The following is a 45,222-nucleotide window of genomic DNA, read 5'->3' as shown; positions in this document are numbered from 1 at the left end:
AATCGCTAAATCGCGCCCAACTGCGCTTGCTGATGCCCCGTTGGCGATGTGTTGAAGCGCAATGGGTTTGATGGCACTGTATTTCGTTCGGCGGGTTTGCTTCACTACTTCTCCTGGTCGAAAGTGGTGATGCATTCACCGCCTGAACCTACCGCCCGAAAAATAGCCCGAAAGTGTCATAAACTCACACAGTTTCACATTTGCAGCCCGTAATTTCTGGGGTTAAAGGCCAAAAATGTGAGCCTTTCCGGCGGCGTGGTTATCTGACCCAGCCTTTTCGATGCCGCCTCCTCCCCCCATAGTCACTACCGAGTAGCCACCAAGCCTGCATCCGCGGACTGCAGCTTGCCGTCAACCATCTCCACGATTCGGTCGGCACCGTGGAGCTGCCCCAGGTCGTGGGTGATGTACAGGGTGGCCACACCCATCTTCCGCGTCACATCCATAATCAGTCGCGTCACCGCCCCTGCACTCTTCTGATCCAAAGCCGCGGTCGGTTCGTCGACTAGCAGCACTTCCGGCTCATTCATCAGTGCGCGCGCAACATTGACGCGTGCCTGCTGACCACCGGAAAGCTGGCTCACGCGACGTTCTCCCAGCCCAGCCAGTCCGACTGCCTCGAGCAATTCATCTGCGCGCTTCTCCGCTTCACGACGGCCACCCGCGGGCCACCCGAAAACACGGCCCAATCGCCGCATTGCGATGAGCTGCTGCTTGACCGTCAGCGCTGGCAGAAGATTCGGCTGCTGGAAAACGATGCCGATGTGTTCGCGACGAATCTTGGCAGCATCCGCGCCGCGAGCGCTCAGATCAATGGCCTTCCTTTCCGCACTCTCGTCCGCGCCTGCACCGTTCGCGTCCTGCTTGTTGGAGTACAGCGTGACATGTCCGGTATCGGCACTCTTCAAACAACCTGCGATGGTCAACAGAGTCGACTTGCCGGAACCCGATGGTCCGACCAGTCCCACTACCTCGCCTGCCCGGATCTTCAGCGAGATGTCATCCAAAATGGTGCGTTTGTTGTCGCCATCTTGGACGGTCAGCGAAATGTTCTTCAGAGCGAGTGCCACGGGAGCCTGGTTGTCGATGTAGGTAGTCATTTTGTCCTGAATTCCTCAATTCCTCAGTTGAAGGTTGTGCATGATTAACGCGATGTGAGTGTTCTGTGGGAAGCCGCCGTGCTAGGCCGTACTAACGAGCCACTACGCATTCGCCAATGCGGTGGTCGGATCGACGCGGAATACCGGCACCAGTGCCAGCAGCGCACCAACTACGCCGGTCACGGCCAGAATGAGCCCCGGCACGACGGTCGTGGAAGCATCGACCACAATTGGCATGACGTCGCCGCTCTGCAGAGCCCAGCCCGCCGCTGCAGTCACCGCAACACCGCCACCGACTCCGATTGCCAGCACGGCCAGGACCTGCGCCAGAGAGTCAGCCACCAGCACGGAGCGGGACGCACCGAGCGCCGAGGAAATGGCCACACCACGCAGTCGTTGAACGGTCCACACGGTGAAGAACGCGCCTACCACCAGCGCAGAAATCACATACAGCATCGAGGTCATCGCGTTCAGCGAGGTCTGCTCACCCTGGTAGGAAGCCGACAGGTTATTGCGCTCGCCGTCGCGCAGAATGGTTCCTTCCGAGACATTCGGCAGCTGCGCCGCGGACTCGTCGACAACCATCGCCGCTGGCACCATCTGCCCCGGCGTCAGGTCTTCCATCACGCCGCGCCCGGCATAAATGACCGCTTGGTGGTCCAACCACTTATCTCCCGCCACGCGCGCAACGGTGGCCTCGTGCTCGCCCATCGCGCCAGACAGGGTCAGCGAGTCACCTTCCGCAATGGCGGTTTCACTGACGCCGTCGGTGACGGCCACCTGGTCGTCGTTAAGCGAAAAGTCGGAGATGACGGTGACGGGCGTTTCATCGACGCGCGCACGACTGACGTAGACATCGCGGACATTTGCGCCGTTGTCGCTCGCCCATGTCTGGACGCTCTTTCGCGCCGTCTCGCCGATGCTTGACGACGACAACGACGTAGCCCCCTCGGAGACGACGACGGCATCGTTTTTGCTGTAGACCTCGTCAAGTGCGGAGACGGACTGGGCGGACAGGCCTGCAGCCAAAGCCGAGAGGAACGTGACCATCACAGCAATCATCCCGACGGTGATGGTGATCAGTGCGGCACGGCCTGGAGCGGCTCGAAGTTCTTTCATTGACTGGTACATATTCATTATGGTCGTGGATTCAAAGGCGGATTTAATCGCCATGGAGGTTGAACTTCGTCTCCAACTTTCGGTTGATGTTGACAATTCCGGCTCGTCAGCGGTGTTTTGGCAGGCGGAACTGCCCTAAGCTCGAGAGCGTGGATACTCCTGAGACTCTGAACCGCAGCTGGCAATTACTGCGGTTTGCCCTGGATGTTTTGGTGCTGGTGCTGCTGGCGGTATGCGTGGTTCCGGATCCGCAGTGGCGAATCATCACCTATGCGGCGTGCTTTCTAGCGGTGTACATCGCAGGTTCCATTGGGCCGATTGGGCGGGCTCGGCATGGCAACGTAGCCAACGAGGTCGCGCTGACTAAGCCGCGTGGCCTGCTGTTGGGCTGGCTTGTGATTCTGCTGCTGTGCTGGGCGGCGTTGGCGTTTGCAACGCTGGATGCCTCGTTCCTGGTTTTCCCACTGTTTTTCGTAATTCTGCAGGTAACCGGCGGTCTTACGGCCGTAATCATGGTAGCAGCGACAACGGCGACGGCAATTGGCGCTATCGCTATTCATACTCCGCTGACATTTGGTGGTGTCCTTGGCCCCATTCTGGGCGGGACGTTTGTACTTACGGTGGGGCTGGGGTTCCGGCTCCTGCAGAAGGAGACTATCGAAAAGACCAAGGCGCTGGAGGAGCTCTCAGCCGCCCGCGCCCACTCGGAAGCACTGTCCCGTCGTGCCGGTGAGCTGGACGAACGCGCACGCCTCGCAGCCGATATTCATGACACCGTGGCGCAGGGGCTTTCCTCCATCCAGCTGCTACTGCATTCGGTGGAGTCCCGCATGAAAAGTGCTTCCACTCAGCATGACCAGACCTCGGTGGATTCGCTACAGCTCGCCCGCAAGGTTGCGGCCGACAATCTCGCCGAGACCCGGCGCATCATCGCAGCACTTCAGCCGGCTCCCCTCGAAGGCGCAGACCTATCCGGTGCGTTGGAGAAAGTCTGCTCCTCCACGGTGCTGGGCGATGCTGTCAGCTTCTGCGTCGACGGCACACCCACGCGGCTGCCGGCCACCGTCGAAGCAACCATCATCAGGGTGGCCCAGGCGAGCTTGGCGAACGTCGTCAAGCATGCACACGCCACACGTTGCCGTGTCACCCTGACCTACCAGCCCGACGAGATTCTGCTCGACTGCGTCGACAACGGCATCGGCTTCGACCCCACCGCACCAACTAACGACGACAGCGTGGGGATCGCCAACGCGCGCCGACGCGTGGAGAAGCTCGGCGGCACCTTCACCATCGAGTCGGAACCGGGGCGTGGCTGCGGTGTCAGCGTCAGCATCCCGCACGAGCTCGCCTCTTAAAGTCCCGCGCCTGGTATGCAGGTAGGAAACGACCATTCACATCACCCGAGGAGTTAGCCAGGTGACCATGCCCATCGGAGTCCTCATCGCCGACGATCACCCCATCGTCCGCGCTGGTCTTCGCGCAGTCGTTGAATCGGCGCCGGATATCGTCGTGGTTGGCGAGGCGGCCAGCGGTGACGAGGCGGTCGAGAAGGTGCGTGCATCGCTTGACGACGACTCTTGCGACCACATCGATCTGGTACTCATGGACCTTCGCTTTGGTGAGGCCCCTGGCACTGCTACCCGCGCAGGCGGAGTTGATGCCACCGCAGCCATCCGCGCACTGGCCGGGCGCGGCGCAAAGGCTCCAGAAGTGTTGGTGGTGACCAATTATTCTTCGGACTCGGATGTGCTCGGCGCTGTCACCGCAGGCGCAGTTGGTTATCTGCTGAAGGATGCCGCTCCGGAGGAGCTCATCGATGGTATCCGTCGTGCCGTTCGCGGCGAGACCGTGCTGAACACACAAGTGGCCGGGCGCTTGATGGGGCGGATGCGCAACCCCAATACAGCACTAACCCCGCGCGAACTCGAAGTGCTCGAGTTGGTCGCGCGGGGTATGTCGAATAGAAAAATTGCAGAACAGCTGGTGCTCACCGAAGCGACTGTGAAATCGCATCTGGTACATATTTTCACCAAGCTAGACGTCAGCTCCCGCACCGCGGCTGTTGCTCGGGCGCAGGAGCTGGGAATGTTGGGTGATTAGGAAACGGACTAACCCGCGTGGCTTAAATGATGGCCTCACTTAGAGGACATGGACTACCAAGAGCTGGTCTCGTCGGCGTTGCCCTTCTTCCAGGTCTCCCACGGGATGTTCCAGTCACCGAGTCCATCAACACCGGAGAGCGTCTCACCAATCGTATTCTTCACAATCACGATGTCACCGCGCTTAGTGTTGTCCAGGAACCACTTAGCGTTGGCGTCAGTGACGTTGATGCAGCCGTGAGACTGGTTGACGCTGCCCTGTGCCCACGTTGACCACGGTGCACCGTGGACGTAGATACCGGAGTAAGACATCTGCGTTGCATAGTTAACCGGCGTGACGTAGCCACCGTTTTCCAGAGACAGGCCGTAGGTACGAGAGTCCATCACCATGGTCTCGTTGCGATCACCGATGATGTACTGGCCATTCGGAGTCGGGTGAACATTCGACCCCATAGAGATAGGCATGGAGTTTACGACTTCACCGTTCCTCTTAATGACCATGGTCTTCGTCGCGTCATCAGCGATAGCAATGACTTCATCACCGATAGTGAAGCTGGTTTCGGCGGACTCCGCACCGTACATATCGTCACCAAGATCCGTGCCGTAAATATCGGACTTCACGGTAACCTTGGTCCCCGGCTTCCAGTACTCCTTTGGACGCCAGCGCACCTCACTGTTATTCAGCCAGTAGAAAGCGCCTTCCACCTTAGGCTCGGTGGTCACCTTAATTGCTTCCTCAGCAGCCTTGCGGTCCGAAATACTCGCGCTGAATTTCACAGCAATAGTCTGACCGACACCCACGGTGGAACCATCCAGCGGGGACAGGTAACCATTTACCTGAGAAGTCGGCTCGACGGTGGTGAAAGAAGTAGCCAGCTTTTCTGTGCCCGAGGTGGCGTTAATCTCATAGGTCTTTGAGTAGCCCAGGGGTTCTGCAGTGGTCCACTTGGTACCACTGGAGTCGAGCTTGCCCTTGACCTCTTTGCCCTCAGGGTTGGTCATAACAACCTTGTCCAGGCGATGTCCCTCTTCCACCTGAACCGAAATCGGGTCAACCACCGAAACATCGGTGGCGTCGTCCTTCACACTGGCGACAAGACCAACGTCTGGCTTCTCCGCCTCTTGCTGCTCGGCATTATCTCCGCCGACGGTACAAGCAGCTAGCGAGATGGTGGTCGCAAATGTCACCACCGCCATCGACAGGCGCTTAAAAGATTGCCGCATGATCGTGCTTCACTCCAACAGTGCAATTATTAAGTAGTAAGTCCCGGGGACACACTGCGACACACAGCGGAGTCCTGCTACAGCCCCTGGTGCGCCCTCGAAAAAGGTCAGACTGCCCTGCAGCGGCACTAGCCACCGATAAAACGCTCGCCCTAACTGAAAAGCCTTATTGACTGCCCAATCGCAGTCATCAACCCCTCACAGGGCGCAGCACGCAAAGTAGCCCAACGGTTCCTACAGTTAACCCTCTGGAAAATTGCTGTGCAACCCCAAAAAACCGGGGCACTTCAACCGACCTGGGAAAACAGCGCCCCCTTGAAGCTGCGTTACCGAAAAGTAATCAGTTCGCTATTCAAAAGTGCCACCGGACGCTTCCGGACGTTACTGAACACTGTCGAACGTAACTCCGACATCTATGCACACTCCCAACGTCGATGGCATTGATACAGGCCCTACCCCACTTTGAGGATTTCCAAACTTTTTTTGAACTTTTTTCAAACGGTTGCGCAAAACCTTTCAAAAAACATGCAAAAACATCAATTCAAAAACAGCATCTGACCAGCCGATTTTACAAACAATCAGAAACCTGGTTATATATCTTCTCGTTGCCGGCGAGGAGCTCACACAGAGAGCACCAAGCAGGAAACAGTAAGCGCCATTAGCTCAACTGGCAGAGCAGCTGACTCTTAATCAGCGGGTTCGGGGTTCGAGTCCCTGATGGCGCACAATACAGACCGGGAAGGTAGAAATACCCTCCCGGTCTTTTTGTTGCACAACAAGCGCAGGTGCCAACTTGCAACCCTCGCTCGCACCCCACGCCTGACTCAAACAAGGGTTAGATACGCAAAAGCGCACGACCCCAGGCAACCACCCGAAGCGCGTGCGCTAATTACCGAAAAACTATTTAGCAGCAGTCTCAATCATCTCGCGAATGCGGTCAATTTCCTTGCTGCGATTGCGGTTGCGACGAATGCCCATTGCGATGCCACCAACAACAAGTGCGGCAACGACGCCCAGTGCTGCCTGCACCTTCGGCTCATTCAGAGCATCGAAAACACGGGTCTTTGCGTCATCCGCAACGTTCTTCGGATTCGTTCGCACGGTTAGCTCATCCAGAGTACGGGCGAGCTGGTTACGGTTACGCTCAATATCGCGCTGGATATCTTCAATGCTGCGAGCCACGTAAACTCCCTAAAAAGTTGAATATCTAAAGTGATTGTTCGCCTAAAAGACTAACACTTCCACTACAGCAACGTGGGCGAGCACGGGGAAAAACTCAACGCATTGCTTCAGAGTCGACACGCACCGCTCCAGAGTCGATACGATGAAGCCATGACTACTTCTTCCTCCAGCGACAAAGAATACGGCCAGAACAACATCCGTCTGGAAGCTGGCGACCCTGCCCCAGCGTTTACTCTTCTCAACGACGCCGAAGAGCAGGTTTCTCTGTCGGACTACGCGGGCAAGCCCGTGCTGATTTACTTCTACCCGCGGGCCAACACCCCAGGTTGCACCACTGAGGCATGCGACTTCCGCGATGAATCCGCTGCCCTGAACGATGCCGGCATTCCTGTCGTAGGTATTTCTCCGGACAAGCCGGCGAAACTCGCAAAGTTCCGCGAGGACCACGGCTTAAACTTCACCCTTCTGTCCGATCCGGACAAGGAAACCATGACCGCATTCGGCGCTTTCGGCGAGAAGAAGAACTACGGCAAGATTGTCCAGGGCGTCATCCGCTCGACTTTCCTGGTTAATGCCGAAGGAGAAATTGAAAAGGCCTGGTACAACGTTCGCGCCAAGGGGCACGTCCAGCGCGTACTGCGTGACTTGGGTGTGGAATCACAGGCTTCCGAAAGCTAACTAGCCGCAAGGCCTACTCTGACCCTGGCCCCAAACTCTCCTCCCACATCATCCCGATTAGACGGTTTCGTAGTAGTGACTCAATCCCAGGACGCACCGAATATTCTTCGTCCCCGTCGCACTCCGGCTCAGCAACGCAGCCGAGAGCGGTACGCACGCATGCTCAGCTCGGCACGCACAGTGCTCATCGAGCACGGGTTTGAGTCTTTCACTTTCGACGAAGTCGCTCGCATCGCAGATATCCCCATTGGCACGCTCTACCAATTCTTCGCAAACAAGTATGTGATGATCTGCGAGCTCGACCGTCAGGACACTGAGGCCGTCATCGAGGAAGTCTCACGTTTCGGAGAAACAGTCCCCACCTTGAAATGGCCGGAGTTTCTCTCGGAGTTCATCGATCACCTGGCAAAGCTCTGGCGCGAGGACGTTTCTAGAAGAGCCGTATGGTTGGCTGTTCAATCAACGCCCGCCACACGCGCAACTGCAGAAGATACGAAGTCACGCCTGGTCACCGAGATTTCAAAGGTGCTGCGCCCGCTGGTGCCGTCGTCAAGCGATGCGGAACTGAACTTCATCTCCGACCTCATGATTAACGCCACGTACGCCCTGCTGAATTATGCGGTGGACCATCCGGGAAGCGATGCTGAGCGGGAAGCTCATTACGAGCTGACGGTGCAGGAAATCAAACGCATGACAATCTCTTATCTCATGAGCGTCGCGGAGGCCGCAGACTAGAGAGCACCCCTCGCCCACCTCGGCAGGGGCATTTATTGCCCTTATCAATACGCGGAGGGTAGGCTTGCCTTAGTTTACGCTTTACTCTGGTCAGCGCGGTGGGGTTCCCTGTTTTTCGCCGCGCCTGCGCCGGAACTCCCAAACAGAATCAGAGGTTCACATGTCCACGACGCAGGGCGCTTTCCGACGGAGCCTGCTTCCCCGCTCTATTGTTTTAGCTTCGGCAATCGTAGTGAGTACGGGATTTTTACCCGCAGTCCCCGCATCGGCACAGTCACTGCCATCGATTGGACAGCTCGGCGGTTCGCTCCCCGGCATCGGCGACCTTCTCGGCGGCAGCACCGATCAGTCTGAGCGCCAGCTCTCCGTGACCCCTGCCACCGATCTGTCCGACGGCGCCACCGTGACCATCAAGGGAGTCGGCTACCCCGCTAACGCAAATATTTACCTGGCCCAGACAATCGAGAAGCCAAAGTCGGGCTACCCTTCGACCTACGGCGAAGCGGCCAAGGTCACGGTTGGCGCGGACGGAAGTTTTACGCAGGAGATGAAGGTCGCGACCAGCTTTGGCGATGTCGACTGCACCTCTACCCAGTGCTACGTAGCCTCCTTTACTGCGTTCCCTAATCTTTCTGACCGCAGCAATGACCAGTGGGTCCCCATCACCTTCAAGGCGGGTGCTACTTCCCAGGCTGCTCAATCGCAGGGTTCCACCGGCGCGGCGCCGAGCGGTGGCCAGAGCGCTGGTTCGGGCTCCCAGTCACAGTCGGGCTCGCAGTCACCGTCGCAGTCACGGGGTAACGCATCGGTGAGCCTGTCCAAGACCTCAGACTTGAACCCGAGCGGCGACACCATTCGAGTCGAAGGCAAGGGTTTCAAGACCTCTGGACCGGGCATCTACGTCGGTATCGCGCAAAATGACCAGATGGATGTGACCAACGCCGATTCCTTCGGCCCGGATACCAAGTTTGTGTCTACCTCTCGCGGCAACCTGAAGTCCGACGGCAGCTTCAGCGTGGATCTTCCGGTCAGCGCGAAGTTCGGCACGGCAGACTGCATGCAGAACGCTTGCTCGGTCTACACCATTGCTGCTCACGGTTCTTCTGACCGCAGCCAGGACACGGCGACCGCGGTATCGTTTGCCGGCGGAGCTGCCAAGCAGGACGCTACCCTGCCCTCCGGCGGTGGCTCCTCACAGTCCGCAGGCAGCGCAAGCTCCGGCACCAGTGGCAGCACAGGGTCTAGTGGAACGAGTAGCACCAGCGCCTCCAGCGGCTCCAGCAGCTCCAACGGCAGCAGCTCCTCGACCGGCACCCCGTCGGTAAGCCTGTCCACCACGGAACTGAATCCATCGGGCAGCACCCCAATTACCGTCTCCGGCACCGGATTCAAGACCAGTGGCAACGGCATCTACGTCGCAGTGGCTGAGAAGAACAAGTTCTCCACCACCAACGCTGATGCTTTCTCCGCCGCTGAGTTTGTCCGCACCTCCCAGATGTCCTCCGACGGCAGCTTCTCCACAACGCTCAATGTCGAGGCCGTCACATCGGCCGCCAACTGCGTCGAAAATGACTGCGCACTCTACACCTTTGCTGCTCACGGTTCCTCCGACCGCAGCCAGGACACGGCCACGGACCTCAGCGTCGGCGGCTCCGCCAAGGAACGCGAAGAAGCTGTGAAGACCGGTGCCTCCAAGACCGGAGAGTCCAAGGCCAGCGGCTCATCCAAGGCATCTGGCAAGGCTTCCGCAAAGTCCAACGCTTCCGGCAATGGCCTCGACGAAGTTGATGTGCAGACTCAGCAGGCCGCGACCAACTCCCCGCTCCAAACCGCCGCAGTCGCCGGAACCGGCGCAATCCTGGGCGCGCTAATCTTCGGTGCCGGCATCTTGGTCGGTCGCCGTCAGAAGTCCGTCGATTAGCACGGCGCCGGGCTAGTCCAAGCGTACGACGGCGATTGCGTAGTCGCCGTCGTGCGAGATGCTTAACGACGGCCCCAGCTGCCACTCCTGATCGTGGAAATGGCGGCTCACAGCCCCGTGGAGACTGATGCTCACGCGACCGTAGGCATCCGGCTGCACCTCTATTTCCCGCCAGTCCAGCTGATCGCGCGCAATCGGCGGTTGGCTGCCGAAGAGAGTCTGCGACCAGGCCTTGATGAAGGCTTCCTTCGCAGCCCAGCGGCCCGCTAAGTGACGCGCCAGCGCGCCGCCGACTGCTCCGCGGCGCCTAGCTACCAGTAGCTCCGCAGGTGTGAAAACAGCCTGCGCGAACTGACTTCCTGGCATATTCAGCTGCTCTTCGAAGCCCGGAATATAGACGAGGTCTACGCCAATCATGGCTGGAGGACACCATCGATCAGACGGGCGCCGTCGGAAAGCAGAACTGCCTTTTCCAATGCAGCGGGTGAACCGAACCGACCACCGTCCGCCAGGTTTCGCTCGCGTGGACGCTCGTAGAGGGCTTCTCCACCGTAAATAGCCTCATCAATGCGACGCAGACCAGCCGCTTCGCGGTTGTACGCCGCGGACCGCCAACGCTCCGCAGCCTCAGCGCCATCGTGCTGCACTATCGCTTGGTAGAAAGCTTCCGGATGCACGACTGCCACCAGTGCCGAGACATGTCCGAACCCGAGCGAGGTAACAAAGCCAGCCTTCAGCGGCAACGTATTGCCGAAATTGACTGCCTTCGTTGGCCATACCAGACGCGAATGCTCAGCCAATGCGGGATCGACGCAGTCCAGCGATCGATTACCTGGCACAATGCCGCTGCGCAACACCTGGGTCAGACCAATGATCTGGCACGCTGCAGCACCACCCTTAGCGTGTCCCGTCAGCGATTTCTGAGAGACCACCAACAGCGGGTTAGAGCGCTCGCGACCGAGTTCATCTGCAATGCGTTCATGCAGTTCGGACTCATTTGGGTCGTTGGCATTGGTCGAGGTGTCGTGCTTGGACAACACCGCGACCTGATCCGCAGTGACATCGAGTGCTGCAAGGGCGCGAGCCAACCGAGACTTCTCGCCGCCCTGAGCGGCCGCTAGCGCGCCCAAACCCGGCGCCGGAATGGATGTGTGCGCGCCGTCGGCGAAGGACTGGGCGTATGCGACGACACCGAGCACGGGGAGCCCCATGTCACGGGCGATGTCTCCGCGAGCCAACAGCACCGTGCCACCGCCTTGCGATTCCACAAAACCTCCGCGTCGACGATCGTTCGGCCTGGAGAAGTACTCATGCTCGATGCCTTTGTTTTCCATGGTGGCGGAGTCAGCTGTGGCGGCCATGTCGCCGAAACCTGTGATTCCCTCTGTGGATAGGTCATCAAAGCCACCCGCGACAACAAAATCTGCCTTACCCAGGGCAATCTTGTCGACGCCCTCCTCCACCGACACCGCTGCCGTCGCACAGGCTGCCACAGGGTGAATCATCTGCCCGTAGCCACCGACATACGACTGCATAACGTGGGCGGCAATAACATTTGGCAATGCCTCTTGCAGGACGTCATTGGCTCGCGGTTGCCCCAGCAGACCGTCGATGTAAAGACTGCGCAGCGACTCCATCGCACCAATACCTGTGCCCTGTGTCGACGACACTCGCGCCGGGTTGACCGCTTCCAGCAGCTGCGCTGGGCTGAAGCCCGATGACAAGAAGGCATCGACAGTACAGACAATGTTCCACAAGCTCACGCGGTCCAGATTGTCCATCATGTCTGCCGGAATACCGTAGCGTGCCGGGTCAAAGCCCTGCGGAATTTGACCGCCAACATAGCGGCTCATCGCCATTCGGCGTGGAACCTGAACTGGCGTGCCAGCGGCCCGTGTCACAAGCCACTGCCCTGTCTCGGCATCGAAGCTCGCAGTGGTGTTGTCCGGGTTGGAACTGACAAAAGTCTCCGCTGCCGCGCGGTCACGCACAGCAAAGCTCAACGCACGATCCAGGTAGACCGTGGTCAGCTCAGTCATCGTATTGTCAACCAAATCGCCATCATCGGCGTAACGACGCACACCAACTCGCGCCAGTACTTCATCGCGGTAGCGCGTAGCAATGTCGCTTTCTGCCAACGGTTGCCCGTCGGCATCGCGCCAGCCACCCTCATAGGAAATCAGCCCCATTGACCAGGCTAATTCCACAATTCCTGCTGCAGAAATATCATCGACTTCAGCCTCAAAGCGCGTCCGGGAAGAACCGTACGGCCCAAGCTCACCGGCGCCCACAATGACCACCATGTCCTCCGGAGCCGCTGCGATGTCACCAAAGGTCGGTGTTGTCTGCGCAATTGGTCGGCGTGGGCTTGGCAGACCGCTCAGAACACGGCTTGACGACGGCTCCTGCGAACGCGCCCCGCTAGCGACCTCGGAGCTTTGAGCTGTTGGGCCAGCCGCCTGCGCAGCCTCCTGCGCCAATTGCGCAATGTTGAGGTCGACGTCACCCAATCCGCCGGTGAGATCGGCCTGAATCGGGCGGGTTTGTGCCTTCTTCCGAGCCTCCGAGCTCGCGAGCTCAATGAGTTCAGCTGCCATTTCTTCGGTGGAGAAGGTGCGAACTCCCTTTGTTTCCACTGCAGCAACCAGCGGATCGTTTCCACCCATCAGGTTGGTGCCTCGAACCCAACCAATCTGTGCATGAGCCAGAGTGGCGCGGGTGCGCCAAGCGTCCTCCACATTCCAGCGCGCCACCACTGCATCGAGTGCGGCCTTGGCTTCACCATAGGCACCATCACCGCCGAAGCGACCACGGTTCGGTGAACCCGGCAGCACCACATGCAAACGATGGTCCAGATTATTGTCCCCGCCAAGTGCTGATATCCCTGCGATGAGTCGTTCCACCGACCACAGAAGCAGACGCATTTGGGTCTCGGACGCAGGACCGGCGTCGGCAAGCGAACCTGAGACCGTAGGCGCCGCGAACGGGAATAGCAGCGTCGGTGACAGCGCGGGCTTGGTCACAACCACTTCCGCACCAATCGTCGTAGTCTGCTCGGTTCCGATCCAGTCGATAAGGGAATCCAGGTCCTGGAAGCTGGACAGGTTCGCCGGTACCACCCACAGCTTCGCCTCGCCCTGCGCATGCATGCGGTAGAGCTGCTTGTAGAAGCTCAGGCGCTCATGTCCCAGGCGTGAGGTAGTGACAACAACGGTTGCTCCCTGAGACAGCAACTGTGCAGTCACAGCGGAGCCAATCGAATTTGGCGATGCACCGGTAACAACTGCGATGTCGGCATTCATCGATAGTTCGTCCACATTCGTGATGGACTCATCCGCCAGCTGTCGGTAGATACTCGCCAACTGTGTTCGCCCTGCCGCGTCTGCCTTGGCAGCCCACCACTGTGCCTGCTCGACTGCGGTTTCGTGGATACTGCCCGGCGCGGTGTCAGCCACGTCTTCATCAGCGGCTGCCCAGAGGCGTGCTAGGTCATCGCGGGAGGTGGCCCAGCGGTCGTCGAGCAGCACTGCCTTGGTGGGCGTAAACGTCGGGGTGACCAGCTTCGGCCAGTCCGCACCGAGTTCAGCAGTGACGAGATTTACCAGGTTGCTGTCGGCGTCTTCGGCATCGAAGTCAATGGCACCGGTAATCTCGTGGCCGAGTTGCTCCAGAATCGTGCGTGCAGCGGTGGCAAGAATTCCTCGTTGACCAGTCAGTTTATCTGCAAACTCAGTGAGTGCAGCCGAGTCGACCATCCCAGCACTACTGTCGCTTGCCGACGGCTTAGCGACAGATACACCTCGCTGCGAGGCGACCGCGAGGATTGCTTCATCGATCAGCTGGTTGAGTTCAGCAGTACTGGTTGGGGCGGCCGGTGCCAGATGCGCAAGATCACCGCCGCGCAGGGATGCGCCCTCGCGAGTACCGAGCATCATCTCGGCGCTAACTGCGGTTGCCCACCCCTTGCCGAGCTGGCATTCATCGACCACATAGTCATCGATGTAATTCGCGCCTGCACCGGCAGGACCGGTAATCCGGCGAATACCGTCGGCAATGGCTTCGGAGAGAATCGGACCGAATGCCGAATACCCACTGGCCAAGCTATCAATCTTGTCCTTTAGATCAGCCAGTTCCGCATCTGCGGCCCCTTCGATTGAACCGAGGTCGAATTCCACTCCGAGATCGAGCAGCAGTTGATTGCGTCGAGATGAGACTCCATCGACCAGAGTCTCAATGGAGTCGGCGGCGCCGAGCTGGTCGGGGCGCACCTTCGTCCATTGGCAAATAAGAACTTCCAGCGCTTCTGCCGGGCTGACTGCGATATCAGCAACTTCGGCAGCCGGAGTGGCAGCACTCGTGATCGTGGTTGCCTGTTCGGTCGCCGCGGATTGGTCTGCGGATACCGCCGGCGCCGCTGATCCTGCTTCTCCCGATGCTCCTGCTGCTCCAGATAGGGTCTGCGCCGCGTCCTGCTCTGGTGTCACCTCCGACTCGGGCTCAGTCTTTTCCGGCTGAATTTGGTCGCGCATAAACGCTGCATCAGCATCACGCTCGAGATTGAGCACTCGAATGTCACGGCTTCGGTGGCGGGGCAACTGGCAGGTACGGGCAGCCAGGTTTGCCAGTGTGGGCGCTGTACCTACACCGACTTCAATAATGCGGCTGACACCGAGATCCTCAAGCAACAGATCCTGAGTTTCGACCCACCTCACCGGTGAGCAGAATTGCCAGGCCAGCAACTCGACCAGCAACATGCGGGCCAGGCGCGCCGGGTTTTCAGCAGCAGTATCAAAGTCGGCAAGGATGTTTTCCAGAATGTCTGAGTCGACGACTGCAGCCATCTGGCGGACGAACTTCTCGGTCAGCTCAAAAGAGGTCGCGGTGAGATTCGGGATATAGCGTCCCACCAGGCGTTCTGGAGCGATTTCCGCTGGCAGCAGCCGCTCCAGGTGTTTACGGAAGGAATCCACACCGTCGCGTAGGACACTGGAGTGGAATGGCACATCAATACCTGGGATACGCACGTATCCCTTGCCGTCCGAGCTGCGGCGCTCGCACTGTTCAGCCAGTGCCGCAAGGCCCGCGACGGTGCCGGCGACGGCGTACTGCTTGCCTGCCAGGTTGAGATTTACGACTTCGAGGAACTCACCGGTTTCCTGCGACAACCGATTAACAAACTCAGTGACCTCGTCCTCGCGTACGCCGATCTTGTCCGGACGCAGGGCGCACAAACCATAGTTGGACCTCCCCTGCTCATCACGTTCGACCAGTTCATGCATGGTCAAACCGCGGCGGTAGACAACCTCCAACACGGCATCTGCGTCAAGCGCACCAGCGAAAGCCGCCAGCGCGTTGTACTCACCGACAGAGTGTCCCGCAAAGTGAGCTGTTTCATCCAGCAGCCCTGCTTCACGGAGCTCCGCAACCTGCGCCAGCCCCAACGTCGCCATCGCAACCTGGGTGAACTGAGTCAGATTCAGGACACCTTCTGGGTGGAAATAGCGCACACCATCCACAACCACCTCTACCGGGTTGTCCCGAACAATAGCCAGTACGGAAAAGCCAAGCTTCTCTCGGGTCATCGCATCCGCCTGGTCCCACACGCGGCGGGCCGCTACGCTGCGAGTCCGGGCAGACAGCCCCATCCCCTGTGATTGAATCCCCTGGCCAGGGAAGACATATGCAGTCGTCGGTGCGGCAATTACAGCAGTGGCAGTCAGTACCAGCTCGCCCTCTACTGTGGCCGTGACTTCACGGACTTCACCGGCGCCTGGACGGTCATCAAAACCACGGCGTTCGACAGAGAATTTCACTTCCTGACCAGGTAGAACCGGACTCAGCATAGTCGCAGTGAACTCAATCACCCGATTGCCAATGCCGGCATCCGACGTGGCAACAGCCGCATGCTCGGCCATCGCCGACAGCCACATTCCATGGACAATAACCCCTGGTAGACCAGCTAGCGCTGCTGCCCGGGAATCGACGTGGATAGGATTGCGATCGCCCGTGACACAGCTAAATGGCTCCATCGCCTTAGGCGCTTCCACGGTCAAGGCACCGCGGAAACTCCGTGGCGTATCCGTGACCGTTGGAAATGGCACAGTATTGGTCCGCGCTGTCTCGCCGCCGTTTCGGCCACGAATGGCAAAGCGTTCACTCAAGGTGGCGAGCAGCGTATCGCCATCACGAACCTCCGCGCGCACCACAACTAGTCGCCCTAAGTCCGTATCAACGGCCTCGTCGACACGCGCACTAATCCGCAACGTTGTGGTTTCCTGCGGCAGAGCTCCAATCATACGAATGTGATGCTCAAGGTGAACAAGCGCGAGCATGCCCTCAACAACATCAATGCCGGTCTCAGTACGCGCCTGCGCGACTGCCGCAAAAATCGCTGGCCAAGCATGCCCGACCAACGCGTCCGGCACCGTCGCCTGTGACTCATCGCCGGCAGCTGCAATAGTGACCGCATCGTAGTCAGCCATCGCCATCGGATCCCACACGGATTCCCACTCCGCGACCCCATCGACGATGTTTGCAAGCTCACCGCCAGCCGCGATTCGCGTCAGCTCCCGCATCGCGGCTGCCGCATCCTCATGCTTGACGACGGGCACTGCGCCCACCGCTGCACTCTGGCACAGGCGAATTCGCAGTTGCGTATTCTCCCCCGCAGCATCGGGCAGCGGAACGGTCAGCTGTGCCCAGACGAGCTCCTCCCCGCCCTCATCATTGCTGCCATCAGCTCCAATGGTCTCCAAAATGGCACCAGTACCTGGGTGCTCCAGGCGTTGTGAACGAGAGACATCACTTGCGTCAGATACACATACCCACTCATGTTCCGCGCCAAGTGCCAGCGCCGGATTCGGCTGCTGTCGACCAGCCCACCAAATCACAGGTGCTGCGAGCATCCGGCTGAGGGCGTCAACAGGTGCCTCCGGCAGGTAGCCGGTATCCGTCAATGCCTGTGCAGTAGCTTTTTCAAACCGACCCAGAATTTCCGCTACTGGCTCATTCGCGCGGGTAATGCCCGAAACAGCCTGCGGCCCTGGGATGATGCAGACTTGATCCGCATCGTAGCGAGAGTCATGCGCCTGCCATAGGGAGTCCGATCGCCACCAGCGACGAACCTCATCATCGATAACCGGAACGAATGGCACAGGTTTGCCAGGTGTGCGGCAGAGCTCAGAGATAAAGAAGGTGACATCTGCTGGGTGGAGCTGGGTATCCAGATCCAGCAGGCCGGACAGTCGCGAGATTTCGTTCTGCGGCTGGGTGTGCAAGCTGTCGCCGTCGGCAAGCGCGTCAAACGTGCCCGCGTCGACTGCATTCAGTCGTGCCTCTACGCGGTCGACGAGTGCGACGAAGCGCGTCGACCACGTTGGATCGAGGAACGTCCCTTCGGGCGCACACAGTTCGAGATAGCGGTTCAGCACCTCGGCATACGTCATGGTGCTGACATCTCCGAAGTACGGCTTCGCGGTGGCGTTAATCGCCTCGATGATCTCTGCGCGTCGTTCAGTCACCTTAGTGAGGTCACCTGCGACTTCGTCAAGCAATCTGCCTGCGCGTGCTGCGGCGTTATCAATTTCGTGGATATCAGCACCCAACTGGCTGCGCCCCGACGCCATGCCATCCATGGCGCTACCAGCGGGAATCCAGTTGTCAGTGCCGACGGTGTCGACCAACATTTGTTTCACGGACTCGGAGGCGGTCGACTCCTTTGCTGCCATCGCAGCTGTGCCGATGATGACAGCATCTACCGGCATCGGCGCCAATCCGCACCGTGTCGACCACGTGCCCATCAGATAATCACGGGCCTGCTCTGGCTTGCCGATACCGCCGCCAACAGCAAGCACCACATCTCGCTTGCGGATCTTTGCGTAGGTGTTAATTAGCAGGTCATCGAGATCTTCCCAGGAGTGGTGGCCACCGGCACGCCCACCTTCAACCTGCATGATGATTGGATACGGCGTGCCCTGCTGCGCCAAGGTGTCTGCAATTTCGAGCACCGACTCGATTTGAGCGATTGTGCCCGGTTTGAAGGAGATATGCGGAATCCCGCCCTCACGCAGCTGCTTTACTAGCTCAACTGCCTCGTCCACCTCGGGGATTCCCGCGGAGATGGTGACGCCATCAATCGGTCGCCCCGCTGCCACTGCGCGCGGGAGCAAACGGCGGCTTCCAATGTGCAAACCCCACAGGTACGGATCCAAAAACATGGTGTTGAACTGTGCACTGCGCCCCTCCTCGAGCAGATCGGAGAGTCGCGCCACATTAGCCTCGAAGATTTCCGGCGTGACTTGGCCGCCACCGGCCAGCTCCGCCCAGAACCCCGCATTCGCAGCAGCCGCCACGATCTCAGGGTCAACGGTTGTCGGGGTCATACCGCCGAGCAGAATTGGCGAGCGCCCGGTCAACTTGGTGAACTTCGTCTCGACACGGGGCTTGTCTCCAGTGACCAGACGCGGCGCAAACTCCAGCCACGATGTCGGGTGCTCAATGTCGCTCTCAGACAGGACGCCCCTCCCCGCAGCTGTCGCCGCAGGAATCACCGCCACGCCATAGCCTTCAGCGTTGCGTTCTGTCAGCTTGACGACGCCTGTGTTCGGCCCCAGATCCAAAATGGTGGTTGCTCCTTGGTCGATGAGCCCCCGTACCTCGGCGCTCCAGTCACTGGGGTCAACCAAGATTGCACGCGCAAGCCGGTCCGCCGTTTCCGCATCTAGCCCAATGCGCTCAGCTCGCTCCACTACCCATGCCACAGCAGGTACCAGCGCTGGGTGATGGAATGCGCCACTAACTGGCAGAACTGTACATTCGACTCTCCGACCCTTCGGCTGCTGCGTTGTGAGCTGCTCTGCCAGCTGGTCTAGTTCATCCTGCTTGCCGATAACTACGCTGGTAGTCTGCGTATTCTTCAGACCGATGACACAGCCCTGGGGGAGGAAAGGCTCCAACTCCTCGACCGTCAGGCCAGAGATACTCATCATCGGCGCGTGCCCAAATCCGGCTACTCGGCTTCCGCGCGCACACGCCACACCGATGAGGCGAGCTAGCGCCAGAAGCTCTGCTGCCTTCTCTGGGCGAGCGACAATCTCAGCGGCAAGAACACCTTGCGAATGACCGGTTACCGCTACCGCTTCGGTGATATTAATTCCCTGCTTTTCCAGCAACTCGACAATGCCCAACTGTGCCAAGACGATGCCCGGGACGCTGACCGCAGGGTTGGTTGTATCTCCGGTAAATGGCTCGTCTGTAACGAGTGAGATTGCCCAGCCAAAGGGGTCGAAACCTGCGGGAAGCTGGCCGATGAGATCGTCGTCAAGCGGTGTGAGCAGTTCCTCAGCGCGAGTGAAAACTTCCCGTAGTTTCTTTGAGTTGCCACTGGCCATGACGCTGGAGAGAGTGTCCAGCCATGGTTGCGATTGACCGGCGAAAGTGACTGCAAAAGTGCCCAGGTCTGGAGCAGTTACGACGTTGGTCTGCAAAGTGGCGAGTTTTTCGTATTTCACGTGGCTGAGGTCCTTGTCTTGTGGAGTACGAAATGAAAACATCTTTTGTTTCCAAATCCTTGCCAGGACACTATGCCATAAATCATGAGGAATCCATCATGTTTTTCTCGCGCAGTTTCGCGGCGCCATCAACGCGAAGATAATTTGCAGCCCCAAAACGAGAGGCTGAACACGGCTGCGAAATCAGCGAGTACAACGCTTCGAAAGCGCAAGAACTTCGCAGGTAGGAAACAGTGTTCCCCTGTCGAAAAGTTGCTTGCGCTTCACCACCCTGGCAGCGCCGGCGGTGGAAAATAAAACGCGGAAGACCGAGCCAATTTATGCCCAATCGGTGATGAACATCACACCCGGAATGCGTGTCAATGGGCGCCGAGAACGCTCAATCTTTCCTCGATTAATCGCCTAGCATATCCAGAATTGTGGACTCCGCTTCTTCTAAGCGCCGCTCTGACTCTTCAAGATCCTGCTGCGACTTACCATCGCGCTCGACCTTGCCGTCGAAGATTGCGCAGGGATCATCGTTGACCACAGTGTCGTCGGGAACTATGCCACGACGCGCCATGTACTCATCCAGATGCATCGAGATGCTCATGTTGCCTCCCTGCTTCCACCTTACGATTCAAGATACGATTCGATCAGCGTCATTGTATCGACAGATTCGATTGCCCTACGCAGTGGAATGAGCGAACAAAGGTTTCCCAGAATGGCACTCACGCGCGCTGTGCGACTGCCCCGTCTTGCGTTCCCGCTAAAAGAGGCAGGACTGTCGCAGGTCTACAACTGGTCTGGCGGCCAGGGTTTTCCATCGGGGAAATACCGGTCAAATTTCCAGCCCAGACGGAAGGGGAGCACGAACTTTGGCGGGCAGTTGTTGGCCTCCCACATTGTCTTGGGTTTTGCCGCGTGTTCAGCCACCTTGCGGTCGGTGTACACCCCGTGACAGATGGGGTCCCAGAAATTGCTATCGGTGATTTCAAGAGTGGGGGTACCACTAAACACTCCGTAGAGGAGCTGGTCGCGGCTTTCAACCTCGACTTCGAAGTCTTCCCAGGTGCCAATCATGTCGCCGGGTTGTGCGCGCCACCAGTTGTCAATCGCGAGGGCGGTTTCTTCAGACTCGACGAACCCGCCGAGAGGTTCAGTGTTATCTGGGTAGCGGGGATAAACGACGCAGACAACAATTTTCATAGTCATGGTTCTACACCGTGCACGGGAGATTAGCGACCTTGGAATAGCTTCGGGCGGGAAATGGGCCAGATTTTGGGCACGCGGCCTAATGAGGGCGGAAAATCTGACGGGGTGGAGAACGAAGATACCCCGTGACCTGCATAGTCACGGGGTATTTATGTGTGCGCCTGGGGAGACTTGAACTCCCACGCCCTAAGGCACTGGAACCTAAATCCAGCGCGTCTGCCAATTCCGCCACAGGCGCCCGTCGCGAATCCGTGACAGTTACGTACAGTCCCCGTAAGCATGGACTACTGATAAGCCACCTACAGGCGCAACGAACTTTCACAGCTCATTTGGACTGTACACACTTTAACGGGTTTGCCGCAGATTTCCTAATGTCCTAGCTGAATTCCTAATGTCCCATCCCCTGCCTATCCAGCGAGCGCGCTAGCTTGGCAGGTCACGGACTAGCTATGGTGGTTATGTGTCCACTTCACAGCATTCCAATACCACTGACAAGCCAGCGAAGATTCCCACTCGTACCCGCGTGGTGCAACTAATCTTCTTGGCTCTTGCAGTCGGCGCCACTCTTGCACTCGCCTACTGGCAGCTCAGCAGGTGGAACACAACCAGCTCATTCCAAAACCTGGGCTACGCACTGCAGTGGCCAGCTTTCGGCCTGTTCTTTATTTGGGCCTACCGCAAATACATGGAGTACGAACGCGAACGCCTGAGCGGCAATAGCGAGGCCGCATTTGAGGCTAAAGACGATGTCATGACGGAAATTCCAGACGAATTCCTGCCGACCAACCCAGATGGCTCGCGAAAGGTGCAGCGTGTGGATGAGACACAATCGACGGATTCTGGCACCAACGCCTAGGCGATAACTGCTTATTCGAGAAAAGGACTTTTAGTGACCAACATCAATCCAGATCGTCAAGAGCGCGTAAGGAAGGCACTGACGTACTTCTCCGTCACCGCCTACTTCACGGGTGTGATGCTGCTCTTGCTGTGTGCCGAGATGATTTACAAGTACCTCATCCTCGACAACTCCGCCGACGCGCCGCGGTGGTTCTTCTACACCGCCCAGATTCACGGCTTCGGCTACATGGCATTCCTCATTGCCACCGTAAACCTGGGTACCAAGGCCCGCTGGGAACCAGCAAAGTGGATTATCACCGCGCTCGGTGGCGTGGTCCCGTTCCTCTCCTTCTTCGTCGAGAAGAAGCGTCGTGAGGAAGTCGAGACCGCTTTCCAGCTGAAGTAGCGGGCTCTCGGCAGCCCGAGGGCTACCCCTTAGCCTCAACCTCAGCCAGAATTTTCAGCGCCGGAGTCAAGGCACGCAGTGCACGCCCCCTGTGGCTAAAAGCGTCCTTGTCTTCGGCGCTCATTTGTGCCGCAGACAAGGCCCCCTCAGCTTCGTTGCCCTCCCCAACTGCGGGCGCGAACACCGGATCGTAGCCGAACCCATTGTCCCCAACAGGCTCGCGCAGAATGGCGCCAGGCCAGCGGCCCTCTACAACCAGCAGCAGATTACCGGCTTCATCGAGGACGGCTGGGAAACCGCCGTCGGCAAGCGCGGACGGCACCTCCTTGACACCGGGGACGACCAACGCGCAGGCGGTACGGAAGGACGCCGTACGACGCTCATCTGGGCAGTCCCCCATCTGGGCGAGCAGCAGCTCGTAGTTAGCGACATCGTCGCCGTGAGTGCCGGACCAGCGCGCCGAGAGCACACCCGGCATGCCGTTTAGCTCATCGACGCTGAGCCCCGAATCGTCTGCCAAGCACGCGTAGCCGGTGTGTGTCGCACCATCGAAAGCCTTGATGTAGGCGTTGTCCGCAAAAGTGCGACCGGTTTCGGGGCGCTCTGGGTACTCCGGGACGTCGCTAAGCGAAAGAAGTTCCACCGAATCAATACCCGCCGCACGCAGGATGCGGTCGAGCTCGACTAGTTTTTTAGAATTTCGGGTAGCGACGAGGAGCTTCACGGCAGCTCACCCGGGTACGGCGCACGCAGAACTTCCTGCTGCAGGGCAACGAGCTCACGCAGACCCTTTTCCGCCGAGTCGAGCATGTCATTCAGCTGACCTCGGTCAAAGGTGCCTTCCTCGCCAGTGCCCTGGATTTCGACGAACTTACCCTCTGCGGTCATCACCACGTTGAGGTCGACCTCAGCGCGAGAGTCCTCCTCGTAAGGCAGATCCAGGCAGACACGGCCATCAATAATGCCAACCGAAACAGCTGCGACTGGTGCCTTCAGCGGGGTGCCCGGAACTGCACCCGCTGCATGCAGGTAGGTCAGGGCATCAGCCAGCGCGACGTACGCACCGGTGATGGAAGCGGTTCGGGTACCACCATCCGCCTGCAGAACATCACAGTCGATGTTGATGGTGTTCTCACCGAGTTCCTTCAAGTCGATAGCAGCTCGCAAGGAGCGACCGATCAGACGGGAAATCTCGTGAGTGCGACCCTTGACCTTGCCGCGCATTGACTCGCGGGGCATGCGCTCGTGGGTAGAGGCCGGCAGCATGGAGTACTCAGCGGTCAACCAGCCCTCGCCGGAGTCACGCTTGAATCGTGGCACCGACTGTTCGACGGAAGCGGTGCACATTACACGCGTATTACCGAAAGTAACCAGCACAGAACCGGCCGGATTGTCGGTGAAGCCGCGAGTGATGGTCACCTTGCGCATTTCATCAACCGCGCGTCCATCGGCACGGCGAAAATCGGAATTAGCTGTAGTCATGCCAACTACCCTACCGCCCGGCGCGGAAGCGGTGCGACAGCTGTACGGAAACCCGATAGTCGCTGTGACTAGCCGCCTAGCTCCATGCCCAGGTAGGCCAATTCAACGTCACCGGCAAAGGTACTCTTCGCAGCACGTAGTGCTTCTTCACCGTCGGCGTATGGCGGAATGTGAGTCAGCACCAGCTTCTTAACCCCCGCCAGCGTCGCTGCCTTTCCGGCCTCAAAGCCTGTCAGGTGCATGTCCGGTGGGGTGCCCTCTTCGTTGCTGCACCATGTGGCTTCGCAGATGAAGATATCCGCATCCCGCGCCAGCTCCACCAATTCATCGGTCCACGCAGTATCTCCGGTGTACGCAATGGTCAGACCATCTGCTTCAATGCGATATCCAACAGCTGGCACCGGGTGGACCATGTTATACGGCGTGACGACGGCGCCTCCGTCCGCTTCGTCCCCACCGACTAACAGTGGCTCACCGGGGTTACTCACAACCTGATCAAAAGTGTCTTCCAGGTTGGCATCTTCTTCACTTCCCAGTGCTTTGCACATGGTGCCTATCCGGTCGTGAATGTCTCCGGGGCCAACCAGGAGATTCCGGGAACTCGCCGGGGCTGTCGGGTGGAAGCGACGCCAGACGAGCAGCCCTGGAATGTCTGCAGTGTGGTCTGGGTGCACATGAGTTAGTAACAAATCACAAGCTGCAGGATCAGAGATCTTCTGCAATTCGGCGAGGACACCGGGACCCAAATCAATGACAAAGGTTCGACCGTTATCCAGCTCAATGAGGTAGCCAGATGCTGGCGCCGATGGGCCACCCATGCTGCCTGTACATCCCAGAACCTTCAATCGCATACTTCAAGCTTGCCATGTAATTGATCAAAAACGAGCAAAAAACCAATGGAGTGTCTGGATTTAATAAGAAAGGTCACATTTGGGAATGCATAGTGACCTGGCTAATACCCGGCCCAAGGAAGCGCTTTGCCAGGGATGCAAAAACTTGCGGATCTCCAGTGGATTCGAATGTGCGCACAGGGTTCGGATTACTCTCCGGGTCAGCGAGCATGTCGGTCTTTGTGAGGATGCGCAGAACATCCTTCGACGTCTCCTCCGCCGACGACACTAGGGCGACGTCCTCCCCCATAGCCAGCTGAATCACACCAGACAGCAGCGGATAGTGGGTGCAGCCCAGCACGAGGGTGTCCACACCATCGGCCTGCAATGGCGCGAGGTAGCCCTCTGCAAGTCCCAGAATCTGGCGACCGGAGGTAATTCCTCGCTCGACAAAGTCCACGAATCGCGGGCAGTCGACCGCGGAGACATCCACGCCGGGCACTGCATCAAAGAGATCTTGGTAGGCACGGGAGCGAATTGTGGCGGCGGTACCGATTACGCCGACTTTTCCGTTCCTGGTGGTCGAGACCGCACGGCGCACAGCAGGCAGAATAACCTCGACTACTGGGACTGGGTAGCGCTCGCGGGCATCACGCAAAAATGCGGCCGAAGCAGTGTTGCAGGCAATGACAATCATCTTGCAGCCGCGTGCAACCAGTTCATCGGCAATCGCTTCCGCGTGCTGACGAACCTCGGCGATGCGCAACGGGCCGTAAGGGCCGTTGGCAGTATCGCCGATGTACATAATCGACTCGTGCGGAAGCTGATCCATGATGGCACGTGCCACTGTCAGCCCACCGACGCCGGAGTCGAAGATGCCAATCGGCGCTGTTCGGTCGGGGAAGCCGCTATCCTGCGCTGTCAGCTGATTGACTACCTGAGTTTCTGCTCCTGCTCCCACCGCTATCTGGACTCCTCATATCGTTGGTCAAACACCGAAGCTCCTATTCTAGGCCGATTCCGCCAGGAGCTGATGCCACGTACCTCGGGCTCTTAACCACGTGCACTCTTAGCCACGCGCACGACCACGCTTAAACATCACCGCAGCCCAGATGCCCGCAAGCCCGCCGAAGAGGTGCATCTGCCAACTAACAGCCATCTGTGTTGGCAGCACTCCCCAGATAAGACCCGAATACATCGATGCCAGAATTACGCCCAAAATAATCTGCATCACCCGACGATTCACGAAACCGCGTACCACCAAAAACGCCAGCCAGCCGTAAATCAGGCCGGACGCACCGATGTGGACGGTATTTACACCGCCGACCAGCCATGTCAGACCGCCACCAACGACCGTAATCAAGAGTGTGACCTGCCAAAATAGCCGCTTCGACGACATTGCAATCAAACCGGCGAACAACGCCCCGGGCAGAGAGTTCGCCACAATGTGCCCGTAATCTGCGTGCAGCAGCGGTGCGGTCAAAATTCCCCACAGCGTCGAGGTTTCGCGTGGGCGCACACCGAAGTTGTTCAGCGCCCCACCAAAGATGAATTCGTTGACAAGAAAGACCGTCCAGATAAGTGCCAGGTACCCAATAGCCGTACTGATGGCCGCCCCGAGCCCGCCGTCGCGATCCTGTGGAACAATCTGATTATTCCGCCGCGTCTGCACGGGACCGCCCATCGGGTACTGCGCATAGTTCTGGTAATTCTGCTGTTGTCCCGAGCTCCATTGCGGATTCATTGGCGAACTTCCTTCACTACTTGTCCAGCATCTCTGACAGCGCGGCTACTTCCGCGCGTCCCGTTGCACTCATCACGGCATCGACAATAGCCATCTGCACCGCATCGGCCGCCATCGCAGCCAACAGGGCCACCACATCCGAGCCCACGGGTTCAGCGTTTCCGCTATCCGCCGCCTCGGCCGAGCTGAGGGCAAACAGCGTGTCACCGTCCATCGGCGCATGGGCCGGCCGAATCGCTCGTGCCAGCCCATCATGACCGCACATCGCCAACCGCTTCAACTGCGCAGTTGTCACCGGCGCATTGGTTATCAACGTGCCAATCGTTGTGTTTCGCGTGCTTGCCGACGATTCCCCGTCGCCAGCCGCATCGGCGAGAATCTTGGTTCTACCGACGAAAACCTGGTCCAGCTGGGCCAATGCCTCCTTGCTGGCACCGGCAGCCGCCGGCATTCCGTAAAGGTGTCCCTCCGGGTCAATGACCGCACCAAAGGAGTTCACCACCATTGCGGCAGCCACAAAGTACTTACCATCGGCGGAGGTCACACGGGCTTGTCCAAAACCACCCTTGATTGCCCCAGCCATAGCGCCGACACCGGCACCTACTGTGCCGGAGGGAGTGTCCTCCGGGACGTCGTCAAGCGCGTGAGACAACGCCTCGCGCCCTAGCGCAGCGGTGGGCAGCGTCGGCTCCCCCAACAGCAAGTCGAAGATGACAGCACCGGGAACGATGGGCACGAGGATATCCGGACGAGTTGGGGTGACCTCAAAGCCAATGCCGCGGTCGCGCAGTTCACGCATAACTCCGTCGGCAGCTGCGAGGCCGTACGCGGAGCCGCCAGCCAAAACGACAGCGTGGGCGCGTTCGACCGTATTCTCCGGTGCGAGCAGGTCGGTCTCGCGGGTGCCCGGACCGCCGCCGCGGACATCGACAGCGCCGACAGCGCCGCCTGGAGCGGCGATGACGGTGACTCCGGTATCCCCCTCAGCAGCATGGCCGATGGAGATGCCGTCGATGGAGTCGAGACAGCCTGCGCCGATGTCGATGCTCGTGCCCAGCGCAGCACTGCTGGCTTGGTGTCGAATGTCGGTGGGGCTGATTGCGAAGATCTCAGAATTCATTGTCGACCACGGCACCTTTCACCACAGTTCATGGCAGCTAACCTCAGTTGATTACTGCATCTTTTCGGGGTTTTGCTCGGATTCGCTACTCACCCATGAGCTGGTCCAACAGTGACTCTTGGTTGTAGGACAGCCACTGGTACATCGCGTCGGTCTGCTCAATCTGTTCGATGGAGCCATTGAGGTTCTCCATGGAAACATGCAGGTAAATACGTAAGTCATTGATACCCGCTACCCAGGCATGGGCATCACTTTCCGAAATGGATACCTGCCCCGACTCGGCGGGCTCCAGGGCATCGATAATCGCACGCAGGGAATGGAGCTTGCTCTCTACAATCTCCGATTCATGCAGCTGGCGCATGAAAGCGTTTTCCCCCTCCACGCTCTCCTCACCCGGCTTGGTGAAGTCCGGCAACAGTCGCGCAAGCTTCGGATCGGATGGGGCTTCGGAGTGTCCGACAGGCATTCCCGTCATTTCCGCGAGCTCATCCTTCGGCGCCGACCGGGCTCGCTCCATCAGCGAGTCCGCCACAGTAGCAGCCAGATTCAGCAGCAAATCCCGCTCCGTGCCTTCAAAAGCCGTGACGTACTTGACGCCACCGCCGAGAAGGGATCGCTTGCGCTTCCAAGGACGCATGTAAATTCTCTCCCGCTGTCGAATATCGGCTTAGTCAGCCTGCTCCATTGTTGCCCACAAGCCTGCCTTGTGGAGCTTCTTCACATCGGCCTCCACCTTGTCACGCTCACCGGAAGACACGATTGCCTTGCCCTCCGTGTGAACCGTCATCATTAGCGCGTGCGCCTTCTTTCGGTCCATGCCGAAGAGCATCTGAAACACGTAGGTGACATAACTCATCGAATTAACCTGGTCATCCCACACAATGCACTGCCAGGGTCGGTTCGATTCCGTCACGACATCGGCATCCATAGTGGGCATCGGTGTTGCTGCTGGCATGCTCATAGGCACCAGGATAGTACGGAGTGGCGCGCGCTCGCCGGAACCGACTGCCCCGGCCCGCTTCAGCCGACTAGACTATTGACCGTGATTGATAAGCATTCCTCCACCGCCCTTCTCACCGATAAGTACGAGCTGACGATGCTGCAGGCATCGCTTGCCGACGGATCCGGCGAGCGCCAGGTCGCCTTCGAGGTGTTTGGCCGTCGCCTGCCGAATGAGCGTCGCTATGGCGTTGTCGCTGGTACAGCGCGTGTGTTGGATGCTATCCGCAACTTCCGCTTCACCGAGGAACAGCTGGCTTCGCTGGACTTCCTCGATGACAGGACGCTGGATTACCTGCGTAACTATTCCTTCAGTGGCCAAGTCGACGGCTACCGCGAGGGAGAGCTCTACTTCCCCGCCTCGCCCATTTTGACGGTGCGAGGCACCTTCGCCGAGTGCGTCATTTTGGAGACTGTTATTCTCTCCATTCTCAATGCGGACTCCGCCATCGCCTCGGCAGCAACCCGAATGGTCACGGCTGCCGGTGGGCGCCCGATTATTGAAATGGGTTCGCGTCGCACTCATGAAGAAGCAGCTGTGACTGCTGCCCGTGCCGCCTACCTGGCAGGTTTTAGCGCCACCTCCAACTTGGAGGCAGCGGCACGGTACAACATCCCAGCTTCCGGTACCGCTGCGCACGCGTGGACTCTGTTGCACACCAACCCAGATGGCACGACGAACGAGGCTGCGGCCTTCAAGGCTCAGATTGACACACTGGGAACCGACACCACTTTGTTGGTGGATACCTACGACATCACCGAGGGCGTCAATACGGCTATTGAGGTCGCGGGTCCGGAACTCGGCGGTGTACGTATTGACTCCGGCGACCTCGGAGTTCTCGCTCGCCAGGTGCGTCAGCAGCTCGACTCGCTGGGGGCGCACAACACCAACATCGTAGTGTCCTCTGACCTCGACGAGTTCGCCATTGCGGCGCTGAGGGCAGAGCCGGTCGATGTCTACGGCGTGGGCACCTCTGTAGTCACTGGCTCCGGCGCACCGACTGCGGGCCTGGTCTACAAGATGGTCGAAGTTGATGGGGTGCCCGTCGCCAAGCGCTCGTTGGACAAGCGAAGCCACGGTGGCGTGAAGGCGGCTATTCGTACCTGCCGTCGTTCCGGTACCGCCGTGGAGGAAATCGCTTTCCCGCTCGGCTCAGAAATCCCGGATGTGGGCAACCTGCACTACCGCGATCTGACCATTCCGATGATGCGCGATGGCGAGGTCGTCGATGGTCTACCGACCTTGGAGGAGTCCCGCGATCACTTGGTTAAAGCGCTGGTCAGCCTCCCGTGGGAGGGACTTGCACTTTCCCGTGACGAGCCGGTACTGTCCGTCCGTTTTCACGGCGTTTAGGCGGCGGGGGAACTGTGTCGGACAGTATCGGGCACGCAGATTTTGCTGAGCTATCGGACGACTTTGAGGACTTTGACGATGTTGACGAGCTAGCTTCACCGAGAGCCAGCGTCCATAACGCGGATAGCATCGAAGCTCTTCTCGATGCGGCAGTGAAGGGACTCGGCGGAACGACTCGACCGAATCAGGTCAAAATGTCCCGGTCGGTGGCCTCCGCCTTTGCGCGCGAGCGGCACCTAGCGGTACAGGCAGGCACCGGTACGGGTAAGTCGCTGGCCTACCTGGTGCCTGCCATTGTGCAAGCAATGGAGTCCGACGAGTCTGTAATCGTTTCCACGGCGACCATTGCGCTGCAACGCCAGCTGGTCGAACGCGACTTGCCGCGGCTAGTCAGTTCGCTAGAGCCACACTTGTCCCGCACGCCAACCTTCGCAATCCTCAAGGGCCGCTCGAACTACCTGTGCAAGTCCAAGGTCGGAAATGTCATCAAAGATCCCGTCATGGACGGTGATGAATCCGAGCCGACCGCTATGGGCGGCCCAACTGCTCTACTCAGCGAAGCGCAGCTCAGCCGAACCGCTGCCGAGGTCATGCGGCTACGCGAGTGGGCCAATGACACCGACACCGGCGACCGCGACAGCCTGGACAAGGGCGTCTCCAACGAAGCCTGGCGGCAGGTCTCCGTCACGGCCCGCGAATGCGTCGGCGCCATTTCCTGCCCTTTCGGCGAGGAGTGTTTCGCCGAACAAGCCCGCCGCGAGGCCTCCAACGTCGACATCGTTGTCACCAATCACGCACTGTTGGCCATCGATGCGCTCTCCGACGCCATGATCTTGCCGCAGCACGACTGCGTCGTCATTGACGAGGCTCACGAGCTCGACGGTCGAATCACCTCCGTTGCCACCGACGAGCTCTCCCCTGCCGGTATCACCATGATGGCCCGGCGCGCCCGCAAATTCGGCGCCGCAGAGCAGGTCGATGATGTCACCGATGCCACGGATCTACTCGGCGAGACCGTCGCATTGCTTGCCGACGCCTACAGCGGCGCACTCGAAGAAATTCCCGGTGAGCTGGGAGCGGCACTAGCTTCGCTCCGCGATAGCCTGTGGCAACTGCAAACCACACTGGGCACCTCTGGCTCAGGCGACTCTGGCGGGTCGGGCTCCGGTGGTTCGGGTTCCGACTCTGACAACACTGAACGTCAGACCGTCCGCGCAGCCGTGGAGAATATGCACGACACTGTCGTCCGGATTCTCGAGTTCAGCAGCGACGATGTCGTATGGCTTGGCGAGAACAAGACAGTTTATGTCGCTCCCCTGTCCATCGCAGCACTGCTTCGCGAACGCCTCTTCGGCGAATCCACCGTCGTTTTGACCTCAGCAACACTTGCTCTTGGCGGCAAGTTCGATGCCATGGCCGCCGCTTGGGGGCTTCCCTCCGGTGGGTGGGATGGCTTGGACGTCGGCACGCCCTTTGACCCGCAGAAATCTGGCATCCTCTACGTCGCACGCGACCTGCCACGACCTGGACGCGACGGCGCCACACCAGAGCAGTTCGCGATCATGGAGCGCCTCATCCGCGCCGCTGGTGGGCGAACGCTCGGGCTGTTTTCTTCTCGCCGAGGCGCCGAGGCAGCGGCGGAGGAAATGCGCAAGCGCCTGCCTTACGACGTGCTGTGCCAAGGCGATGACTCTATCGGTGCTCTGGTTGATCGCTTCGCAGCTAATCCGCAGACATGCTTGTTTGGCACGCTGACGCTGTGGCAAGGCGTCGATGTTCCTGGCCCATCGCTATCGTGTGTCATCATCGATCGCATCCCGTTCCCCCGCCCCGACGACCCGCTTTTGTCCGCGCGCTCCGATGCGGCTAATGCCGCTGGCCGAAACGGTTTTATGGAGGTCTCAGCGACACATGCAGCGCTGCTGATGGCGCAGGGTTCTGGTCGTCTGCTACGCCAAGTCGATGACCGCGGGGTTGTTGCGGTACTGGATTCACGGTTGGCTACTGCACGCTATGGTTCCTGGATCGCCGCGTCGATGCCTGACTTCTGGCGGACGACCAACCTGGATATTGCGGCTGGAGCGTTGCAGCGGCTGACCCAAAGCTGATTCAGAGGGGGCTGTCTGGGCTCACGAGGTGACGCTGGATTAGGCATAGTTTCTGGAAAAAATCCCACGCTTTTCTATCCAATACATTATTGTGATGTGAAACACAGCACTGCTACAGTGCCCGAGCTAATGAAGCAGGACACTTGGCAGCCGTGCACGAGATTAGAAAGGCGATTTCCTGCATGCCCCTTTCCAGCAACCTCCCCGACATCGACATCCCGGAGACCTCACTCTTTGAGTTCCTCTTCGGAGAAATTGAGCCACGTCACCAGGACAAGCTTGCAATCGTTGACTCAGGCTCCGAGGTCACCTTCGGTGATCTGAAGGCCAGCATTGAGAAGTTTGCGGGTGCGCTGGCAGCACGTGGGATTAAGAAGGGCGACGTTGTGGCTCTCCACTGCCCCAACTCGACAACCTTCGCGGTCGCTCTTCACGGTGTCCTACGCGCGGGGGCTGTCTGCACGACGGTCGCATCGCTGGCAACTGCGGAGGACATTGAAAACCAACTCCGGATGTCTGACGCGAAGATGATGCTGACGACCTCCTCAATCGGTTGGGCTGGCGCCCACGGCGCTGAGGCTGCTGGTCTGCCGGAAGAGATGATTATCGGCCTGACGGGTCTCCACGGCATGGGCGAGCTGCTTGCCGAGGGGCACGCAGCCCCGGACGTCGACGTATCACCCGATGACGTTGCCGTGATTCCGTTTTCCTCGGGAACCACCGGTGTACCGAAGGGCGTCCAGCTCACTCACCGCAACTTGGTGGCCAACGTCGCTCAGGCGGGTGGAGCTACAGTCAACGCGCTGACCGAGGACACCCCGGCTGTCACTATCCTGCCGTTTTTCCACATCTACGGCCTGACTGCGCTGCTGAATCTGTGCCTGTGGCGCCGCACGACGCAGTACACCATGGGCAAGTTCGACCTCGTCGATTTCCTGTCCATCATCGCCGAGCACAAGGTGAAGTTCGCGTTCATCGCACCGCCTGTAGCTGTGGGCCTGGCCAAGCACCCAGCTGTCGATTCCTTTGACCTGTCCAGCCTGGAGACAATCTTCTCGGGTGCCGCTTCTCTCCAACTTGACCTCGCGGAACAGGTGGAAAAGCGCCTTGACTGCGTGGTCGCACAGGGCTTCGGCATGACCGAGTCCTCGCCAGCAGCCCACATCCGCATCGGCCACGATAGTCCGCTGGACTCGATCGGTCGCGCAGTCCCCAACACTCAGTACAAGATTGTCAACCTCGACTCCGACAGCTTTGAGGAAATCCCGGTTCCCGCCGAGGGGCGCTCGGAGGCAGGTGAGCTATGGATTCATGGTCCACAGGTGATGAAGGGCTACCTCAACAACCCGAAGGCGACGGCAGAGACGCTTGTCGACGGTTGGCTGCGTACCGGCGACGTTGCGGAACTCGACGAACACGGGAATGTGTACATCGTCGACCGCTTCAAGGAACTGATTAAGTACAAGGGCTACCAGGTTCCGCCGGCCGAGCTCGAGTCCGTGCTGCTCAGCCACCCGGATATTGCCGATGCCGCCTGCAGTGGTGTCGTTCGCTCCGACGGCGAGGAGATTCCTAAGGCCTACGTTGTCCTCAAGGCGGGCAAGCAGGTGACTGAAGACGAGATTATGGACTACGTCGCCGACCGCGTCGCACCGTACAAGAAGGTGCGAGCAGTCGAGTTCATGGATGAAATCCCGAAGTCGGCGACGGGCAAGATTCTGCGCAAGGATCTCAAGGCCATGGAGGCAGCACGCGCTCAGTCGTGAGTTACTGCCCCAGGGGTCACCGCCACGGTGACTGAACCGGGTGCAATCTCGGTAAACCCGGCATCCTGAACCTCAACCGCGCGGGGCTCTGGCGCTGGCCACTGCTCCCGCGGTACTTCTTTCACATCTAACGCATAACCACTTTGCGCCCACGCCCAAGCGTCCTCGACCGACAGGCTGGCCGCATAGAGCATCGAGCCGTGTCCAACTTGCGCGGCCACCTTTCCTACGGACATATTCAGGTTTTTGTCCACCCAAATCACTGGCGGAGCAAAGGTGTCAGCGCTCTCATGGTCGCCCGGGGCGCCGGGAGATGTGTTCTCCGGGTCGTCGTAAGGCAAATCGGTGCCGGAAATTTGTAGTTTGGCAATCTCCGGGTAGGTTTCGTCGACAGGCGTTGGCACTAGTGCGCGAGCTTGCGCGCCGTCGACGTCCACGGTGACACCCGGTGCAAGCTGAGCGCGTTGCCAGCCGATATTGCGAGCGCGACGTGTGAGCTTGCGGATGCGCGCACCGTACCAAGACGCCAGACCTTGTTGATAGGCAGAAGTGTCATCGCCTGCGCGTTCGTCCAGGCAACAAGCAACCACAGCCATCGCGGCAGCGCGGAGCAGCGCAGTGCGCGAGGGGCGTTCCTTCTTCGGAACCTCAAGCACAATAGCCATTGCCCACGGCACATCCTCGCCGTGGTCTTCCCTATCAGGTTGCGGCAGGAGATTATGGGCGATACGGAACCACTCCGGTACCGATGATGCGTCCGTGACAGCTGGATCCTTGTGATCCTCGCGTTGCACTACTGCTCCAACGGCACGCGGCGGAAGGTGCCATCTTCGCGGTCGGCATCGTCGATTTCATCGCGGGAAATGCCCAGCATGAACAGAATCGAGTCCATGAATGGAACGTTGACGGACGTGTCAGCGATTTCCTTCAGCGCCGGCTTGGCATTGAAAGCAATACCAAGGCCTGCGACCGACAACATATCGATGTCATTGGCCCCATCGCCGACCGCAACGGTCTGATGCATCTGAAGCCCCGACTCTGCGGCGAACGTCTTGAGGCTGCGGGCCTTCTCCTGCCTATCGACGACATCGCCGACCACGCGTCCAGTCAGCTTTCCGTCCTCGACCTCGAGGGTATTCGCCTTGTAAAAGTCCAGACCGAGATCCTTTGCCAGCGGCTCCAAGATCTGGATAAAGCCACCGGAGACAGCACCACACTTGTAACCGAGGCGCTTCAGCGTGCGGATCGTGGTGCGGGCGCCTGGAGTCAGCTCGATGGAGTTAGTGACTTCCTCTAGGACACTGACCGGCAGGCCAGCCAGAGCCTTAACTCGCTCATGCAGTGACTCGGCGAAGTCCAGCTCACCGCGCATAGCGCGCTCTGTAACCGCTGCAACCTCCGCCTCGCGACCAGCATGGGCGGCCAGCATCTCAATGACCTCACCGGTAATCAAGGTCGAGTCCACATCGAAACAAATCAAGCGCTTGGAGCGGCGTTGCAAACCAGCGCGTTCAATTGCGATGTCAATGTCCTGGTCCTGTGCAAGCTCGGCCAGTGCCTTACGCAGCGGAATGCCCGCACCCGGCTTCGGGTCCGGAATAGAGACCAGCAATTCCAGGCCAGTGACTGGGTAGTCAGCAATACCGCGAATGGAATCGATGTTTGCACCGTAATCAGCAAGAGTGCGGCCGATACGGGAAATATCCTCAGCGTTGACCGGATTGCCCAACACGACAAGTGCGTGGGTGGAGCCATCGCTGCGCTCAATCGGGGCATCCAGCTGGAAACTGACAGTCATGCCGTGAGGCTTCAGTGTTTCAATGAGTCCCTCACGGAGAACACCGACCTTTTCTTCTGTGACACCAACAAGCGCACCGAGGCTCAGATTAGAGCGGAACACCGACTGTTCCACATCCAAAATTTGAACTCCGTGGGCCGCGAGCACGCGGAAGAAAGCTGCGGAGACACCCGGGCGGTCTCGGCCAACAGCGGTAATAAGCACCGGAGCTAGTCCCGGTGCCAACGAAACCGATAGAGCATCGGTATCTACAGACTGACTGGGAGAGATAATTACCTGTTCATTCACCAATCCAGTATCGCATGAAGCCCCGGCAGAGTGCTCATCGCATAGTGGGATTCCGCACTTCAGTGGGTGGCCAGTGACAGGCGCTAGCCATCGCCCTGCTCTCTTGCCCTTCTGGCGCTCCCTGCCCCCCCCTGCTCTCCCTGCGCTCTCTTACTGCCTCTTCCCTAGGAAAGACTCTCAAAGACAAGACTAAGGCCCCATCACGGAGAACCGTGATGGGGCCTTAGCTTCGCGTAGTTATTAACTCAGAGTTGCATCAGCCATGTAGCCACTAGCTCTTAGAGCTGACGACCAACGTGGGCCTCTGCGCGCTGACGCTCAACCATGTGCGGGTAGTGCAGCTCGAACGCCGGGCGCTCCGAGCGGATGCGCGGCATCGAGGTGAAGTTGTGGCGCGGCGGCGGGCAAGAAGTAGCCCACTCGAGGGAGTTACCGTAACCCCACGGGTCATCAACAGTGACGACCTCACCGTAGCGCCAGGACTTGAAGACGTTCCAGACAAACGGGATAACAGACAGACCCAGGATGAACGCACCAACGGTGGAGATCATGTTCAGGGTGGTGAAACCGTCAGTCTCGAGGTAGTCGGCGTAACGACGCGGCATACCCTCGTTACCCAGCCAGTGCTGGACCAGGAAGGTCAGGTTGAAGCCGATGAAGGTCAGCCAGAAGTGAACCTTTGCCAGCTTCTCGTCGAGCATACGACCAGTCATCTTCGGGAACCAGAAGTAAACGCCCGAGTAGGAAGCGAAGACCAGGGTACCGAACAGGGTGTAGTGGAAGTGCGCCACGACGAAGTAAGTATCAGAGACGTGGAAGTCCAGCGGTGGGGAAGCCAGCATAATACCGGTCAAACCACCGAACAGGAAGGTCACGATGAAGCCGAGAGCGAAAGTCATCGGAGCCTCGAAGGTCATGTGGCCACGCCACATGGTGCCCATCCAGTTGATGAACTTAACACCGGTCGGGACCGAAATCAGGAAGGTCATGAACGAGAAGAACGGAAGCAGAACGCCACCGGTCACGAACATGTGGTGTGCCCACACAGCCATGGACAGACCTGCAATAGACAGGGTTGCGAAGACCATACCTGCGTAGCCGAACAGCGGCTTACGGGAAAAGACCGGAACGACCTCGGTGATGATGCCCACGAACGGCAACAGCAGGACGTAGACCTCTGGGTGACCGAAGAACCAGAACAGGTGCTGCCACAGCATTGCGCCACCGTTTGCCGGGTCGTAAATGTGACCGCCCAGCTTACGGTCGTACAAAACACCAAGAGCAGCTGCAGTCAGAATCGGGAAGATCAGCAGAGCCAGGATCGAGGTAACCAGGATGTTCCAGGTGAAGATTGGCATACGGAACATGGTCATGCCTGGTGCACGGAGGCACAGGACAGTGGTGGTCATGTTAATGGCGGAAGCGATGGTACCGACACCACCAACACCGACACCGACAATCCACAGGTCAGAACCGACACCCGGAGAGTGAATCGGGTCAGACAGCGGGGAGTACATGGTCCAACCGAAGTCAGCAGCACCACCCGGGGTCAGGAAGCCCGACAGCATCAGAATGCCACCAATGGTGGTCAGCCAGAAGCCGAAAGCGTTCAGACGCGGGAAAGCCACGTCCGGAGCACCAATCTGAAGTGGCAGAATGTAGTTAGCAAAACCCCAAACAATCGGGGTACCGAACAGAAGCAGCATCACCGTGCCGTGCATGGTGAACATCTGGTTGAACTGCTCGTTAGAAAGGAACTGAAGTCCTGGGGCGAAGAGCTCAGCACGGATAAGCAGAGCCATCAGACCGCCGACAAAGAAGAACGAGAAGGACATAATGATGTACATGATGCCCAGCTTCTTGTGGTCGGTCGTGGTCAGCATTTCCCACGCCCAGCTGCCCTTACGCTCATGTCCGAACGGCTGCGGCCGTTCCGGCGCTACAACGCCATGATCTGGACGAGGCGCTACTGCAGTCATTCTTCCTCCTTACTACGCGAAGATTTCCTGTAACTCACTACAGGGATTTTAAGTTTTGTCCTTGTGAGAATAGTGCAGGCGAGTACGCGACGGCGAACCCACCTACCGCTATGTGCCAGATTCTAGTCTGAACCTTGGAAAAAGTTAAGGCTAAGGGATTTTCCGGCTCACTTCCCCACTCAGCTAAGCACACTATTAGTTTCCTGAGAATTGTCTTAACCTGGGCTAACGCCTATTTAGCAGGAACCGTCGAGGCTAGGACTACTACCCCCGTGTGTGTGCTGTCACCAGAGTGAGGCTCGATGCGGAATGTTCCCTACACCTGTGCTTTTAGAAGTCCCAGTCCTCATCCTCGGTTACTTCAGCCTTACCCATGACGTAGGAAGAGCCGGAACCCGAGAAGAAGTCGTGGTTTTCGTCAGCATTCGGCGACAGGGCCGACAGGATCGACGGCGAAACGCGAGTCTCGTCGGCCGGGAACATACCCTCATAGCCCAAGTTGTTCAGAGCCTTGTTGCCGTTGTAACGCAAGAAACGCTTGACATCCTCGGTCCAACCGAGTTCGTCGTACATCTCTTCGGTGTACTGAATCTCGTTGTCGTAGAGATCAAACATGAGGTCGAAGGTGTAATCCTTCAGCTCGTCACGTTCGGCCTGGGTCAGACGCTCCAGGTTGCGCTGGTACTTGTAACCGATGTAGTAACCGTGAACTGCCTCATCACGAATGATTAGGCGAATAATGTCCGCGGTGTTGGTCAGCTTGGCGTGGCTGGACCAGTACATCGGCAGGTAGAAGCCCGAGTAGAACAGGAAGGACTCCAGCAAAGTGGAAGCAACCTTCTTCTTCTGCGGATTATCGCCCTCGTAGTAGTCGAGGATAATCTTGGCCTTCTTCTGCAGGTACTCATTCTCCTCGCCCCAACGGAACGCATCCTGAATCTCAGGAGTCGACGCCAGCGTCTGGAAAATCGACGAGTAGCTCTTTGCGTGCACCGATTCCATGAAGGCGATATTGGTGTACACAGCTTCCTCGTGCGGAGTCAGCGCATCTGGAATGAGTGATACTGCACCTACCGTGCCCTGGATGGTGTCCAGCATGGTCAGACCAGTGAACACGCGCATCGTGGTGCGCTGCTCCAGTGCGTTGAGCGTATTCCAGCTCTTGATGTCATTCGACAGCGGCACCTTTTCCGGCAACCAGAAGTTACCGGTCAGACGATCCCAAACCTCGAGATCCTTATCATCAGGAATCGTGTTCCAGTCAATAGCCGCAACTGGGCATGCACGCGACTCTGGATTCTTCTCACGGTGGGCCGGAGTCGAGGGTGGGCAATCATCGAAACTCACGTGGAAACCTCTCCCTTTTTCATTGATATTGCCGTTTTTCGAACACACCTTATATATAAGGAACGTCCTTCACTCTTTACGAGTTCAAACAGCGACTGCAGCGGTGGCTATTCCAGCCTTGTCCCACTACAAAACGTCAGGCTCCCGATGAAAGGAGCCACTACCCTTAGCAGCTTACCCACACCCGCATTATTAAGCACGCGGCCTAGAAGAAATCGCCCCACTTGCCGAGTCTTGTTCCCGGTGCCCCTCCCCTAACCCCACGTCACACAAAGAACAAGGTGCTTGACGACGCAATGTCCGTCGTCAAGCACCAAGCGCAAGATGTTGCGCGAACCTAGGCGTGAACCTTCTCTCGGTTTTCCGCCGTGTCGTTGATGATGCGGTCGGAGATGACGTACACCAGCAAACCTACGACAGCCATGAGCGCGAGCAACCAAGCGATGGTAGCGGAGACCCCTTCTGCTTCAGACTGCGCGATGGAGAGGGTGCTGAAGAAGGCCGGTCGAGAATCAACAAGCATGGCCGTTAACGCGATGCCAACCGGTACGGCAATGTTGATCGTCAGATTGTAGAAACCGATTGCAACACCGGACTTGGCGGCAGGAATGTTCTGCAGTGCGGTCGCGACCAACGGCGCATACATGAGCGCGAACCCTGATGGGAACAGAATCATGGAGACGATAACCGTGGCAACACCGGCCCCCGGCAGCACTGCGGGGATGAGCAACGCCACGATGATGATGCTGATAGCCGCGACAATGGCCTGCTTCGAGGGCAGGAACTTGGCAACCTTGCCAGACATTACACCGACGATGACAGCGCAGAGGTAGCCCGGCGCGAGGATATAGGCAGCACCGTCGAGGTTGATGCCATAGAGCTCGTCGACCATATACGGCAACAGAATGGCCGAATACCCCAACTGGACCATGTAAACCACGAGCACAACAATCAGCGCGCAAACGTAGCGAGCATTGGTAAAGAACGACGGGCTGACCACGGCGTTGTCATGTGTCCGGATGTGCCAGACAAAGAGCGCGACGCCCAGCGCAGCGGCAACCAGCCACCACCATTGGAACTGCTGCATGAACAGCATCACCGCAGTGGCGATGACCGCGATGAGGAACAGGCCAAAGATATCCAGGTGACTCTTCTGCTGCTGCTCCTCCGGAACTGTCTTGATCAGGAACGGAATGGCAACTATCAGAATGAGCGAAATCAGGAACATAGCCGGCCAGGAAATGTAGGTAGCCACGATTCCCGAGGTCAACGTTCCAATCAGCAGCGCGGCTTGGAAGGCCGCGGTGGAAAAGCCGAGGTAGGTTTTCTGATCTTCTGGGCTTAGGTACTTGGTGACATAGATGACGTAGAGTGTCTCAGCCGCCGCCAGGCCGGCAGTTTGAATAATGCGGGCAGTAAGCACGATTGGCCATACTCCCTGGAAGAAATAACCCAGTAGAGAGCCCACGGCGACGAAGCCGATACCGACAATCATCAATTTGCGGATACTGATGCTGTCCGCCAATGCGGCGTACACCACCGCTCCAATGCCAATCAAGATACCGGCGAGTGTCGCCTGCAGACTGGCCGTGGAGACACTGAGGTCCAGAGATTCCGCAATCGGCTTGGTCATGAACTTAAAGCCATTGTCCAAGACCAAACAGAATACAAAGGAAAACAGCAAGACCGGGACTGCGGCCTTAGGGTTTGGCGCGGCAGCCTTGGACGCTGCGCTTTCACGGGGATTCACGTTCAAGCTGGTATTGCTGGCGGGATTGCTCATCGCACTGTACCTATTTCACACTTCAAGCCAATTGATTGCGGACCAGGACACTAGAGTCGAGCCAGCGGCAATGCCAGCTCCATCATCGTCGTGAAGGCCTTCTCACGTTCTTCCGGAGTGGTCTTTCCACCGGTGACGATGTTGTCCGACACAGTGAAGATTCCCATGGCCTCCACACCGGCCTCGGCGGCGGTGGCATAAAGGCCAGCAGATTCCATCTCCACCGCCAGCACACCCATGCGTGCCCAACGGTCGTTCACATCATCCTGGAAGTTGTAGAAAATATCGCTGGACAAGATGTTGCCGACGTGTGTAGTGATGCCCTGCTCGCGGGCACGATCGCGAACATCTTCAATCAGACGGAAAGATGCGGACGGGGCGAACGTTCCCGGCAAGTTGTACTGCGATAGAAAATTGGAGTCCGTCGATGCCGTCTGGCCGATAACCACGTCATACAGGTCCAGCTCCGGCTGCAACGCGCCGCAGGAACCGACGCGAATCAGCTTCTTGCAGCCGAAAACATGGATAAGTTCCCAGGAGTACAGCGAGATAGACGGAATGCCCATACCGGATCCCATGACGGACACTTCCTGCCCCTGGTAGGTGCCGGTAAAGCCCAACATGTTGCGAACTTTGTTGAACTGAACGACATCGTCCAAATAGGTCTCCGCAATGAACTTGGCACGCAGCGGGTCACCTGGCAACAAAATGGTTTCTGCAATCGGCGCACCCTTTGGGTTGATGTGTGGAGTGCTCTTACCAGTGGTATCGGACATGGCTTCCAGCCCCTTCCCCCACTAGCCGTGGGTGAAAATTATGCGAACATTGGTGTACCACTGCCCAGGTTAATTACCTGGATTACAACCGTCAATAGTGATATTTACATTTGTTCCCAATTGGGTGGAGTGACGAAAAAGGCGCGAGAATCTCCCGGCAAAACTCGGGGAAATTCTCGCGCCTTCAATGCGCTACAACTGAAGCACTAGATGCCTAGCCCTCAAGCACGCTTGCTTAAAGCATGCAGGATACGCAACCCTCGACCTCAGTACCCTCCAGCGCAACCTGACGCAGGCGGATGTAGTACAGAGTCTTAATACCCTTGCGCCATGCGTAAATCTGCGCACGGTTGAGGTCACGAGTGCTCACCGTGTCCTTGAAGAACAAGGTCAGCGACAGTCCCTGGTCAACATACTTGGTAGCGACCGCGTAAGTGTCAATGATCTTCTCGTAGCCGATTTCGTAGGCGTCCTGGAAGTACTCACGGTTGTCATTGTCCAAGTGCGGAGCCGGATAGTATACGCGACCGATCTTGCCCTCCTTGCGAATCTCAATCTGAGATGCAATCGGGTGAATCGACGAGGTCGAGTTGTTGATGTAGGAAATCGAACCGGTCGGCGGCACTGCCTGCAGGTTACGGTTGAACAGGCCGTACTCCATGACGTCGGCCTTCAGTTGCGCCCAGTCCTCAGCGTCCGGAATGTGCGCGGTGGAGTTCTCGAAGATCTCCTTGACGTGCTGAGTCTTCGGCTGGAACTCTGCCGGATCGAAGTTATCGAAGTACTTGCCGCTGGCGTAGTCAGAGTTCTCAAAGTTGACGAACTTCTGACCGCGCTCGCGAGCAATCTTGTTGGATGCGCGCAGGACTGCGTAGAGCACTGCTGCGAAGTAGGCGTTGGTGAAGTCCAGGCCCTCTTCCGAGCCGTACATAATCTTCTCGCGGCCAAGGTAGCCGTGCAGGTTCATCTGCCCCAGGCCGATGGCGTGAGATCCGTCGTTGCCCTTGCGAATCGATGGCACCGAGTCAATAGAAGTCTGCTCACTGACCGCAGTCAGGCCACGGATGGCAGTCTCGACAGTGCGACCAAAGTCCGGCGAGTCCATGGTCATCGCAATATTCAGCGAACCGAGGTTACAGGAAATGTCCTCACCCACGTGCTCGTAGGACAGGTCCGCATTGTAGGTCGACGGGGTGTTGACCTGCAGAATCTCCGAGCAGAGGTTCGACATGTTAATGCGGCCCTCAATCGGGTTCGCGCGGTTAACCGTGTCCTCGAACATGATGTACGGGTAGCCGGACTCAAACTGAATCTCAGCGATGGTCTGGAAGAACTGACGCGCGTTGATCTTCTGCTTACGAATACGCGGGTCCTCGACCATATCCGCGTAATTCTCGGTGATGCTAATGTCCGCGAACGGCTTACCGTAGACACGCTCGACATCGTACGGGCTGAAGAGGTACATGTCGTCGTTACGCTTGGCCAGCTCGAACGTGATGTCCGGAATGACAACGCCGAGCGACAGCGACTTGATGCGAATCTTCTCGTCCGCGTTCTCACGCTTGGTATCCAGGAAGCGCATGATGTCCGGGTGGTGCGCGTGCAGGTAGACAGCGCCTGCTCCCTGGCGAGCACCCAGCTGGTTAGCGTAGGAGAAGGAGTCCTCCAGCAGCTTCATAACCGGGATGACACCGGAAGACTGATTCTCGATGTGCTTAATCGGAGCGCCCTGTTCACGCAGGTTGCTCAGCAGCAGCGCCACACCACCGCCGCGCTTGGACAGCTGCAGCGAGGAGTTGATGGCGCGGCCAATGGACTCCATGTTGTCCTCGATACGCAGCAGGAAGCAGCTCACCGGCTCGCCGCGCTGGGCCTTACCGGAGTTGAGGAATGTAGGAGTAGCAGGCTGGAAGCGTCCGGCGATGATCTCATCAACCAGGTGCTGCGCGAGCCCCAAGTCGCCGTCGGCAAGCGTAAGAGCAACCATGCACACACGGTCTTCGTAGCGCTCCAAGTAACGCTTGCCGTCGAAAGTCTTCAGCGTGTACGAGGTGTAGTACTTGTAAGCACCCAGGAAAGTCTGAAAACGGAACTTGTGGGCGTAGGCCTGCTTGAACAGCGCCTTGACGTCCTCAAATTCGTACTTCTCCAGAACCTCAGCCTCGTAGTAATGGTTCTCTACCAGGTAATCGAGCTTCTCCCGCAAGTTATGGAAGAACACAGTGTTCTGATTGACATGCTGCAAGAAGAACTGTCGCGCAGCCATGCGGTCCTTATCGAACTGAATCTTGCCGTCTTCACCGTACAGATTCAGCAGCGCATTGAGCGCGTGGTAATCCAGCTTGTCCTCGCCCACCGGCTCCGCGACCTGCTTGCCCATTTCCGACACGTTGACTCCTTTAATATTCATTTGCCTGCGCAGGGTCTGTTCAATCACTGCCCAGAGCAATCCAATCTAGCTATTTTCCTCGCGCACCGCTTTACGACGGCTTCCGCGAGCGCACCCATTCGGTTGTCTCAGTGCCCCTTCCCTCGACACTGAGGCTAGCCAACTTAAGCGCTGGCTCTACCGTGGAAGAACTCCTCTAGCCCTTCTCTGACTCGCTGCACATCATGGTCGGTTCCCATCAGCTCGAAGCGATATAAATATGGAACCTTGCACTTGTAGGAGATGACATCCCCTGCTTTACAGAAGTCCTCACCGAAGTTGAGATTGCCGGCAGCAATCACACCTCGGATGAAAGAGCGGTTGTGCTCATTATTAAGAAATTTGATGACCTGCGGAGGAACTGGCCTTGAGTTACCACCGCTGATGGAAACGCCACCACCATAAGTCGGACAAATGAGGACATAGGGCTCATCGACGATAAGCTCCGGCTCATTACGACGGATGGGAATGCGGGCATTTTTGATACCTAGCTTTTCAACAAACTTGTGTGTATTCCCCGTCGCCGAGGAGAAATACACCACCAGCATGAGAGCTTCACCCTTTACATCGCAAAACCCCCGCAATCTTCGCTTCCCGGGTGGTCAACGAAATCTGCGGAGAGGTGTGTGATTCTTACGCTGCCTGGAGAGCCTTGATGCGATCCGGACGGAAACCCGACCAGGTCTCAGTGCCAGTGTCAACGACCGGCGCCTGGAGGTGACCGAGAGCCATGACGTAGTCCCGAGCCTCATCGTCCATGGTGATGTCGACGATATCGTAGGCAATTCCAGCCTTATCGAGGGCACGAGTGGTAGCGCGGCACTGGACACATGCAGGCTTGCTGTAAACGGTAACCATGACTCTCACAAACTTTCTGGCTTTGGGTAAGACCAATGAATCGGATCGACTTCGTACAAACAACGGAAGCGGCCGAGGAATCAGCGGATTGGTTGAATGACCGAAAGCTCCCAGGGTTCATGAGAAACCGAGTACGGGTGGCAGACAGGTCCTTTTAGCTCTCCTTGGCTCGACATCGAAAACACTACACTTGGTGCCTAGAAAACTCTAGTCATACTAGATGTAGTACTCACAACCATGGTATTCCCTGTTCGGAGATCTCTGGCGCACAAGATGTTGTACACAGACGCACCACAACCTTGTAATTTCACGCTAAAAATTCTAGAAAATCGTAGAAAAACAACTATCGGTGGATTTTGGTTAAACCAATTACTGCATGACGCCCCGCAGCCGACCGCACCGATTCCAGGCGCCGCAGTGTCCCCGCCCTGCCTTTGTCCCTCCCCTACCCAACTTCGGATTCCGCAGCGATCTCAAAAATCGCGGGCTGCACATATGAACACGGGCTGCACATATGAAACTGTGCGAGTTTATGACACTTTCAAGCCAATTTTCGGG

General features: G+C 58.2%; 35 protein-coding genes and 2 tRNA genes. 11 read left to right on the top strand and 26 right to left on the bottom strand.

Going from position 1 to position 45,222, the window contains the following annotated elements:
* Nucleotides 1-305: 305 nt before the first annotated feature.
* Together CRD18_RS10590 and CRD18_RS10585 are read right to left on the bottom strand one after the other, a co-directional pair.
* Entirely contained in the window at nucleotides 306-1,100 is a 795-nt protein-coding gene (locus CRD18_RS10590) for an ABC transporter ATP-binding protein (RefSeq protein WP_049172923.1), read from the bottom strand.
* Nucleotides 1,101-1,202: 102 nt separating this feature from the next.
* Nucleotides 1,203-2,219 (bottom strand): FtsX-like permease family protein, encoded by a 1,017-nt coding sequence (locus tag CRD18_RS10585; RefSeq protein ID WP_242458717.1) that lies wholly within the window; start codon nucleotides 2,217-2,219, stop codon nucleotides 1,203-1,205.
* Between the two features lie 149 nt (nucleotides 2,220-2,368).
* On the opposite strand from CRD18_RS10585, the gene CRD18_RS10580 reads away from it, so the two are divergent.
* Nucleotides 2,369-3,574, top strand: a complete 1,206-nt coding sequence (locus CRD18_RS10580; RefSeq protein ID WP_070827483.1) for a sensor histidine kinase — start codon at nucleotides 2,369-2,371, stop codon at nucleotides 3,572-3,574.
* Between the two features lie 67 nt (nucleotides 3,575-3,641).
* The gene (locus tag CRD18_RS10575) at nucleotides 3,642-4,319 is read left to right on the top strand and encodes a response regulator transcription factor (RefSeq protein ID WP_070827487.1); all 678 of its coding nucleotides are present in this window, start codon (nucleotides 3,642-3,644) and stop codon (nucleotides 4,317-4,319) included.
* 53 nt (nucleotides 4,320-4,372) lie between these two features.
* On the opposite strand, the gene CRD18_RS10570 is transcribed toward CRD18_RS10575, so the two are convergent.
* Nucleotides 4,373-5,542 carry an Ig-like domain-containing protein gene (locus CRD18_RS10570; protein WP_049172917.1) on the bottom strand — a complete coding sequence of 390 codons (1,170 nt, stop codon included), beginning with the start codon at nucleotides 5,540-5,542 and terminating at the stop codon, nucleotides 4,373-4,375.
* A gap of 652 nt (nucleotides 5,543-6,194) precedes the next feature.
* On the opposite strand from CRD18_RS10570, the gene CRD18_RS10565 reads away from it, so the two are divergent.
* Nucleotides 6,195-6,267 (top strand) — tRNA-Lys (locus tag CRD18_RS10565).
* A gap of 175 nt (nucleotides 6,268-6,442) precedes the next feature.
* Here the strand turns inward: CRD18_RS10565 and CRD18_RS10560 are convergent.
* Nucleotides 6,443-6,724, bottom strand: a complete 282-nt coding sequence (locus CRD18_RS10560; RefSeq protein ID WP_038628049.1) for a DUF3618 domain-containing protein — start codon at nucleotides 6,722-6,724, stop codon at nucleotides 6,443-6,445.
* Nucleotides 6,725-6,874: 150 nt separating this feature from the next.
* Between CRD18_RS10560 and bcp the strand changes: the two genes are divergently transcribed.
* The 3 genes from bcp to CRD18_RS10545 all read left to right on the top strand — a co-directional run bounded on the left by bcp (nucleotide 6,875) and on the right by CRD18_RS10545 (nucleotide 10,058).
* Nucleotides 6,875-7,402 (top strand): thioredoxin-dependent thiol peroxidase, encoded by a 528-nt coding sequence (bcp, locus tag CRD18_RS10555; RefSeq protein ID WP_049172881.1) that lies wholly within the window; start codon nucleotides 6,875-6,877, stop codon nucleotides 7,400-7,402.
* 75 nt (nucleotides 7,403-7,477) lie between these two features.
* Nucleotides 7,478-8,137: a TetR/AcrR family transcriptional regulator gene (locus tag CRD18_RS10550; RefSeq protein WP_049172878.1), complete on the top strand. Its 660-nt coding sequence runs from the start codon at nucleotides 7,478-7,480 to the stop codon at nucleotides 8,135-8,137.
* Nucleotides 8,138-8,297: 160 nt separating this feature from the next.
* The gene (locus CRD18_RS10545; protein ID WP_080971516.1) at nucleotides 8,298-10,058 is read left to right on the top strand and encodes a neocarzinostatin apoprotein domain-containing protein; all 1,761 of its coding nucleotides are present in this window, start codon (nucleotides 8,298-8,300) and stop codon (nucleotides 10,056-10,058) included.
* Nucleotides 10,059-10,070: 12 nt separating this feature from the next.
* On the opposite strand, the gene CRD18_RS10540 is transcribed toward CRD18_RS10545, so the two are convergent.
* From CRD18_RS10540 to CRD18_RS10520, 5 genes are all read right to left on the bottom strand, one after another.
* Nucleotides 10,071-10,475, bottom strand: a complete 405-nt coding sequence (locus CRD18_RS10540) for a holo-ACP synthase (RefSeq protein WP_016422272.1) — start codon at nucleotides 10,473-10,475, stop codon at nucleotides 10,071-10,073.
* On the bottom strand, nucleotides 10,472-19,567 hold the full coding sequence (locus CRD18_RS10535) for a type I polyketide synthase (RefSeq protein WP_070827258.1): 9,096 nt from the start codon (nucleotides 19,565-19,567) through the stop codon (nucleotides 10,472-10,474). Before CRD18_RS10535 ends, CRD18_RS10540 begins: the two co-directional genes overlap by 4 nt.
* A gap of 394 nt (nucleotides 19,568-19,961) precedes the next feature.
* Nucleotides 19,962-20,159, bottom strand: coding sequence for a hypothetical protein (locus CRD18_RS10530; RefSeq protein WP_016422270.1), 198 nt, complete (start codon nucleotides 20,157-20,159; stop codon nucleotides 19,962-19,964).
* 182 nt (nucleotides 20,160-20,341) lie between these two features.
* Nucleotides 20,342-20,755 (bottom strand): hypothetical protein, encoded by a 414-nt coding sequence (locus CRD18_RS10525; protein WP_224783804.1) that lies wholly within the window; start codon nucleotides 20,753-20,755, stop codon nucleotides 20,342-20,344.
* A 162-nt stretch (nucleotides 20,756-20,917) separates the two neighbouring features.
* Nucleotides 20,918-20,999: transfer RNA gene (locus tag CRD18_RS10520), tRNA-Leu, on the bottom strand.
* 222 nt (nucleotides 21,000-21,221) lie between these two features.
* On the opposite strand from CRD18_RS10520, the gene CRD18_RS10515 reads away from it, so the two are divergent.
* Both CRD18_RS10515 and CRD18_RS10510 read left to right on the top strand, forming a co-directional pair.
* Nucleotides 21,222-21,617, top strand: coding sequence for a hypothetical protein (locus CRD18_RS10515; protein WP_016422268.1), 396 nt, complete (start codon nucleotides 21,222-21,224; stop codon nucleotides 21,615-21,617).
* Between the two features lie 33 nt (nucleotides 21,618-21,650).
* Nucleotides 21,651-22,004 carry a DUF3817 domain-containing protein gene (locus CRD18_RS10510; protein ID WP_005511118.1) on the top strand — a complete coding sequence of 118 codons (354 nt, stop codon included), beginning with the start codon at nucleotides 21,651-21,653 and terminating at the stop codon, nucleotides 22,002-22,004.
* A 22-nt stretch (nucleotides 22,005-22,026) separates the two neighbouring features.
* Here the strand turns inward: CRD18_RS10510 and CRD18_RS10505 are convergent, their stop codons facing one another.
* The 8 genes from CRD18_RS10505 to clpS all read right to left on the bottom strand — a co-directional run bounded on the left by CRD18_RS10505 (nucleotide 22,027) and on the right by clpS (nucleotide 28,141).
* Nucleotides 22,027-22,728 carry a non-canonical purine NTP pyrophosphatase gene (locus CRD18_RS10505; RefSeq protein ID WP_016422267.1) on the bottom strand — a complete coding sequence of 234 codons (702 nt, stop codon included), beginning with the start codon at nucleotides 22,726-22,728 and terminating at the stop codon, nucleotides 22,027-22,029.
* Entirely contained in the window at nucleotides 22,725-23,486 is a 762-nt protein-coding gene (gene rph, locus CRD18_RS10500) for a ribonuclease PH (protein ID WP_049193334.1), read from the bottom strand. Before rph ends, CRD18_RS10505 begins: the two co-directional genes overlap by 4 nt.
* Nucleotides 23,487-23,554: 68 nt before the next feature.
* Nucleotides 23,555-24,337, bottom strand: a complete 783-nt coding sequence (locus CRD18_RS10495) for an MBL fold metallo-hydrolase (RefSeq protein WP_049193335.1) — start codon at nucleotides 24,335-24,337, stop codon at nucleotides 23,555-23,557.
* Between the two features lie 73 nt (nucleotides 24,338-24,410).
* Complete coding sequence (gene murI / locus CRD18_RS10490) at nucleotides 24,411-25,277, bottom strand: glutamate racemase (RefSeq protein ID WP_370551064.1); 867 nt, start codon at nucleotides 25,275-25,277, stop codon at nucleotides 24,411-24,413.
* 108 nt (nucleotides 25,278-25,385) lie between these two features.
* Nucleotides 25,386-26,060 (bottom strand): rhomboid family intramembrane serine protease, encoded by a 675-nt coding sequence (locus CRD18_RS10485; protein WP_016422263.1) that lies wholly within the window; start codon nucleotides 26,058-26,060, stop codon nucleotides 25,386-25,388.
* Between the two features lie 16 nt (nucleotides 26,061-26,076).
* Nucleotides 26,077-27,180 (bottom strand): P1 family peptidase, encoded by a 1,104-nt coding sequence (locus CRD18_RS10480; protein WP_070601156.1) that lies wholly within the window; start codon nucleotides 27,178-27,180, stop codon nucleotides 26,077-26,079.
* Between the two features lie 85 nt (nucleotides 27,181-27,265).
* On the bottom strand, nucleotides 27,266-27,817 hold the full coding sequence (locus CRD18_RS10475; protein WP_070546264.1) for a DUF2017 domain-containing protein: 552 nt from the start codon (nucleotides 27,815-27,817) through the stop codon (nucleotides 27,266-27,268).
* A gap of 30 nt (nucleotides 27,818-27,847) precedes the next feature.
* A complete protein-coding gene (gene clpS, locus CRD18_RS10470) occupies nucleotides 27,848-28,141 on the bottom strand; it encodes an ATP-dependent Clp protease adapter ClpS (protein WP_005511165.1) in 294 nt (97 codons plus the stop codon).
* An 81-nt stretch (nucleotides 28,142-28,222) separates the two neighbouring features.
* Here clpS and CRD18_RS10465 point away from each other — a divergent pair, with 81 nt between their 5' ends.
* From CRD18_RS10465 to CRD18_RS10455, 3 genes are all read left to right on the top strand, one after another.
* Nucleotides 28,223-29,533 carry a nicotinate phosphoribosyltransferase gene (locus tag CRD18_RS10465; RefSeq protein ID WP_016422259.1) on the top strand — a complete coding sequence of 437 codons (1,311 nt, stop codon included), beginning with the start codon at nucleotides 28,223-28,225 and terminating at the stop codon, nucleotides 29,531-29,533.
* A gap of 128 nt (nucleotides 29,534-29,661) precedes the next feature.
* Nucleotides 29,662-31,641: an ATP-dependent DNA helicase gene (locus CRD18_RS10460; RefSeq protein ID WP_187406719.1), complete on the top strand. Its 1,980-nt coding sequence runs from the start codon at nucleotides 29,662-29,664 to the stop codon at nucleotides 31,639-31,641.
* A 182-nt stretch (nucleotides 31,642-31,823) separates the two neighbouring features.
* Nucleotides 31,824-33,407, top strand: coding sequence for an AMP-binding protein (locus tag CRD18_RS10455; protein ID WP_042388489.1), 1,584 nt, complete (start codon nucleotides 31,824-31,826; stop codon nucleotides 33,405-33,407).
* Here the strand turns inward: CRD18_RS10455 and CRD18_RS10450 are convergent.
* The 9 genes from CRD18_RS10450 to nrdH form a co-directional block, all read right to left on the bottom strand.
* Nucleotides 33,398-34,201 carry a peptidyl-tRNA hydrolase gene (locus CRD18_RS10450; protein ID WP_049193344.1) on the bottom strand — a complete coding sequence of 268 codons (804 nt, stop codon included), beginning with the start codon at nucleotides 34,199-34,201 and terminating at the stop codon, nucleotides 33,398-33,400. The two genes, CRD18_RS10455 and CRD18_RS10450, sit on opposite strands and share 10 nt — an antisense overlap.
* On the bottom strand, nucleotides 34,201-35,493 hold the full coding sequence (serB, locus tag CRD18_RS10445) for a phosphoserine phosphatase SerB (protein ID WP_049193346.1): 1,293 nt from the start codon (nucleotides 35,491-35,493) through the stop codon (nucleotides 34,201-34,203). Before serB ends, CRD18_RS10450 begins: the two co-directional genes overlap by 1 nt.
* Before the next feature lie 278 nt (nucleotides 35,494-35,771).
* Complete coding sequence (gene ctaD / locus CRD18_RS10440; RefSeq protein ID WP_005511131.1) at nucleotides 35,772-37,472, bottom strand: cytochrome c oxidase subunit I; 1,701 nt, start codon at nucleotides 37,470-37,472, stop codon at nucleotides 35,772-35,774.
* 330 nt (nucleotides 37,473-37,802) lie between these two features.
* Nucleotides 37,803-38,819, bottom strand: a complete 1,017-nt coding sequence (nrdF, locus tag CRD18_RS10435) for a class 1b ribonucleoside-diphosphate reductase subunit beta (RefSeq protein WP_016422253.1) — start codon at nucleotides 38,817-38,819, stop codon at nucleotides 37,803-37,805.
* A gap of 337 nt (nucleotides 38,820-39,156) precedes the next feature.
* Nucleotides 39,157-40,602: an MFS transporter gene (locus CRD18_RS10430; protein ID WP_016422252.1), complete on the bottom strand. Its 1,446-nt coding sequence runs from the start codon at nucleotides 40,600-40,602 to the stop codon at nucleotides 39,157-39,159.
* Nucleotides 40,603-40,652: 50 nt separating this feature from the next.
* Nucleotides 40,653-41,378, bottom strand: a complete 726-nt coding sequence (gene deoD, locus CRD18_RS10425; protein ID WP_016422251.1) for a purine-nucleoside phosphorylase — start codon at nucleotides 41,376-41,378, stop codon at nucleotides 40,653-40,655.
* 235 nt (nucleotides 41,379-41,613) lie between these two features.
* Nucleotides 41,614-43,758 carry a class 1b ribonucleoside-diphosphate reductase subunit alpha gene (nrdE, locus tag CRD18_RS10420; RefSeq protein WP_172620253.1) on the bottom strand — a complete coding sequence of 715 codons (2,145 nt, stop codon included), beginning with the start codon at nucleotides 43,756-43,758 and terminating at the stop codon, nucleotides 41,614-41,616.
* 173 nt (nucleotides 43,759-43,931) lie between these two features.
* Nucleotides 43,932-44,354 (bottom strand): class Ib ribonucleoside-diphosphate reductase assembly flavoprotein NrdI, encoded by a 423-nt coding sequence (gene nrdI / locus CRD18_RS10415; protein ID WP_070767629.1) that lies wholly within the window; start codon nucleotides 44,352-44,354, stop codon nucleotides 43,932-43,934.
* 85 nt (nucleotides 44,355-44,439) lie between these two features.
* Nucleotides 44,440-44,664, bottom strand: a complete 225-nt coding sequence (gene nrdH / locus CRD18_RS10410) for a glutaredoxin-like protein NrdH (protein ID WP_005511161.1) — start codon at nucleotides 44,662-44,664, stop codon at nucleotides 44,440-44,442.
* Nucleotides 44,665-45,222: the final 558 nt, after the last annotated feature.

Origin of the sequence: Corynebacterium sp. LK31, from assembly GCF_014335015.1 — a bacterium.
Lineage (GTDB): Bacteria > Actinomycetota > Actinomycetes > Mycobacteriales > Mycobacteriaceae > Corynebacterium > Corynebacterium jeikeium_D.
The sequence above is the reverse complement of the archived record's forward strand: the minus strand, read 5'-3'. Positions and strand labels throughout refer to the sequence as shown.

Excerpts from the sequence above, each read along its gene's own strand:
- CRD18_RS10590 (WP_049172923.1), bottom strand. The coding sequence starts at position 1,100 with ATGACTACCTACATCGACAACCAGGCTCCCGTGGCACTCGCTCTGAAG.
- CRD18_RS10585 (WP_242458717.1), bottom strand. The coding sequence starts at position 2,219 with ATGAAAGAACTTCGAGCCGCTCCAGGCCGTGCCGCACTGATCACCATC.
- CRD18_RS10575 (WP_070827487.1), top strand. The coding sequence starts at position 3,642 with ATGCCCATCGGAGTCCTCATCGCCGACGATCACCCCATCGTCCGCGCT.
- CRD18_RS10570 (WP_049172917.1), bottom strand. The coding sequence starts at position 5,542 with ATGCGGCAATCTTTTAAGCGCCTGTCGATGGCGGTGGTGACATTTGCG.
- bcp (WP_049172881.1), top strand. The coding sequence starts at position 6,875 with ATGACTACTTCTTCCTCCAGCGACAAAGAATACGGCCAGAACAACATC.
- CRD18_RS10545 (WP_080971516.1), top strand. The coding sequence starts at position 8,298 with ATGTCCACGACGCAGGGCGCTTTCCGACGGAGCCTGCTTCCCCGCTCT.
- CRD18_RS10540 (WP_016422272.1), bottom strand. The coding sequence starts at position 10,475 with ATGATTGGCGTAGACCTCGTCTATATTCCGGGCTTCGAAGAGCAGCTG.
- CRD18_RS10530 (WP_016422270.1), bottom strand. The coding sequence starts at position 20,159 with ATGAGCATCTCGATGCATCTGGATGAGTACATGGCGCGTCGTGGCATA.
- CRD18_RS10525 (WP_224783804.1), bottom strand. The coding sequence starts at position 20,755 with ATGAAAATTGTTGTCTGCGTCGTTTATCCCCGCTACCCAGATAACACT.
- rph (WP_049193334.1), bottom strand. The coding sequence starts at position 23,486 with ATGACTACAGCTAATTCCGATTTTCGCCGTGCCGATGGACGCGCGGTT.
- CRD18_RS10495 (WP_049193335.1), bottom strand. The coding sequence starts at position 24,337 with ATGCGATTGAAGGTTCTGGGATGTACAGGCAGCATGGGTGGCCCATCG.
- CRD18_RS10485 (WP_016422263.1), bottom strand. The coding sequence starts at position 26,060 with ATGAATCCGCAATGGAGCTCGGGACAACAGCAGAATTACCAGAACTAT.
- CRD18_RS10480 (WP_070601156.1), bottom strand. The coding sequence starts at position 27,180 with ATGAATTCTGAGATCTTCGCAATCAGCCCCACCGACATTCGACACCAA.
- CRD18_RS10475 (WP_070546264.1), bottom strand. The coding sequence starts at position 27,817 with ATGCGTCCTTGGAAGCGCAAGCGATCCCTTCTCGGCGGTGGCGTCAAG.
- clpS (WP_005511165.1), bottom strand. The coding sequence starts at position 28,141 with ATGAGCATGCCAGCAGCAACACCGATGCCCACTATGGATGCCGATGTC.
- CRD18_RS10455 (WP_042388489.1), top strand. The coding sequence starts at position 31,824 with ATGCCCCTTTCCAGCAACCTCCCCGACATCGACATCCCGGAGACCTCA.
- ctaD (WP_005511131.1), bottom strand. The coding sequence starts at position 37,472 with ATGACTGCAGTAGCGCCTCGTCCAGATCATGGCGTTGTAGCGCCGGAA.
- CRD18_RS10430 (WP_016422252.1), bottom strand. The coding sequence starts at position 40,602 with ATGAGCAATCCCGCCAGCAATACCAGCTTGAACGTGAATCCCCGTGAA.
- deoD (WP_016422251.1), bottom strand. The coding sequence starts at position 41,378 with ATGTCCGATACCACTGGTAAGAGCACTCCACACATCAACCCAAAGGGT.
- nrdE (WP_172620253.1), bottom strand. The coding sequence starts at position 43,758 with ATGGGCAAGCAGGTCGCGGAGCCGGTGGGCGAGGACAAGCTGGATTAC.
- nrdI (WP_070767629.1), bottom strand. The coding sequence starts at position 44,354 with ATGCTGGTGGTGTATTTCTCCTCGGCGACGGGGAATACACACAAGTTT.
- nrdH (WP_005511161.1), bottom strand. The coding sequence starts at position 44,664 with ATGGTTACCGTTTACAGCAAGCCTGCATGTGTCCAGTGCCGCGCTACC.